This window comes from Primorskyibacter flagellatus (assembly GCF_900176485.1).
Taxonomy (GTDB): domain Bacteria; phylum Pseudomonadota; class Alphaproteobacteria; order Rhodobacterales; family Rhodobacteraceae; genus Primorskyibacter; species Primorskyibacter flagellatus.
This window is the reverse complement of sequence record NZ_FWYD01000014.1, coordinates 1-56,373: the sequence shown is the minus strand read 5'-3', so window position 1 is coordinate 56,373 and position 56,373 is coordinate 1. Positions and strand designations below refer to the sequence as shown.

General features: G+C 61.3%; 53 protein-coding genes, 3 tRNA genes, 1 other RNA gene and 1 pseudogene (1 of these 58 only partly in view). 32 read left to right on the top strand and 26 right to left on the bottom strand.

The genetic code is table 11. The features are described from left to right. The 7 genes from B8991_RS14920 to B8991_RS14890 all read left to right on the top strand — a co-directional run. Positions 1 to 613, top strand: partial view of an aminotransferase class IV gene (locus tag B8991_RS14920; RefSeq protein ID WP_084353797.1) — the 3' portion only. Its footprint begins 320 nt before the window's first position; the window shows 613 of its 933 coding nt (coding positions 321–933); its start codon lies off the left edge, out of view; the stop codon is at positions 611 to 613. Between the two features lie 388 nt (positions 614 to 1,001). Next, entirely contained in the window at positions 1,002 to 2,597 is a 1,596-nt protein-coding gene (locus B8991_RS14915; protein ID WP_084353796.1) for an ABC transporter substrate-binding protein, read from the top strand. 67 nt (positions 2,598 to 2,664) lie between these two features. Next, complete coding sequence (locus tag B8991_RS14910; RefSeq protein WP_084353795.1) at positions 2,665 to 3,756, top strand: M24 family metallopeptidase; 1,092 nt, start codon at positions 2,665 to 2,667, stop codon at positions 3,754 to 3,756. Beyond that, the gene (locus B8991_RS14905; RefSeq protein WP_084353794.1) at positions 3,756 to 4,766 is read left to right on the top strand and encodes an ABC transporter permease subunit; all 1,011 of its coding nucleotides are present in this window, start codon (positions 3,756 to 3,758) and stop codon (positions 4,764 to 4,766) included. Before B8991_RS14910 ends, B8991_RS14905 begins: the two co-directional genes overlap by 1 nt. Then, complete coding sequence (locus tag B8991_RS14900; RefSeq protein ID WP_084353793.1) at positions 4,763 to 5,665, top strand: ABC transporter permease subunit; 903 nt, start codon at positions 4,763 to 4,765, stop codon at positions 5,663 to 5,665. Before B8991_RS14905 ends, B8991_RS14900 begins: the two co-directional genes overlap by 4 nt. A gap of 4 nt (positions 5,666 to 5,669) precedes the next feature. Beyond that, the gene (locus tag B8991_RS14895) at positions 5,670 to 6,650 is read left to right on the top strand and encodes an ABC transporter ATP-binding protein (protein WP_084353792.1); all 981 of its coding nucleotides are present in this window, start codon (positions 5,670 to 5,672) and stop codon (positions 6,648 to 6,650) included. Further along, the gene (locus tag B8991_RS14890) at positions 6,647 to 7,618 is read left to right on the top strand and encodes an ABC transporter ATP-binding protein (RefSeq protein ID WP_084353791.1); all 972 of its coding nucleotides are present in this window, start codon (positions 6,647 to 6,649) and stop codon (positions 7,616 to 7,618) included. Before B8991_RS14895 ends, B8991_RS14890 begins: the two co-directional genes overlap by 4 nt. Before the next feature lie 17 nt (positions 7,619 to 7,635). Here B8991_RS14890 and B8991_RS14885 read toward each other — a convergent pair whose 3' ends face one another. After that, positions 7,636 to 8,814, bottom strand: a complete 1,179-nt coding sequence (locus tag B8991_RS14885; RefSeq protein WP_084353790.1) for a cytochrome P450 — start codon at positions 8,812 to 8,814, stop codon at positions 7,636 to 7,638. 126 nt (positions 8,815 to 8,940) lie between these two features. Between B8991_RS14885 and B8991_RS14880 the strand changes: the two genes are divergently transcribed. Next, positions 8,941 to 9,016: transfer RNA gene (locus B8991_RS14880), tRNA-Val, on the top strand. A 224-nt stretch (positions 9,017 to 9,240) separates the two neighbouring features. Here B8991_RS14880 and B8991_RS14875 read toward each other — a convergent pair. From B8991_RS14875 to B8991_RS14840, 8 genes are all read right to left on the bottom strand, one after another. Continuing rightward, positions 9,241 to 10,737 (bottom strand): replicative DNA helicase, encoded by a 1,497-nt coding sequence (locus B8991_RS14875; RefSeq protein ID WP_084353789.1) that lies wholly within the window; start codon positions 10,735 to 10,737, stop codon positions 9,241 to 9,243. A 205-nt stretch (positions 10,738 to 10,942) separates the two neighbouring features. Beyond that, positions 10,943 to 11,629 carry an orotate phosphoribosyltransferase gene (locus B8991_RS14870; RefSeq protein WP_084353788.1) on the bottom strand — a complete coding sequence of 229 codons (687 nt, stop codon included), beginning with the start codon at positions 11,627 to 11,629 and terminating at the stop codon, positions 10,943 to 10,945. A 26-nt stretch (positions 11,630 to 11,655) separates the two neighbouring features. Next, the gene (pyrC, locus tag B8991_RS14865; protein WP_084353787.1) at positions 11,656 to 12,696 is read right to left on the bottom strand and encodes a dihydroorotase; all 1,041 of its coding nucleotides are present in this window, start codon (positions 12,694 to 12,696) and stop codon (positions 11,656 to 11,658) included. A gap of 131 nt (positions 12,697 to 12,827) precedes the next feature. Then, positions 12,828 to 13,889, bottom strand: a complete 1,062-nt coding sequence (locus tag B8991_RS14860; protein WP_084353786.1) for a glycosyltransferase family 2 protein — start codon at positions 13,887 to 13,889, stop codon at positions 12,828 to 12,830. Between the two features lie 52 nt (positions 13,890 to 13,941). Continuing rightward, a complete protein-coding gene (locus B8991_RS14855) occupies positions 13,942 to 14,592 on the bottom strand; it encodes an FkbM family methyltransferase (protein ID WP_235866645.1) in 651 nt (216 codons plus the stop codon). 46 nt (positions 14,593 to 14,638) lie between these two features. Continuing rightward, on the bottom strand, positions 14,639 to 16,999 hold the full coding sequence (locus B8991_RS14850; protein WP_084353784.1) for a glycosyltransferase family 2 protein: 2,361 nt from the start codon (positions 16,997 to 16,999) through the stop codon (positions 14,639 to 14,641). Further along, positions 16,999 to 17,637: a sulfotransferase gene (locus tag B8991_RS14845; protein ID WP_084353783.1), complete on the bottom strand. Its 639-nt coding sequence runs from the start codon at positions 17,635 to 17,637 to the stop codon at positions 16,999 to 17,001. Before B8991_RS14845 ends, B8991_RS14850 begins: the two co-directional genes overlap by 1 nt. Continuing rightward, positions 17,634 to 18,665: a glycosyltransferase family 2 protein gene (locus B8991_RS14840; RefSeq protein WP_084353782.1), complete on the bottom strand. Its 1,032-nt coding sequence runs from the start codon at positions 18,663 to 18,665 to the stop codon at positions 17,634 to 17,636. The genes B8991_RS14845 and B8991_RS14840 overlap by 4 nt, the downstream gene beginning before the upstream one ends. 233 nt (positions 18,666 to 18,898) lie before the next feature. Here B8991_RS14840 and B8991_RS14835 point away from each other — a divergent pair, with 233 nt between their 5' ends. From B8991_RS14835 to B8991_RS14815, 5 genes are all read left to right on the top strand, one after another. Continuing rightward, positions 18,899 to 19,807, top strand: a complete 909-nt coding sequence (locus tag B8991_RS14835) for an AAA family ATPase (protein ID WP_084353781.1) — start codon at positions 18,899 to 18,901, stop codon at positions 19,805 to 19,807. A 105-nt stretch (positions 19,808 to 19,912) separates the two neighbouring features. After that, positions 19,913 to 21,172: a vWA domain-containing protein gene (locus B8991_RS14830; protein ID WP_084353780.1), complete on the top strand. Its 1,260-nt coding sequence runs from the start codon at positions 19,913 to 19,915 to the stop codon at positions 21,170 to 21,172. A gap of 106 nt (positions 21,173 to 21,278) precedes the next feature. Continuing rightward, positions 21,279 to 23,360, top strand: coding sequence for an OmpA family protein (locus B8991_RS14825; protein WP_084353779.1), 2,082 nt, complete (start codon positions 21,279 to 21,281; stop codon positions 23,358 to 23,360). A 148-nt stretch (positions 23,361 to 23,508) separates the two neighbouring features. Beyond that, complete coding sequence (locus tag B8991_RS14820) at positions 23,509 to 24,480, top strand: XdhC family protein (protein ID WP_084353778.1); 972 nt, start codon at positions 23,509 to 23,511, stop codon at positions 24,478 to 24,480. Then, positions 24,477 to 25,466 carry a molybdopterin-binding protein gene (locus B8991_RS14815; protein ID WP_084353777.1) on the top strand — a complete coding sequence of 330 codons (990 nt, stop codon included), beginning with the start codon at positions 24,477 to 24,479 and terminating at the stop codon, positions 25,464 to 25,466. Before B8991_RS14820 ends, B8991_RS14815 begins: the two co-directional genes overlap by 4 nt. A 106-nt stretch (positions 25,467 to 25,572) precedes the next feature. Here B8991_RS14815 and infC read toward each other — a convergent pair whose 3' ends face one another. Further along, the gene (gene infC / locus B8991_RS14810) at positions 25,573 to 26,067 is read right to left on the bottom strand and encodes a translation initiation factor IF-3 (protein WP_235866644.1); all 495 of its coding nucleotides are present in this window, start codon (positions 26,065 to 26,067) and stop codon (positions 25,573 to 25,575) included. Positions 26,068 to 26,317: 250 nt separating this feature from the next. Here infC and B8991_RS14805 point away from each other — a divergent pair, with 250 nt between their 5' ends. Next, positions 26,318 to 27,199, top strand: a complete 882-nt coding sequence (locus B8991_RS14805) for a hypothetical protein (RefSeq protein WP_084353775.1) — start codon at positions 26,318 to 26,320, stop codon at positions 27,197 to 27,199. A 221-nt stretch (positions 27,200 to 27,420) separates the two neighbouring features. On the opposite strand, the gene B8991_RS14800 is transcribed toward B8991_RS14805, so the two are convergent. The 6 genes and pseudogenes from B8991_RS14800 to cobA form a co-directional block, all read right to left on the bottom strand. Beyond that, the gene (locus B8991_RS14800; RefSeq protein ID WP_084353774.1) at positions 27,421 to 28,272 is read right to left on the bottom strand and encodes a ferredoxin--NADP reductase; all 852 of its coding nucleotides are present in this window, start codon (positions 28,270 to 28,272) and stop codon (positions 27,421 to 27,423) included. Positions 28,273 to 28,388: 116 nt separating this feature from the next. Continuing rightward, positions 28,389 to 28,796 (bottom strand): DUF934 domain-containing protein, encoded by a 408-nt coding sequence (locus B8991_RS14795; protein WP_084353773.1) that lies wholly within the window; start codon positions 28,794 to 28,796, stop codon positions 28,389 to 28,391. After that, positions 28,793 to 29,575: a phosphoadenylyl-sulfate reductase gene (locus B8991_RS14790; protein ID WP_084353772.1), complete on the bottom strand. Its 783-nt coding sequence runs from the start codon at positions 29,573 to 29,575 to the stop codon at positions 28,793 to 28,795. Before B8991_RS14790 ends, B8991_RS14795 begins: the two co-directional genes overlap by 4 nt. After that, positions 29,565 to 31,238 carry a nitrite/sulfite reductase gene (locus tag B8991_RS14785; protein ID WP_084353771.1) on the bottom strand — a complete coding sequence of 558 codons (1,674 nt, stop codon included), beginning with the start codon at positions 31,236 to 31,238 and terminating at the stop codon, positions 29,565 to 29,567. The genes B8991_RS14790 and B8991_RS14785 overlap by 11 nt, the downstream gene beginning before the upstream one ends. Before the next feature lie 79 nt (positions 31,239 to 31,317). Then, positions 31,318 to 31,617, bottom strand: coding sequence for a DUF2849 domain-containing protein (locus B8991_RS14780; protein ID WP_084353770.1), 300 nt, complete (start codon positions 31,615 to 31,617; stop codon positions 31,318 to 31,320). Position 31,618: 1 nt separating this feature from the next. Further along, positions 31,619 to 32,377: pseudogene (gene cobA / locus B8991_RS14775) on the bottom strand (uroporphyrinogen-III C-methyltransferase); the annotation flags it as partial. Between the two features lie 351 nt (positions 32,378 to 32,728). Here cobA and B8991_RS14770 point away from each other — a divergent pair. After that, the gene (locus B8991_RS14770) at positions 32,729 to 33,187 is read left to right on the top strand and encodes an Lrp/AsnC family transcriptional regulator (RefSeq protein ID WP_084353769.1); all 459 of its coding nucleotides are present in this window, start codon (positions 32,729 to 32,731) and stop codon (positions 33,185 to 33,187) included. 119 nt (positions 33,188 to 33,306) lie between these two features. Here the strand turns inward: B8991_RS14770 and B8991_RS14765 are convergent, their stop codons facing one another. The 3 genes from B8991_RS14765 to B8991_RS14755 form a co-directional block, all read right to left on the bottom strand. Continuing rightward, complete coding sequence (locus tag B8991_RS14765; RefSeq protein ID WP_084353768.1) at positions 33,307 to 34,206, bottom strand: formylglycine-generating enzyme family protein; 900 nt, start codon at positions 34,204 to 34,206, stop codon at positions 33,307 to 33,309. A 261-nt stretch (positions 34,207 to 34,467) separates the two neighbouring features. Then, positions 34,468 to 35,235, bottom strand: coding sequence for a COG3904 family protein (locus tag B8991_RS14760; RefSeq protein WP_084353767.1), 768 nt, complete (start codon positions 35,233 to 35,235; stop codon positions 34,468 to 34,470). Further along, positions 35,232 to 36,536, bottom strand: coding sequence for a hypothetical protein (locus B8991_RS14755; RefSeq protein WP_084353766.1), 1,305 nt, complete (start codon positions 36,534 to 36,536; stop codon positions 35,232 to 35,234). Before B8991_RS14755 ends, B8991_RS14760 begins: the two co-directional genes overlap by 4 nt. A 149-nt stretch (positions 36,537 to 36,685) precedes the next feature. On the opposite strand from B8991_RS14755, the gene B8991_RS14750 reads away from it, so the two are divergent. Beyond that, the gene (locus B8991_RS14750; RefSeq protein ID WP_084353765.1) at positions 36,686 to 36,991 is read left to right on the top strand and encodes a hypothetical protein; all 306 of its coding nucleotides are present in this window, start codon (positions 36,686 to 36,688) and stop codon (positions 36,989 to 36,991) included. A gap of 47 nt (positions 36,992 to 37,038) precedes the next feature. Here the strand turns inward: B8991_RS14750 and ssrS are convergent. Beyond that, a non-coding RNA gene (ssrS, locus tag B8991_RS22395) (6S RNA) lies at positions 37,039 to 37,195 on the bottom strand. 151 nt (positions 37,196 to 37,346) lie between these two features. Between ssrS and B8991_RS14745 the strand changes: the two genes are divergently transcribed. After that, on the top strand, positions 37,347 to 37,790 hold the full coding sequence (locus B8991_RS14745; RefSeq protein WP_084353764.1) for an MmcB family DNA repair protein: 444 nt from the start codon (positions 37,347 to 37,349) through the stop codon (positions 37,788 to 37,790). Positions 37,791 to 37,821: 31 nt separating this feature from the next. Here B8991_RS14745 and B8991_RS14740 read toward each other — a convergent pair whose 3' ends face one another. Continuing rightward, positions 37,822 to 38,013 carry a DUF6324 family protein gene (locus tag B8991_RS14740; protein ID WP_084353763.1) on the bottom strand — a complete coding sequence of 64 codons (192 nt, stop codon included), beginning with the start codon at positions 38,011 to 38,013 and terminating at the stop codon, positions 37,822 to 37,824. A gap of 325 nt (positions 38,014 to 38,338) precedes the next feature. Between B8991_RS14740 and B8991_RS14735 the strand changes: the two genes are divergently transcribed. Continuing rightward, positions 38,339 to 38,415, top strand: a tRNA-His gene (locus tag B8991_RS14735). A 215-nt stretch (positions 38,416 to 38,630) separates the two neighbouring features. On the opposite strand, the gene B8991_RS14730 is transcribed toward B8991_RS14735, so the two are convergent. The 5 genes from B8991_RS14730 to B8991_RS14710 all read right to left on the bottom strand — a co-directional run bounded on the left by B8991_RS14730 (position 38,631) and on the right by B8991_RS14710 (position 44,151). Beyond that, positions 38,631 to 38,819 (bottom strand): DUF2783 domain-containing protein, encoded by a 189-nt coding sequence (locus B8991_RS14730; protein WP_084353762.1) that lies wholly within the window; start codon positions 38,817 to 38,819, stop codon positions 38,631 to 38,633. Next, positions 38,816 to 40,435 (bottom strand): FAD-dependent oxidoreductase, encoded by a 1,620-nt coding sequence (locus B8991_RS14725; protein ID WP_084353761.1) that lies wholly within the window; start codon positions 40,433 to 40,435, stop codon positions 38,816 to 38,818. Before B8991_RS14725 ends, B8991_RS14730 begins: the two co-directional genes overlap by 4 nt. Positions 40,436 to 40,526: 91 nt before the next feature. Further along, positions 40,527 to 41,477: an MBL fold metallo-hydrolase gene (locus tag B8991_RS14720; protein WP_084353760.1), complete on the bottom strand. Its 951-nt coding sequence runs from the start codon at positions 41,475 to 41,477 to the stop codon at positions 40,527 to 40,529. Positions 41,478 to 42,013: 536 nt separating this feature from the next. Continuing rightward, positions 42,014 to 43,177, bottom strand: a complete 1,164-nt coding sequence (locus tag B8991_RS14715) for an N-acetylneuraminate epimerase (RefSeq protein ID WP_084353759.1) — start codon at positions 43,175 to 43,177, stop codon at positions 42,014 to 42,016. Positions 43,178 to 43,248: 71 nt separating this feature from the next. Continuing rightward, a complete protein-coding gene (locus B8991_RS14710; protein WP_084353758.1) occupies positions 43,249 to 44,151 on the bottom strand; it encodes a dihydrodipicolinate synthase family protein in 903 nt (300 codons plus the stop codon). A 162-nt stretch (positions 44,152 to 44,313) separates the two neighbouring features. Between B8991_RS14710 and B8991_RS14705 the strand changes: the two genes are divergently transcribed. From B8991_RS14705 to B8991_RS14635, 14 genes are all read left to right on the top strand, one after another. Further along, complete coding sequence (locus tag B8991_RS14705) at positions 44,314 to 45,057, top strand: FCD domain-containing protein (protein ID WP_235866643.1); 744 nt, start codon at positions 44,314 to 44,316, stop codon at positions 45,055 to 45,057. 47 nt (positions 45,058 to 45,104) lie between these two features. Beyond that, entirely contained in the window at positions 45,105 to 46,067 is a 963-nt protein-coding gene (locus tag B8991_RS14700) for a DctP family TRAP transporter solute-binding subunit (RefSeq protein ID WP_084353756.1), read from the top strand. 62 nt (positions 46,068 to 46,129) lie between these two features. Then, on the top strand, positions 46,130 to 46,609 hold the full coding sequence (locus tag B8991_RS14695; RefSeq protein WP_084353755.1) for a TRAP transporter small permease: 480 nt from the start codon (positions 46,130 to 46,132) through the stop codon (positions 46,607 to 46,609). Then, on the top strand, positions 46,606 to 47,880 hold the full coding sequence (locus tag B8991_RS14690) for a TRAP transporter large permease (protein WP_084353754.1): 1,275 nt from the start codon (positions 46,606 to 46,608) through the stop codon (positions 47,878 to 47,880). Before B8991_RS14695 ends, B8991_RS14690 begins: the two co-directional genes overlap by 4 nt. 5 nt (positions 47,881 to 47,885) lie before the next feature. After that, positions 47,886 to 48,581 carry an N-acetylmannosamine-6-phosphate 2-epimerase gene (locus B8991_RS14685; RefSeq protein ID WP_084353821.1) on the top strand — a complete coding sequence of 232 codons (696 nt, stop codon included), beginning with the start codon at positions 47,886 to 47,888 and terminating at the stop codon, positions 48,579 to 48,581. Positions 48,582 to 48,589: 8 nt separating this feature from the next. Next, on the top strand, positions 48,590 to 49,489 hold the full coding sequence (locus tag B8991_RS14680) for an ROK family protein (protein ID WP_084353820.1): 900 nt from the start codon (positions 48,590 to 48,592) through the stop codon (positions 49,487 to 49,489). Beyond that, a complete protein-coding gene (nagB, locus tag B8991_RS14675) occupies positions 49,486 to 50,268 on the top strand; it encodes a glucosamine-6-phosphate deaminase (protein ID WP_084353753.1) in 783 nt (260 codons plus the stop codon). Before B8991_RS14680 ends, nagB begins: the two co-directional genes overlap by 4 nt. After that, on the top strand, positions 50,255 to 51,427 hold the full coding sequence (gene nagA / locus B8991_RS14670; protein WP_179141508.1) for an N-acetylglucosamine-6-phosphate deacetylase: 1,173 nt from the start codon (positions 50,255 to 50,257) through the stop codon (positions 51,425 to 51,427). Before nagB ends, nagA begins: the two co-directional genes overlap by 14 nt. A gap of 693 nt (positions 51,428 to 52,120) precedes the next feature. After that, positions 52,121 to 52,210, top strand: a tRNA-Ser gene (locus tag B8991_RS14660). A gap of 149 nt (positions 52,211 to 52,359) precedes the next feature. Continuing rightward, positions 52,360 to 53,568 (top strand): tyrosine-type recombinase/integrase, encoded by a 1,209-nt coding sequence (locus B8991_RS14655; RefSeq protein ID WP_084353750.1) that lies wholly within the window; start codon positions 52,360 to 52,362, stop codon positions 53,566 to 53,568. Positions 53,569 to 53,671: 103 nt separating this feature from the next. Then, the gene (locus tag B8991_RS14650) at positions 53,672 to 54,469 is read left to right on the top strand and encodes a hypothetical protein (protein ID WP_084353749.1); all 798 of its coding nucleotides are present in this window, start codon (positions 53,672 to 53,674) and stop codon (positions 54,467 to 54,469) included. A 96-nt stretch (positions 54,470 to 54,565) separates the two neighbouring features. Continuing rightward, entirely contained in the window at positions 54,566 to 54,778 is a 213-nt protein-coding gene (locus tag B8991_RS14645) for a MerR family transcriptional regulator (protein ID WP_084353748.1), read from the top strand. Continuing rightward, positions 54,778 to 55,197, top strand: a complete 420-nt coding sequence (locus B8991_RS14640; RefSeq protein ID WP_084353747.1) for a hypothetical protein — start codon at positions 54,778 to 54,780, stop codon at positions 55,195 to 55,197. The genes B8991_RS14645 and B8991_RS14640 overlap by 1 nt, the downstream gene beginning before the upstream one ends. Positions 55,198 to 55,301: 104 nt before the next feature. Then, positions 55,302 to 56,285: a tyrosine-type recombinase/integrase gene (locus B8991_RS14635; RefSeq protein ID WP_084353746.1), complete on the top strand. Its 984-nt coding sequence runs from the start codon at positions 55,302 to 55,304 to the stop codon at positions 56,283 to 56,285. Positions 56,286 to 56,373 lie beyond the last annotated feature (88 nt).

Sequence of the window (56,373 nt, the reverse complement as noted above, 5' to 3'; positions counted from 1 at the left end):
TGTGCATTGCCGTCTGATGGTGACGCGCGGCGTCAAGGTGCGCCCTTTCCAGCATCCGTCGCTGTCGCGCAGCGGGCCAACGATTGTCATCATCATGGAGCATTCCAAACCGGTCGATACACTGCAGTCCAAAGGTATCCGGCTGGCCACGGTCCCGCAGGTGCGCGGATTGCCGATGAGCCAGGACGCGAAGTACAATTCCCATTCAAAGCTGAACTGCGTGATTGCTTGCCTTCAGGCTGAACAGGCGGGCGCGGATGAAGGGTTGATGCTGGACCCGCATGGGTTTGTGAACACCACCAATGCCTGCAACTTCTTCATCGTCCGCAAGGGCGAGGTTTGGACCTCGACCGGCGACTATTGCATGAACGGGGTGACGCGCCGCAAGGTCATAGAACTGTGTCGCCAGGACGGCATTCCGGTGTTCGAGCGGAATTACTCGCTGGTCGATGCCTATGGTGCGGACGAGGCGTTTCTGACCGGCACATTCGGCGCGCAGACGCCTGTGGCGGAAATTGACGGGCGCAGCATCGGAACAGATGGCGGGCGCGGACCGGTCTTTGCCCGTATTCGCACGTTATACAAGGCGTTGGTCGCGGAGACGACGCAGTAGGGCCTGCGCCTTGTCAATTTTGCGCCTTGAGCGTCGGATCACCGACCTGCCCGATTTTCCGGATACCGGGCGCTGAAACGATGGCAAATTTGAATGCAAGGCTGATGCTGACGGGATTCTTTGCAGATTGACGCGCCGCAAAGCTTGCGGCGCCAAAGACAAATGTATTTCATGTTGCATCAGAGGGCGTTCGATCCACCCGGTCGCATCTGCGAAAAGGGGATCGGCGATCTGCTGATATGGTGAAAGGGACGTGACTACGGGCGCGTTCGCGCAAATCACTGGCGGTGGGTTGTATGTCTGACAAAACTTGCCGCCGGGGAGGGCGGATTGAAAATTCCACCCCTTCGTGCGGAGAGACCAAGAGACTAAAACTGGGAGACTGAAAATGACACTCAAACGACTTATGGTTTCGGCAGGGATTGCGGCCATGCTGGCCGGGTCCGCCGCGGCTCAGCAGACGCTGGTCTATTGCTCCGAAGGTTCGCCCGAGGGTTTTGACCCGGCGCTCTTCACTTCGGGCACGACATTCGATGCCTCGTCACATCCGGTCTATAACCGCCTGGCAGAGTTCAAGACCGGCACGACCGAAGTTGTACCGGGCCTTGCCGAAAGCTGGGAAGCGTCCGAGGACGGGCTGGAATACACGTTCCACCTGCGGTCGGGCGTCAAGTTCCATTCCAATGACAACTTCACGCCGTCGCGCGATTTCAACGCGGATGACGTGATCTTTTCGTTCGAGCGTCAGCGTCTGGAAGATCATCCGTTTCACAGCGCCTCGGGCGGGTCCTGGGAATATTTCCAATCCATGTCCATGCCTGACCTGATCACCTCGGTCGAAAAAGTCGATGACATGACGGTCAAGTTCGTGCTGTCGCGCCCCGAAGCGCCGTTCATCGCGAATCTGGCAATGGATTTCGCCTCGATCCTGTCGGCGGAATATGCCGATGCGATGATGGAGGCGGGCACGCCCGAAATGCTGAACCAAGCACCTGTCGGCACCGGCCCGTTCAGCTTTGTCGCCTATCAGAAAGATGCGGTGATCCGCTACGCCAAGAACCCCGACTACTGGGCCGACGGTCTGCCCAAGGTCGACAATCTGGTCTTCGCCATCACCCCCGATGCTTCGGTTCGCTACCAGAAGCTTCAGGCCGGCGAGTGCCACATCATGCCCTATCCGAACCCGGCTGACATTCAGGCGATGCAGGATGACGAAGCCGTCACCGTCGCACAGCAGGAAGGCCTGAACGTTGGCTATCTGGCCTATAACACCACCGTTGCGCCTTTTGACAATCCGAAGGTCCGCAAGGCGCTGAACATGGCGATCGACAAGCAGGCGATCATCGACGTGGTGTTCCAGGGGTCCGGCCAGATCGCCAAGAACCCGATCCCGCCGACCATGTGGTCCTATAATGACGCGGTCGAGGATGACGCCTTCGATCCCGAGGCCGCCAAGGAGATGCTGGAAGCCGAAGGCGTGTCCGATCTGTCGATGAAGATCTGGGCGATGCCGGTGCAGCGCCCCTACAACCCGAACGCCCGCCGCATGGCCGAACTGATGCAGGCCGATTTTGGCAAGATCGGTGTGGATGTGGAAATCGTGTCTTATGAATGGGGCGAATATCTTGAGCGTTCGCGCGCCAAGGATCGCGACGGCGCGGTTTTGCTGGGCTGGACCGGCGACAATGGCGACCCCGACAACTTCCTTGCGGTCCTTCTGGGCTGCGACGCGGTTGAAGCGTCCAACCGGGCGCAATGGTGCCATCAGCCCTTCGAGGATCTGATTCAGGAAGCCAAAACCGTGACCGACCCGGCAGAGCGTACGCGCCTGTATGAAGAGGCGCAGGTTGTCTTCAAGGAACAGGCCCCATGGGCCACGATCGCGCATTCGGTCGTCTTCATGCCGATGCGTCCCGAAGTCGAAGGCTACAAGGTTCATCCTCTGGGCGGCCACATCTTCACCGATGTGAGCCTCGCCGAGTAAGGCCCTGTTTCCAATGAAAGGGAAGGGGCCGTGCGCGGCCCTTTCCGCCACCTGAAAAGGCAGCTTTATGGATCGTTTCGCAGAGTATCGCGGTGTCGCGCGCCAGTTGGGCGTCGATGCGGTGGGTCTTGTTCCCGGCCCGAATTTCACCCGCGCATTAGGGCAGGCTTTCGGAACCAACGAGCGTCCCAAACTGGTGATTGTACCCGCCGAGGGTGATCCGGCGGCAGTGATGCCCAACCTTGAACTTGGCTCGTGGGAGCAGGTCAATTTTCCGGGCGAAACCTTCGACTGGATGGACCAGACCGGCTATGATGATGCCTTCGTCGCCCTCGCCCGACATTTGCCGCTGACCAGCCTTGCCGTGGAAGGGCAGGTGATGCGCGTCTTTGTTCACCACGCGCTGGCCGCTGCCTATCCCGGCCTGCGCATCATGGATGCAGAGCGCGAAATTTCTGGCCTTCGGACCGTCAAGACGGATGCCGATATTGCCGCGCTTGAAAAGGCGATCCGGATTTCCGAGGCCGCCCTTGCCGACACGGTTGCACAGGTCCGCGAAGGCATGACCGAAAAGCAGGTCGAGAGCCTTCTTGTCCGCGCGCTGTTTACCCACGGCGCCGACGGCTTGGCTTTCCCGCCGATCGTTGCGGCGGCGGACAATTCCGCCCGCCCGCATGCCCATGCACGCAGCGACTACCAGATCCAGTCCGGCGACGCGCTGTTGATCGACTTCGGCGGCACCGCCGACGGGTTTTGCGCCGACATCACCCGCACCTTCTTTGTCGGACACGCGACGGACGAGGCGCAGGACGTCTATGCCACCGTCCTTGCCGCCAATGAAAAGGGACATGCCGTCACCAAGGCGGGTGTCACCGCTCATCAGATAGATGACGCCGTGACGGGTGTGCTCGAAGCGTCCTCCTACGCGGACCGCATTCGCACCAAGACAGGTCACGGGCTGGGCAGGGAGGTGCATGAAGCGCCCTATATCATGCGCGGCAACTCCGAGGTTCTGGAGGCGGGCACCGTCTTTACCAACGAGCCGGGGCTTTACCGGTTGGGCGGTTTTGGCGTCCGGATCGAGGATGACATTCTGGTCATGGCAACCGGTTGCCGGTCGCTGACAACTTTCCCCAAAGACCTGACGGTGATTGGCTGATGTTACGCTTCTTCATATCCCGGCTCTCGACGTTCTTCGTAACTTTCGTCGGCGTCACGCTGATTTCCTTCGCCTTCATCCGCGTCATTCCGGGCGATCCGATCATCGTCATGGCGGGCGAACGCGGCATGTCACAGGAACGCTATGAAGAGCTGAGCCGCCAATACGGGTTCGATCAACCGGTGCTGACGCAATTCTGGGACTATCTGACCGGCGTGCTGCAAGGCGATCTGGGTCAAAGCTTTGTGACCAAGAAACCGGTCTGGGACGAGTTTTTCGCGCTCTTTCCCGCCACTTTGGAATTGTCGCTCTGCGCCATCATCCTGGCCATCGCGCTTGGCATTCCGGCGGGTGTGATCGCGGCGGTGAACCGGGGCAAGTTCTTTGACCGGGCGCTGATGTCCTCGGCGCTGGTGGGCTATTCGATGCCGATTTTCTGGTGGGCGCTGCTGCTGATCATCGTGTTTTCGGGCAATCTGGGCTGGACGCCGGTCTCGGGCCGGATGGGCCTGTTATATTACTTCCCGACGCCCACCGGTTTCATGCTGATCGACAGCCTGCTGTCGGGGCAAAGCGGCGCGTTTGTCTCGGCGGTGCAACATCTGATCCTGCCCACGATTGTGCTGGCGACCATTCCGCTGGCGGTGATCGCGCGGCAGACCCGATCCGCCATGCTGGAGGTTCTGTCCGAAGATTACATCCGCACCGCCCGCGCCAAGGGGCTGAAGCCTTGGCGCATCAACGGTCTGCACGCGCTGCGCAATGCGATGATCCCGGTCATCACGGTGATCGGCCTGTCGGTCGGCACGCTTCTGGCCGGCGCCATCCTGACCGAGACGATCTTTTCCTGGCCCGGCATCGGCAAATGGATGGTCGACAGCATTTTCCGCCGTGACTACCCGGTGGTGCAGGGCGGGCTGCTGCTTGTCGCCGTGGTGGTGATGATCGTGAACCTGATCGTGGACATGCTCTACGGGCTTATCAACCCAAGGATACGGACGCGCAAATGACCGATATGACCGAAGTCGCGATAACCGCCCCGAAACGCCCCGGCCGCCTGGCCGAGTTCTGGCAGTATTTCAGCGAAAACCGCGGCGCGGTGATCGGGATGTGGACCTTTGCCATTCTGGTGCTGCTCGCGCTGCTGGCCGATTTCATCGCCCCTCACAGTGCGACCGAACAGTTCCGCGAAGCGACGTTGCAACCGCCCGTCTGGCAAGAGGGCGGAAGCTGGACCTTCCCGCTGGGCACCGATCCGCTGGGTCGGGACATGCTGTCGCGGCTGCTGTACGGCGCGCGGTTCTCGTTCTTCGTCGGCATGGTCGTGGTGGTGATTGCGGCCACGGGCGGCATCCTGCTGGGGCTTGTCGCGGGCTTTGCGCCGAAATGGCTGGACACGGTCATCATGCGGCTGATGGACATCATCCTGTCCTTTCCGTCGCTGCTGCTGGCGCTGGTGCTGGTGGCGATCCTCGGGCCGTCCCTGTTGAACGCGATGATCGCCATCTCAATCGTGTTGCAGCCGCATTACGTCCGTCTGACCCGTGCTGCCGTGATCAACGAACGGACGCGCGACTATGTCGTTTCGGCCCGTGTGGCGGGGGCGAAACTGCCGCGTCTGATGTTCGTCACCGTGCTGCCCAACTGCCTTGCGCCGATCATCGTGCAGGCGGCCTTGTCCTTCTCCAACGCGATCCTCGATGTGGCCGCGTTGGGCTTTCTCGGCATGGGCGCGCAACCGCCGACGCCGGAATGGGGCACGATGCTGGCCGAGGCACGAGAGTTCATTCTGCGCGCGTGGTGGGTCGTGACCCTGCCGGGTCTGGCGATCCTGATCACCGTGCTGTCGATCAACCTGATGGGCGACGGGCTGCGTGACGCGCTCGACCCGAAACTGAAGCGGAGCTGAGATCATGGCACTGCTGAACATTCGCAATCTGTCCGTCGAATTCGCCACTGGCGGCGGGTCATTCCGCGCCGTGGACGGGGTCGATGTCACTGTCGAGGGCGGCGAGGTGCTGGCCATCGTCGGCGAATCCGGATCGGGCAAATCCGTCTCGATGCTGGCGGCCATGGGCCTTCTGCCATGGACGGCGACCGTGACCGCGGACGAGCTGAGCTTTGACGGCAGGGACCTGCGCGACCTGTCGGCCTCGGCGCGCCGCAAGGTGATCGGGCGCGAAATCTCGATGATCTTTCAGGAACCGATGTCGTCGTTGAATCCGTGCTTTACTGTTGGTTTCCAGATTCGCGAGGCGTTGAAACAACACCTGAAGCTGGACAGTTCGGCCCGCAAGAAACGCGCTCTGGAACTGATGGAGATGGTGGGCATTCCGGCACCGGAAAAACGCCTGACTGCCTTTCCGCACCAGTTGTCGGGCGGGATGAACCAGCGGGTGATGATCGCCATGGCCATCGCCTGTGGACCCAAGCTGCTGATCGCGGACGAACCGACGACGGCGCTGGACGTCACCATCCAGGCGCAAATCCTGGATCTGCTGACCGGGTTGCAACGCGATACCGGCATGGGGCTGATCCTGATCACGCATGACATGGGGGTGGTGGCCGAGACCGCGCACCGGGTCGCCGTGCAATATGCCGGCTGGAAGGTCGAGGATCAGCCGGTTGAGACCCTGTTCGACACCCCGCATCACCCCTATACCGCCGCGCTTCTGGCAGCCCTGCCGGAACGGGCCACCGAACGCCGTCTGCCGACCATTCCCGGCGTCGTGCCTGGCCAGTTCGACCGGCCCCGAGGCTGCCTGTTCTCGCCGCGTTGCGCCTATGCCGACGATCTTTGCCGCTCGACCGTACCGCCTTTGCAATCGCCGGAACTGGGCCGCGCGAAGTGCCACTACCCCCTGTCGGTCCCAGCCAAGGAGGAGGTGCAATGAGCGGCCCCGTCGTCACCGCCCGCAACCTGTCGCGTCATTACGAAAGCGGCGGTGGCATGTTCAAGGAGCGGCAGGTCGTGCGCGCCCTGTCAGAGGCCAGTTTTTCGATCCAGCCCGGCAAGACGCTTGCGGTTGTGGGCGAAAGCGGCTGCGGCAAGTCCACGCTCGCGCGGCTGATCACCCTGATCGAGGAGCCGACCGCGGGCGACTTCACCATCAACGGGGTCGAGGCCGTGCCCGAGAACTGGGACAGCCTGCGGTCCCAGGTGCAGATCGTGTTTCAGGATCCTTATGGCTCGCTCAACCTGCGCCACCGCGTCGGCGCGATCATCGAAGAACCGCTGAAGATCAAGCGTCCGGACATTTCTGCCGCCGACCGTGCCGACAAGGCGCGCGAGATGATGGCGATGGTGGGCCTTCGGCCCGAACATTACGACCGCTTTCCGCATATGTTCTCCGGCGGGCAGCGCCAGCGTATCGCCATTGCGCGCGCCCTGATACTGGAGCCGAAACTGCTGGTGCTGGACGAGCCTGTCTCGGCGCTTGATCTGTCGATCCAAAGCCAGGTGCTCAACCTGCTTCTTGACCTGCAAGAGCGGATGGACCTCGCCTATCTGTTCATCTCGCATGACCTGTCGGTGGTGCGTCATGTTGCCGATGATGTGGTGGTGATGTATCTGGGCCGTCCGGTTGAACGCGGGTCGAAAGAGGCGGTCTTTTCGGCACCGCGCCATCCCTACACCGTGGCGTTGCTGTCAGCGACACCCTCGGCTGATCCGGCCCGCGTGCGCAAGCGGATCAAGCTGGAAGGAGAGTTGCCCTCACCGCTGGCAATCCCGGATGGCTGCCCGTTCGCGCCCCGCTGCTGGAAGGCGCAGGATCGGTGTCGCAAGGAACGCCCGTTGCTGGACGATGCCGATCACGCCGCAGCCTGTTTTTACCCTGAAAGCCCGGAGGACAACGGTTAAAACGTCCGCCGACGGGGTCAGCTTGTGCGGACCATCAGGCGCGTCAGCCCGTGAAAATGATACAGGTTGGCATATTCCGGCGCGTCCGTCAGCCTCAAATGCGGGTGTTGTTTCAGCAGAGTTGCCAGGCCGATCCGCAGTTCCAACCGGGCCAGCGGCGCACCGACGCAGAAATGCAGACCGGCACCAAAGCTGGCATTGGGCTTGGGTGCGCGCGTCGGATCAAACTTGTCTGGATCTGTCCAATTCGCCGGGTCGCGATTGGCGGCACCCAACATCAGGGCAACCTGATCGCCGCGTTGGAACATGTGATCGTGTATTGTGACAGGCTCTTTCGCGTAGCGGGTAAACATATGCAGCGGAGGATCGTAGCGTAGGATTTCTTCGACAGTGCGTTCCATGTCGGCCTGGGCTTCGGACAGCATTCCGGTTTCCAACAGCGTTTTCACCCCGTTGCCCAGCGTGTGCACCGTAGCCTCGTGTCCGGCGTTAAGCAGCAGGATACAGGTGGTGATCAGCTCGTCTGTTGACAGCTTTTCGCCTTCTTCTTCTGCTGCGATCAGATGGGTGATAAGGTCGTCGGCAGGTTTCGCCCGACGCTCCTCGACATAGCCACGCAGAAAGTCCGAAAATTCCTGTGCGGCGCTGGCGGCGGCGTCCTCGATGGCCCGGTTCCGGCGGGCTTGGTACATCGCGACCATGGCGTTGGACCAGTTCAGCAGTTGTGGTGCCATACTGTCCGGCACCCCCAGAAGCCGGGCAATGACGATCACCGGCAGCGGTGTGGCATAGGCCGTGATCAGATCGAACGGATCGTCCGGCAGGGCCTGTGCAAGCTCCAGCGCCAGTGCCTCGATCTCCGGTGCAAGTTCCTTGATCCGCCTTGACGTAAAGCCACGCAGAACCAACCCCCGCAACCGGGTGTGACGGGGCGGGTCAAGCTCCAGCATGGAATGCGCTTCGACCGCGTAGAAGGCCCGCAAGTGTTCGGGGATCTCGCCTGAGAGTTCCGCCGGGCATTCGCGGCCAAAGCGGCGATCACGCAGGATAGCGTGAACCGTCGCGTGGTCCATCGCGGCGGGCATGCCGTAGGCGTCCCACCAAACCAGCGGCCCGTTTTCGCGGGCGCGGTCATAAGCGGGGTAGGGATCTTGCACAAAGGCGGCGTCGGTCGGGGATTGATCAAAGCTGTACATGGCGGCACTTCATGCCCTATCGCGCCCCGGTTGCAAGCGGGATATGCGGGTTGCCGCCGGATCATGCGGATTTCTGTAGAAAAGTTGCTTGCCACCGGTGATCTGCTTGGCTAAACCCCGCTGCACGGGTGATTAGCTCAGTTGGTAGAGCGCTTCGTTTACACCGAAGATGTCGGGAGTTCGAGCCTCTCATCACCCACCATATTTTTCACAGAGACTCAGAAAATGGCGCGGCGGGAAACGCGGCGATCAGATTATGTGTTTGAGCGGTGATTTGAAAAATCCTGCCCGCGCCTGCCCGAAACCGTTCTTCGTTGAAACTGGTCCAAGCGTAACCAATGGCCAAGCAGTTCGCTCGGCTCTGGGCTCATGCAATGAAGGGTGGCGGGGCGATAAAGGGTGCGGCCGGACGAGGACCGCATCCAGTCAGTATTCTTCGCTGCTGTTATTGCTTTGCCAGGGTTTCACAAGGTTGCCGAAGCGGGTGAACTGGGCCTCAAAGCTAAGTGCGACCGTGCCGATCGGACCGTGGCGCTGCTTGCCGATAACGACCTCTGCCTTGCCATGCAGATGGGACATCTCATCCTGCCAGCGCGCCATCGCGTCCAGATCGTGATCGCCGGGCTTCTCGCGTTCCTTGTAGTATTCCTCGCGGAACACGAACATCACCGCGTCGGCATCCTGTTCGATAGAGCCTGATTCCCGCAGGTCCGACAGTTGCGGACGCTTGTCCTCGCGGTTTTCGACCTGACGCGACAGCTGTGACAGGGCGATGACCGGGATGTTGAGTTCCTTGGCGATGGCCTTCATGCCCATGGTGATTTCCGAGATTTCGTTGACCCGGTTTTCCGACCGGCCGGTGCCGCGCACCAGCTGCAAGTAGTCGATGATCAACACGTCCAGCCCATGCGTCCGCTTCAGCCGTCGGGCGCGCGCCGCAAGCTGCGAGATCGGCAGGGCTGGCGTGTCGTCGATGAACAGCGGACAGGCTTCCAGAGCTTTCGCTGCCTCGACAAAACGGCGGAATTCGACCTCGTCCATGTCACCCTGACGGATCTTGTGAGAGCTGATTTCAGAGGCTTCGGCAAGGATACGACCGGCAAGCTGTTCGGCGCTCATCTCAAGGCTGTAAAACCCCACGACGCCACCTTCGACCGCTCCTTCGGTGCCGTCGGGCAGGATGCCGCGCTTATAGGCCTTTGCGACGTTGAAGGCGATGTTGGTGGCCAGCGAGGTTTTCCCCATCGACGGACGACCCGCAAGGATCAGAAGGTCGGATTTGTGCAGGCCGCCCAGTTTGCTGTCCAGATCGGTCAGGCCCGTAGAGATCCCCGCCAGCCCGCCGTCGCGCTGATAGGCGGCGTTGGCGACGTTCACCGCCTCTGTCACGGCTTTCAGGAAAGACTGGAAGCCGCTTTCGCTCTGGCCCTGTTCGGCCAGCTTGTACAGCGCCTGTTCGGCCTCGACGATCTGTTCCTTGGGTTCTGATCCGATTTCGACCTTCGTGGCCTTGGCGCTGATGTCGCGGCCCAGCAGGATCAGATCGCGACGCACCGCCAGATCATAGATCATCTGCGCGTAATCACGGATCGCGAACGAGGCCACGGCAGAGCCGGCCAGCGTCGCAAGATAGCGTGGCCCGCCCAGTTCCTTCAGTCCTTCGTCATCTTCCAGAAACGCCTTGAGCGTCACCGGAGAGGCAAGATTGTTCTTGGCGATTCGCGCCGCTGCGACTTCGAAAATGCGGGCATGGACGGGTTCGTAGAAATGTTGGGGCCCGATGATGCTGGCGACGCGGTCATAGACGTCATTATTGGTCAGGATTGCGCCCAAAAGCTGCTGTTCTGCCTCGATGGAATGGGGCATCGTTTCGGGCTGCTGGATCTCTGCGCCTGTTGGATTGAATGCGGTGATCTCGTTCATCTTGCGCCCCTCTGCCCGTCAGACCGCCCACATAAACCATCGCCTGCGGCGGAGGCAAATTGTATAACCTGTGGACAGTCTGTGGGTAATTTTTATTACACTATCTTGACAGATATGCGGCCTGCACGTCAACATATTGTGGCAAAATCCTGCCACTTCGACCGAGTTGCAATGTTGGCGATTGTTGAACCAAGCGGACGTTGCGTCAGCTCTTGGCAGCCATCCGGGCCTCTTGCCAGTCGCGGGGCGCTTTCAGAAACGCCTCAACTTCCGTCAGGGTCGCCTCGTCAAAAGCCTGTTGCGCGCGAGCCTCTGCCAGGACGTCCCACCAAGTGCACAGGTGATGCAGCGCAACCCCGTGGTCGCCAAGGGTTTTGACTGTTTCGGGGAAGATGTCGTAGTAGAAAATCACCGCCGTATGGCCGCAGGACGCCCCGGTTTCGCGAATCGCATCGACGAAAGACAGCTTCGATCCGCCATCGGTGGTCAGATCCTCGACCAGCAGGACGCGCTGGCCTTCGGTCATCGTGCCTTCGATCCGCGCATTGCGGCCGTAGCCCTTGGGTTTCTTGCGCACATAGGTCATCGGCAGGGCCATGCGCTCTGCCACCAGTGCTGCGAATGGAATGCCCGCGGTTTCACCGCCGGCGATATTGTCGAACGCCTCAAACCCGGCGTTGCGCATGATGGTCACAGTCAGGAAATCCATCAGCGTGGCACGGATGCGGGGGTAGGAGATCAGCTTGCGGCAGTCGACATAGCTGGGTGAGGGCAATCCCGAGGACAGCGTATAGGGCGTTTCGGCATTGAAGTTCACAGCGCCGATCTCCAGCAGCATCCGGGCGGTCAGCCGGGCGATTTCCTGGTGGTCAGGGTAGGCAGAAGGGATCATGGCGATGTCCTTTGGCTAAGGCGGGATCAGGTGACGGCCCAATGGACCGGAAAGCCGGGGTCAAAGACGGTGACGGGGCCATCGGCAGTGTCGATCTTTGACGGATAGGTGACGGGGTTTGCCTCACGGGTCAGGGTCAACGTGGCCTTGTTGGCGGGCAACCCGTAGAAGGCTGGGCCGTTCAATGAGGCGAAACCTTCCAACCGGTCCAGCGCGCCATCCTCGTCAAACACATGCGCCAAAAGCGACATCGTGTTCGTGGCGGTGAAACACCCGGCGCAGCCGCAGGCCTGTTCCTTCAGCGCATCGGTATGGGGCGCACTGTCTGTGCCCAAAAAGAACGAGTCCTCGCCGCTGGTGGCCGCTTCGCGCAGGGCCAGCCGATGCTCTTCGCGCTTGGCGACGGGCAGGCAGTAGTAATGCGGTTTGATTCCGCCCACGAGGATATGGTTGCGGTTGATGATCAGGTGATGCGTGGTGATCGTGGCACCCAGATCGGCACCGCCGGCACGGGCATAGTCCACGCCCTGTTTCGTGGTGATATGTTCCATCACCACGCGCAGGCCGGGGGTGGCGCGGCGGATCGGGTCCAGCACGGTGTCGATGAACACGGCCTCGCGATCGAAAATGTCGATCTCGGCTGCTGTCACCTCTCCGTGGACACAAAGCGGACAGCCGACCTCGGCCATACGTTCCAGCACCGGACGCACCTTGTCGAAATCGCGCACGCCGGAATTGGAATTGGTTGTGGCACCCGCCGGGTATAGTTTGACGGCGGTGATCAGGCCTGATGCATGGGCCGCAGCCAGATCGTCCGGGTCCGTGTCTTCGGTCAGGTAGAGCGTCATCAGCGGTTTGAAATCCGCGCCCTCGGGCAGGGCGGCCATGATGCGGTCGCGATAGGCGGCGGCCTGTGCGCCGGTGACGACCGGTGGCACAAGATTCGGCATGATGATCGCACGGCCAAAATGACGCGCGGTTTCAGGGGCGACGGCGGTCAACATGGCACCGTCGCGCAGATGCAGATGCCAATCGTCGGGACGGCGTATGGTCAGTGTCTGGGTCATGCGGCGTCCGATAGCACGGGCGGACAGATGCGCACCAGAGGGTGGGGACGCAAATCAAAGCCTCCGGGACCGATTTTCGGAAGTTTCACGCGCGCTATCTGATGCATCGGCGTTGACGACGCGGGCAATGGTCAAGTGCGGGCCTTCAGCGCGGCGGCCTGCCGCGCAAGCGTGCCGTGATGGGCAAGGAAACGCGCCTTGTCGAACGGCACCGGCTGCGAGGGCGGCGTCATCAGCAACCGACCGAACAAGGCGCGGTAGGGTTCTTCCGCCAGTAGCGCGTCGAACTGCGCGACGCGCCACTGCACGGCCTTGTCGTGCAGCGTGGCAAGCTGAGGGTCGGCAGCCAGTTCGGCCCGGATCTCAGCGGTCTGCGCGGCCAGTGCCTGGATCGAGAGATCCTCATCGGTGTTGAAATTCCGCTCCACCCAGTAGTCAAGCCCCAGCATGTGATCGGAATGCACGGCCCTGCCGCGCGCCGCCTTCAGCACATAGCTTTCCATCGCGCCGAGCGCATAGTGATTAAGCTGCGCCAAGCCGTAATTGGGCCGCCCGTAATTGCTGAAAATACGCTTTGTGGTGAAGCCTTCATCAAGAAGACGTCCGTGGCCGTCAAACCACCGCGCGTGGGTCAAGCGGCTGTCGCGGGGATTGCGGGGTCGGTGAATTCCTAGGTTCCGGTAGGTGCGATCATTGCGGTAAAGCGTCTTGAACATCGCCGCGCGCCACGGCCAATACATGATCTCGGGCGCGGCGCGGGTGAATTGCTGCGGCACAGGCCGATCATGGTATCGCTCAATCCCCGCATTGCCGAACAGACGCCATGTCAGCGTGATCGCGGTCGCTTCGGGCAGCGCTTCGATCAACGCAGACAGGGTGCGGTTGCCGATATGGACGTTCACGAACTCGTCGATATCCAGCGCCAGCAGCCAATCGGCGGCTTTCACAGGTTCGGACTTGTCGGCCAACTTGAGGCCCGCGAACTGGATGCCACCCCGCCCGTGCGGGCCATCGTTGCGGATATGCGTCAGGCCGCCCATGTCCTGCAAGCGGTCCAGCATCGCATCGGTGCCGTCCTGACAATCATTTGAGAGCACGACAAAATCCGTGACCCCGCAGGCGCGGTGATGGGCCAGCCAATCAAGCAGAAAGGCGGCCTCGTTGCGCACCGTCAGAACAGCGCAGATCCTCATGCGGCCGCCCGCAAGTCTTGCAGCCATGAGCCGATTGAAGGCCCGCCCACCATCACCAGCCCTTGCGGAACGTGACGACCTTGGCCTCGGACGCCTTGGGGAAATAGGTCAAGCCAGCCTTGTGCATGGTGTCGAACACCGATTGCACGCCCGCCTGTCCAATCCATTGCGGGTGCAACTCAATCACGGCAGCGCGAAGCCCGGACCAATCGGCGCATGCCAGCAGGTCGGCCTCTGCTCCCTCGATGTCGCAGACAAGAACGGTGGGCCGAAGCTCTGCCAAGGTTTTGGGCAGGCTGCGCATCTCGACCTTTTCGACAGAGACAATACTGTCCGGCCCGCTTTCGCGATTCAGCGAGGAGGCGAGGAAGTTCTTGCGGACGAAAAAATCCGCGGGCGCGCCGTCTTCGGGTGCCAGCAGGGCATTGTGTACCGTGACGTTGGTGACGTCGTTGGCTTCGTGGACCGAGCGGATATAGGGGATGAGGCCGGGATTTGCCTCGAACGCATGGATGTGCTCAACCGGATTCTTCGTGGCAATCAGCGTTGACATATACCCGATGCCGGCACCCAGTTCCAACACCACGTCGCCTTGCTGGACGACCTTCATCACCGCGTCGCATTCCTTGCGCTCATACAGACCTTCGCGCAATGCGCCGCGTACCCGACCGGTCGTGATGTCGGGATGTTTGGGGATTTTCATGCCGCGCGATCTTAGAAATTGCCGCGGCTGCGTCGGGGCGTCCATGTCAGCTCTCCATATCGAGTGCCAGCGCATAGGCGACACGTTCCGTTTCTGTCAATCGCATGGCCAGCGCCTTGCGGTAAAGCTCTGCAAATTCGGGGTTCGCGTGCAACTCGTCGGCCTTGGCACGGTGCCAGCCCAGCCCGTTTTTGTGCAAGGCGCGCAATCTGTCATCCTCCATCAGCCGGTCATATTCCAGTTGCATACGGGGTATGTTGCGCTTGATGGTGATGTCTGTGAAGTCTGACCAATCCATCCGGATCCAGTAATTCAATCCGATTGACCGGTTGACATGCAGGGCGCGGCCGCGTTGCCGCTTGATCAGGAAACTCTCTGCCGACCGCAGCGCGTAATGGTTCAGTTGCAGCAGATCGTAGCCGATGGATTTGCGCGAGTTGCGCCAGCCGTTCTGGACAACTTCGTCCGTCATGTCCGCACCCGACCCGTTGACCCATCGGACCTGTTCACGAAATGCCTCGTCCAGCTTGTTCGGTCTGTGACAAGAGATTTTGCCATAGGCCCCGATATTGCGGAACATTGTCTTGAAGCCCCATACGGTGTGCGGTTTGGGGCAATATTTCGGCGCGCATCCGTCAAACTGGTCGATCACAAACCGATCTTCCAGCCGGTGAATGCCGTTGTGACCGAACAGCCGCCACGTCATGGCCACATTGGTGGCATCCGGAACGCGCGCCAGAAAGTCCTGCAAGGTGCCATTGTCGCAGCGCACGTTCATAAACTCGTCGACGTCGATATGGATGATCCAGTCGGCCTTGCGGATCAGTGGTTCCTTCAGCGCCTGATTGAGCGCGTATTGCTGCGGGGACTTGCCCCTCCAGCCATCGTTGTTGCGGTGCTGGACCACGCCCATGTCTTGCAGACGGTCTAGAATTTCCGCCGTCCCGTCCTCGCACCCATTGGTATAGATCAGGAAATTGTCGACACCGATGGCGCGGTGATAGGCGATCCATTCGACGATATAGGGTGCCTCGTTCTTCATGCACCCGACGATGACATTGCCGCTTGTTCCTTGGGGCAGGTCGCGCGGGGGCGCTGGCGTATAAGCGGCGGCCAGATCTTCCTCGTTCACAAGACCCAGACGGTTATGCGGCGCGAGGTACGACCCTTGCAGCTTGGCAAAGTTCTGACGGGCGAGCGGCGGCATGATGGCCTGGGCGACGTCAGTCAGCCCATCAAGCGATTCATCCTGGGCAGGCGCCTCGCCGTTCAGCGCGGCCAGATCGGCGGCGCGGTCCTGCATTTCCTGCTTCGCGGCCTGACGAATCCGGGGACGGAAGGCCAGAAGATATTGCGTCGCACGAAAGCCGAACTGTGGATCGGCTTCTCGCCAGGCTGGTGCAGCGGCGTCAGGCGTCATCGACTGTGGGGTCAAGGCTGGGTGGCGCTTCAGAAGCTCAGCATTGGCAGCGGCGAACCGGTTGGACACGATTGCCAGACTGCCCGGCGCAATGGGCGAGCCTTCGACCTTTATCTCTCCCAACAGGCGTCGCCAGGTCTGGCGCGGAAGAATCGCATTTTCGTGGTCAAGATACCTCAGCAAGACGTCGTTGAACTGGCGGCCGCGTGTCAGCCATGCCGCAGCGGGTTCTGCTGGCAGGGGGTGCGCCTCATATTTGCCAAAGGCCTTCCTGATGGCAAACGTCTGCGCGACCTCGTCCAGCAACTTGTCAGACCCGATCACAGCGGCATCCAGCGCACGCAAAGATGTCGCGCCCTTGCCGAACACCGCATCCCATTCCTGCACCAACCGGGCATAGTCCAACCAGAACGGCGCAGCCTGCGCGTCCGCGAACACGCTTTCCTGCGGGTTTGACGCGGGGGCGTCGTCCAAGGCTGCCTGCCACCAATCGCTGGCGTCCGTCAGGCCGATTTCAAGGTCGAGCGGCCTTCTGCGACCGTCCCAGATTTGCTGAGCGTACCATCGTGCCAGCATGCGGGCCTGCTCTTCGACATGGGCGACAATGCGGATGTCATCAGACAGCGGCGACAGCATCGCGCGCAGGCGTTCCAGTTCCGAGCGTGACACCAAGGCGGTCCCGAGTTGATGCGACGACAGAATCAACACCTCCGGGGTGTGTTGATCCACCTCGCGGCGCAGCCCTTCGGCCACCTGTTCGCGCAATTGCGCCTGTTTCTCGGCGGTCCCATAGCCGCGGTTGAACCGAAGACTGTCGATATTTTCAGGATCGGTCACTGCCATGAACAATCGCGTATGGTTGTGCGCACCGGGGGTTCGGGCGTAGCGAATGCCTTTTTCGGTCAGTTGGTTGCGCTTTGCATCGAGAATCTTTTGCAGACGCCCAGTCGCTGCCGCATCCAGCCCGATATGCAGGTGAATGCGCATTATACTGCGCCCGGTGACGGCAGTGATGCGTTGACATTGGCCTTGCCCCACCATGGCAGATCCACGCCCAGAAACGCCCCGATTTGCGCGGGCGCGTCAGTATCCTCGACATGATATTCCAGAAAATCGCGCGCGCCCCGGAAAAGCTGTCGCATATGCGCGTAATGCCCCTCGATCCAGGTGACACGTTGCAACGTGGTTTCCCCGAAGCCCGACGGCAGGCCGGGGATGGCGCCACCCGGCAAGCGAGACATGCCCAGATCGGCCCATCGCAGCATCGAGCCGGACAAGGTGCGCGCGTCGCGTCGCGAACACACGAAGCGCACATCGGGATGACGCTGGCGGATCGCGTCGATGACGCCCCAATCGGTCTGCGGCCACAGAGACAATGTCGGGGTGATGACACTGATCTCTGTCAGCGCGTCGAAATCACCAAGAAATTCCAACGGATCGCCGGACCTGAACAGCCCTTCGTAAAGCTGGCGCGCAACAAATGTCCCTGCCAGATGAGGATCGTCTGTCTGGCTGCGGCGGATGCGATGGTCGGCGACGATTAGGCCGGCGGCGCGCAATGCGGTGGCCAGCGTCGTCGTGCCGGATTTCGGCAGACCAAGGTTGATGACGCGCAAACGACTCATGCCGTAATCCCCAACGCGCGCATCAAGGCCAGTTCCTCGGGCGGAATCGTCGGGGCCAGCCGCAACTGCTCATGCATTTTCCGATAGGCCTCTTGTTCCATCAGGGCATCGCGTTTCTCGATATGCAGGCGCACCGCCGCGTCATGCAACGCGCCGATTTCCGGGTCGGCTTTCATCTCGGCCAAAGCCGCGTCCAGATCCGGCAGATAGCGCAGGATCGAGCGGTCCTCCCATGCGCTGTCATTGCGCTCTCGCCAATAGGTGTCGTCGAAATTGCGGTTGTCGCGGTTCACATCGCCCCGGTCATTCTTAACCAGATAGCTGTCCAGCGAACGCAAGGCATAGTGGTTGAGCGCTGCGTGCACCCGCGCGCCCGCCGCCGGGAATTTGCGAATGCGGCGCGGATTGGCCGCGACAAGAAACTTGTGCGGCACGGCACGTCCCGAGCCATCCGTCCAATGCGGCCGCTTTTCCTCGGTCAGATCGTTGCGAAAGAACGGCCGATGCGCGCCGTAATATTGCAGCGGAAAATCCCTCCGCACCAACGTCTTGACCTCGATGGCAGAGTCCCCGCACCAAATGTCCGGATTGTGGCAGCGGGTGAACTGCGCGATCACCGGGCGGTCATCATAGCGATCGACCCCGCCATTGGCGAAAAACTGAAAGGTCGCGGAAATCGCCTGCGGATCGCCGCAGGCCTCGATCAGCGCGGGGATCGTATGGTCGCCCGCGTGGATGTTCAAGAACTCATCCACATCCGCGATCCAGATCCAATCCGCGTCGGACGCCACATCCTGCCGCGTGGCGTCTTTCAGCGCCTCCATCTGATAGTTACGCCCCTTGGCCGGATTGGGCAGGTGCCGCACGATGCCGCGCGCCGCCAAAGCGTCCAGCAGCGCATCGGTCCCGTCGCTGCAATCATTCGAATAAAACAGGAAATCCGTTACGCCCAGCAGACGGTTGAAGACGATCCATTCCAGCAGGAACGGACCCTCATTCTTGACACATGTCACGGCAGTTATGCGCATATCCGCATTCCCGCCCTTGTGCTGTTCATTGCCCGCTGCCCGCCGTCCTGCTCGAAAGTTCCACCTTCCGTAACATGAATTGATTTAGCGAAACATTGCAGCTTGAAGGAAAACGGTCAAGAAACGCACCAGTCCGGACAACGGCGCAGATCCAACAGGTCCGCCCGTCTGCGACCTTGGCGCTATTGACCCCGGCGGCGCGCCATTGCACCCAAGGGGCAGGAGGACCGTGAATGTCTCAGCCAGATACAATCGATGCCGTGCAGGACATGCTGGCGCAGCAGGGTTACATTTGCGGACGCGCGCTCGCAACGGTGGTGTTCCTGTCGCTGCGTCTGGGAAGACCATTGTTTCTGGAAGGCGAGGCCGGGGTCGGAAAGACAGAGATCGCAAAGGCGATTGCCGCCTCGCTTGGTCGACGCCTGATCCGGCTGCAATGCTACGAAGGGCTGGATGCGTCCTCTGCCGTCTACGAATGGAACTTTCCCGCGCAGATGATCGCCATCCGCAGCGCCGAGGCGCAAGGCAACGCCGACAGGGATGTGCTGACCCGTGAACTCTTCGGGCCGGATTTCCTGATCGAGCGTCCATTGTTGCAAGCCATGCGCCCCGATGAAAACGGTGCCCCGGTGCTGCTGATCGACGAACTGGACCGCACCGATGAACCGTTCGAGGCTTTTCTGCTGGAAGCCCTGTCCGACTTTCAGGTGACCATCCCCGAGATCGGCACCATCAAGGCACCCGAACCGCCCATCGTCATCCTGACCTCCAACCGCACGCGCGAGGTGCATGACGCGCTCAAACGCCGCTGTCTCTACCACTGGGTCGACTACCCGACTTTCGACCGCGAGATCGAGATTCTGCATGCCCGCGCCCCCGAAGCTGCCGAATCCCTCAGCAGCGAGATCGTGGCCTTCGTCCAGCGCCTGCGCACCGAGGATCTGTTCAAGAAACCCGGCGTGGCCGAAACCATTGACTGGGCAAAATGCCTGTTGGCGCTGGATGTGATCGACCTGTCGCCAGAGGTCATCAGCGACACGCTGGGTGCCATCCTGAAATATCAGGACGACATCCAGAAACTGCAAGGCTCGGAAGCCAAGCGTCTTCTGGACGAGGCCAAAGCCACGCTGGATCCTGCATGACCCGCCACTGTCTTCTTCTTGGCGGAAATACTCTCGGGGGGTGCGGGGGGCAGACAGCCCCCCGCTGCACAACGTCACCGCAGGCGGATCGCAGGTTCCGGGCAGATGCCTGAATATCTTCCGCTGGACATTCCCGACAACCCGCGGCTTGGCAATAACATCACCCATTTTGCCCGCGCATTGCGCCGTGCCGGGCTGCCGGTCGGACCCGGCCGGGTGATTGATGCTGTTCGCGCGGTAGAGGCTGCGGGCTTTACCAACAAACGCGACTTTTACTGGACGCTGCATGCCTGTTTCGTGAACCGGCCCGAACATCGCATCGTCTTTGCCCAGATCTTCCGGCTGTATTGGCGCGATCCGCGTTACCTCGAACACATGATGTCGATGATGCTGCCTGCCGTGCGCGGCGTGCAGGAGGAAAAGCTTGCCCAATCTGCCGAGAAACGCGCGGCAGAGGCGCTGCTGGACGGCAAGCAACCCGATGCGCCCGAAAAGCCAGATTCCGAGAAAGAGGAAACGCAGATCGAGATCGACGCCTCGCAGACCATGTCCGCCGAGGAAAAGCTGCGCACGCTCGATTTCGAACAGATGTCCACCGCCGAAGTCGCAGAGGCCAAGCGCATGCTGGCGCGGCTGAAACTGCCCGTGAAACCGATCCCGTCGCGCCGGGGGATGGCATCACTGCATGGCAAGCATACCGACTGGCGGCGCACCATTCGCGCGGCAATGCGCAACGGTGGCGAGATCCGCAGCCTGGCGCACACGAAACCTCGTCCGCGCTGGCCCAACCTTGTGGTGCTGTGCGATATTTCCGGTTCGATGTCGCAATATTCCCGCATGGTTCTGCATTTTCTGCATGCAGTGGCGAATGAGAAAGGCGCGGGCTGGGCAAAGGTCCACGCCTTCACTTTTGGCACGCGGCTGACCAACATCACACGCCATCTGGCCACCCGCGATGTGGATCAGGCGCTGAAAGCCGCAGGAGCCGAGGCGCAGGACTGGGAAGGTGGGACACGGATCGGTGCCAGCCTGCACGCTTTCAACCGCGACTGGTCGCGCCGGGTGATGGGGCAGGGCGCAGTTGTCCTGCTGATCACTGACGGTCTGGACCGTGACGATGCCGGCGCGCTGGAACGCGAGATGGAGCGGCTGCACCTGTCATCCCGCCGTCTGATCTGGCTCAACCCCTTGTTGCGTTGGGATGGCTTCGCGCCCAAGGCAACCGGCATTCGGGCCATGTTGCCGCATGTCGACAGCTTCCGCGCGGGCCATTCCATTCAGTCGCTGGAAGACTTGGCCAACGCGATTTCGCGCACCGATGATGTTGGCGAGAAAGCCCGCCTGATGGCGCTTCTCGAAGGCTGACCCGGCGGATTTCTGCTGGTGCGGTCGGACCTTCATGCAACCCTATCGCCTGTTTCTGCATTGTCCCATGACGCCTTCACCGGGCAACAGTTGAAAGGACACGCATATGAGACATGGGATTTTCAGATCGACGACGGCGCTGGCAGTCGTGGCCAGCCTTGCAACACCCGCTCCGATTCTCGCGCAAACGCCAGATCTTGCGTCGATGTCTTCCTCTGACATCACGCAAGAAATTATTCGTTGCCGACTAGAGGAAGCGGCGCGGGCCGGACAGGGCGCGACTGAAGATCCGTTTTGTGTGGCCTACGAAGACGGCTCTGTTGCGCAACAGATCGGCGAACAGTTTGCCGAGTTTGACGCCGCTGCGCGCAAAGTGACCGCGCAGCAACTGGGCGCTGACGTGGATGCGCAGCTGTTTGCAGACGGCGACGCGGCTTCGGCATCAGCCGAAGACGGTGCCGCAGCCGATCAGGCGCAGGCCGAGGCACCCGACGAGGCAGAGGCGCAAGCGGAGGTCGAGACCGACGCAGAACCGCAAGCCGACGCCGAGGCAGTCCCGTCTCCCGAGGCAGAAGAAACGGCAGATGCCGAGCCGACAGCAGAGGCTGTGACGCCGGTGGAGGACGAGGGTGAGACATCCGCCGAGGGTGCCGAGCCAACTCCAGATGCACCAGCGCAAGACGTGCCGTCAGACGCCGAAAATGCCGCGCAGGATCCGACTTCAGACGCGGCGACTGCCGAAGCAGAGGCCGCAGGTCAGGCGCAGGCGGCCGAGACGCAGCCTGCCGGAGACGAGGCAAGTCAGGCGGACGATCTGGCGAAGGCTCTGGCTGATCAGGAAGCTGCCGGTCAGGCGGCGACCAATGAACAGACAGAAGCCCCGGCCGACGAGGATGGCGGCACCGACGGTAACTCGGATGAACAACCCGCCGGTGATGCGGCAGCTGTGACGGATGATGCCGCGACGGATGCAGACACCTCCGATGCAGCATCTGCCGATCAGACGGCCACTGAAGAGCAGCCGGCGGAAGACCAGGCCACGGAAGAACAGGCGGCTGAAGAGCAGGCCCCGCAAGCCGAAGATCCTGAACCGATGGACAGCCAGCAGCAGGCCGACGCCTTGGCCGAAGATCTGGCGCAGGGAACCGAGTCGATGGCCGCCGCTGCCGGACAGGATGATGGCGAAGCCGAAGTCACCGAAGAGACCGTGACCGAGGAAACTGCGCGCAGTTCCTCCGAGGAATTCGACACCAATGTTACGGGCGAGCAAGAGAAGCGCGAGAAGGATGACGACGACAAATCCGGCCTGAGCAACTTTGAACGCGCAGCGCTTCTTGGACTGGGTGCCGTGGCGATCGGCAGTCTGCTGGGCGAGGGTGAAAAGGTCGTCAGCAACTCTGGCGACCGGTTGGTCGTCGAGGATCAAGGCCAGTATCGGATTATCAAGAATGACGATGCGCTGCTGCGCCGTCCGGGGTCGGATGTGAAGACCTATCGCTATTCCGATGGCTCAACCCGCAACGTCGTCACGCGCGAAAATGGCGCGACAGTCGAAACCGTCCGTGCTGCCGATGGCCGTGTGCTGCGCCGCACACGAACGCTTCAGGACGGAACCGAAGTGGTGTTGTTCGATGATACGCAACAAAGCGAGCAGGTCCAAATCAGTGAGTTGCCGCAAGCCACGGAACGTCGCTCGTTCAATGCCGGAGAGGTGCAGGCCGATGATCTGGCCCGCGCGCTTGCCCAGGCCCAGAACGAGGGCGTGAACCGGACATTTTCGCTGGCGCAGATCCGCAATATCGACGCGGTGCGCGACCTGGTGCCCGAGATCACGGTGAACACCATCAACTTTGAGACCAATTCGGCGGTGATCCGCCCCGATGAGGCCGAGGAGTTGGCAGCACTTGGCAACGCCATGCGCGACATGATCGAGAAGAACCCGCGTGAGGTGTTTCTGATCGAAGGGCATACGGATGCGACCGGTGCGGCGAATTACAACCTCGCCCTGTCAGACAGGCGCGCGGAAACCGTGGCGCTGGCGCTGACAGAATATTTCGACGTGCCGCCCGAGAATATGGTGGTGCAGGGTTACGGCGAATCCGACCTGGTAATCCGCACGGCCGCTGCCGAACGGGCCAACAGGCGTGCCGCCGTCCGCCGGATCACGCCACTTCTGGCCAGCAACTAAGGCGCTTCGCCCCGACGGCACAGCCTTGACAATGCCGCCCCGTGCCACACGCATGGGGCGGCATTTACGTTTTGTCTCCGCGACCAAGGAAGGGGAGGCGACACCCCGCTTGAGCGTGTTAGAACGGGGCAAATATGGAGGGCGGATCATGGACCGTTTCGACAACATTCCCGAACAGGCACTGGCCTGGCACCGCGCGGGCGACCGGGCGGCGCTGGCCACGGTGATCGAGACGTGGGGCAGCGCGCCCCGCCGCACCGGCGCGCAACTGGCGATCAGCGGCAAGGGAGAGATCGCAGGGTCCGTCTCGGGCGGTTGCGTGGAGGGTGCCGTTGTTGTCGAGGCGCTGGAGGCGCTGGAGGACGGCACCCCGCGGGAACTGGAATTCGGCGTCAGCGATGATGATGCCTTTGCAGTGGGTCTCGCCTGTGGTGGCACCATCCGCGTGCTGGTGGAACCGGTCGGCGGTGCGCTGAGCGAGGCCTTGCTGGCAGAACTCGCGCAAGCCCGTGCCGACCGACGCGCGATCTGCTATGTGGCCGATCTTGAAACCGGCAGCCGGTCGTTGATGGCAACCGGCCATGACGAGCGTCTGCGGATGGATCGCTCTGGCTTTGACGACACTGCACCGCGCGTTTTCATTGGCGTTCACAACCCACCTCTGCGGCTGATCGTCGTGGGGGCGGTGCATATTGCGCAAGCCTTGGTGCCGATGGCGCGTCTGGCGGGTTATGATCCGGTGGTGATCGACCCAAGAGAAACGTTTGCCTCACAGTCCCGCTTTCCCGAGACCACGCTGATGCATGACTGGCCTGACGAGGCGGTGCAGGCATTGGGTCTGGACGCCCGCACGGCGCTGGTGCTGTTGACGCATGATCCAAAGCTGGACGACCCAGCGATCGAGCAGGGTCTGCACGGGAATTGCTTCTATATCGGCGCGCTGGGTTCGACCCGGACCCATGCCAAGCGCGTGGCGCGGCTGGAGGCGGCCGGGTTCAGCGCAGAAAAAATCGCGCGCATCCACGGACCGATAGGCCTGGATATCGGCGCGGCAGGGCCGGCCGAGATTGCTGTGGCGACGCTTGCGCAGATGACCCGCGTGTTGAGGAGAGGCGCATGAAATTCGGTCCCGTTTCTCTGGATCAGGCGGCGAGCACGGTGCTGGCGCACTCGATCGCCTTGCCTGACGGTCGGCTGCGCAAGGGAAAGCTGCTGGATGCCGACGACCTTGCCGCGCTGAAGGACGCCGGGCTGCAAGAGGTCACGGTGGCGCGATTGGAACCCGGCGATCTGCCCGAAGACGAGGCCGCCGCGCAGATTGCCGCCGCCCTTGCACCGGACCCGGCAGGGGCCGGACTGCGCTTGGGACCGGCGGCCACGGGGCGTGTCAATCTGCACGCGCTTGGCGCGGGCGTGCTGGAGGTGGACGCCGCGCGTATCAACGCTGCGAACGCGATCCATCCGATGATAACGGTTGCCACCCTTCCCGAATGGAAACGGGTCGTGGACGGAACAATGATCGCAACGGTCAAGATCATCTCCTATGCGGTGCCGCAATCGGCAGTGGACGAGGCCTGTGCCGTCGGGCGCGATGCGCTGCGCGTGCACGTCCCTGTCGAAAAGACGGCGGCGCTGATTCAAACCGGTCTGGGAAAACTCAGCGGCGCGAAGGGCGAAAAGGCGCTGCGCACCCGGCTTGACCGGCTTGGTGTCGAGCTTGCCGACAGTCGTGACTGTGCGCATGACATTGACGCATTGACGGCGCAACTGGACGCGACCGATGCTGAGGTTATCTTCATTCTGACCGGCTCTGCGACCTCGGACATGTATGACATCGCACCCGAAGCCGTGCGGCGGGCAGGCGGCACGGTCAGCCATTTCGGAATGCCCGTTGATCCGGGGAATCTGTTGTTTTACGGCTCGCTTGATCAGCGCCCTGTCATCGGGTTGCCCGGCTGCGCCCGTTCGCCCGCATTGAACGGCGCGGATTGGGTGATGGAACGTATCCTCTGTGGCATCCCTGTCACCCCCGCCGATATCGCGGGCATGGGCGTTGGCGGCTTGCTGATGGAAATTCCCACACGCCCACGCCCGCGCGAGGGCTGAGCCGAACGCCGATCCTGCGACAGGTTCCTCGTGCGGAGAAACAATCCGTAAAACGAAAAAGCGGCCCCGAAGGGCCGCCTGTCGGAAAATCAGGGAAAACCCGGATTTATTTGGTAAGCGGGCCGATCATCATGATCATCTGACGACCTTCCATCTTGGGCATGTTTTCGACCTTGCCGACTTCCTTGGCGTCCTCGGCAATCCGCTCCAGCAGTCCGCGACCAAGATTCTGGTGCGCCATTTCACGGCCCCGGAAACGCAGAGTCACCTTCACCTTGTCGCCACCTTCCAGAAACCGGAACACGTTGCGCATCTTGACGTCATAGTCATGCGTATCGGTGTTGGGGCGGAATTTCACCTCCTTCACATCGATCGTCTTCTGTTTCTTGCGTGCCTCGGATTCGCGTTTCTGCTGTTCATATTTGAACTTGCCGAAATCCATGATCTTGCATACGGGCGGATTGGCATTCGGCGAAATCTCGACAAGATCAAGACCGACATCGGCTGCCATTTCCATTGCGCGGGCGGGGGTTACCACGCCGACATTTTCGCCTTCGGCACCGATCAGGCGGATTTCAGGGGCGCGAATTCGTTCGTTCACCTTGGGTCCGGTTTCGCGTGTCGGTGGCGCATTATGAGGTCTGCGGGCTATGGTCGTTGTCCTTTCGGTAGGTTGCGTGCTCGAATGCGCAAGGTAAACTTGGCGTCTTGCGTATTCAAGCGGCAAATCAGGGGTTTTAGGGTTAAAGTTGGGGATTTACCCCTTGCGAACTACATGGCTGTGGGGGACACCTGCACGAGAAATCGGACCCCGGCAAGCAGGGGTCAGAGGAACCAGGAGAGATTTTGCCATGAGAAACTTGATTTGGGTCGTGGTGGCCGCTGTCGTTGTCGTCGCCGGATACCTTTGGTTCAACGGCACACAGCAGCCGGAGCAGGCCGAGATTGCCGAGCAGACAGAAACCGTCGCGGCATCCGAACCGCTGGATGAAGAAGTTGGCGAAGCGGCCGAAGAAACCGGCGACGCGATTGAAGCAGCCGTTGACGAGGGCGCTGATGCGATCACCGAAGGCGCAGAAACCGCCGCTGAAGAAGTGGCCGGTGCTGTTGACGGGGCCGCTGCCGCAGTAGGCAGCGCCGTCGAGAATGCGGGCGAACTGGCAAGTGACGCCGTCGAAGCCGCTGGCGGAACCGCAGAAGAGGCCGCCGAGGCTGCCGAAAATGTTGCCGCTGCTGCCGGAGAAGCCGCTTCAGGTGCCGCCGATGCTGTTGGGGAGGCCGTGAATGATGCCGCAGCCATGGCTGAGGGCGCGGGCGAAGCTGCCGCCGGTGTCGCTGAGGACGCAGCAGACGTTGTCGAGTCTGCCGTTGGCGAAGCGATGGACGCGGCCAGCGATGCGACCACAGCTGCCAGAGAGGCCGCTGACAATGCTGCGGCGTCAGTCGCCGACACGGCAACCGCTGCGGCGGACAATGTTGGCGAAGCAGTTGAAGAAACCACGCAAGGCGCGTCCGATGCGACATCCTCTGCCGAGGTCGCCGACCCCGAGGCAGCCGAAGAGCTGTTGACCGTGGATGGCTTCGACTACGACAAAGTGCTCCAGATGCTCGACGACTCTGACCTGGGGGCGCTTGAGAAAGGTGCGCTGAAAACTGGCCTGGGGCAGGTGAAGGACGATCCTGCCATGCTCAAGGATATGTTGGCAAAGCTGCGTGAAGCGTTGAACCTCTAAGTCAATCTGAACAGATCCCATGACGGGCCGTGCGAATGGAAACGCGCGGCCCGTTTGCTTGCAGGGCTGTCTGGCACCGCTCACCGCTGCGAAAAACATGAAAACACCCGCAAGACGGGCTGTCCTGCGGGCGTTGCTTGGATTCGATGTCCTTGGCCTGACGCCTGTGGCTGAAAAAGCGCGCTATTCACGCGTCACGCTACACAAAAGAGCTTGCCGTTCTAGCCGACAAACGCCTTTTCAACCACATACTCGGCAGGATCGGAATTGGCACCTTCGCGCAGGCCGAAGCTTTCAAGGATGTCTTTGAGATCCTTGTTCAACCCGATTGACCCGCAGACCATCGCGCGGTCATCCTTGGCCGACATGCCCTCGATCCCGAGATCGCGGAACAGCGTGCCATCCTTCAGCAGGTCGGTCACGCGGCCCATTCTGGGGCTTTGTTCGCGGGTGGTGGTCGGATAGTAGACCAGCTTGTCGGCAAAGCCTTCGCCCATCAGTTCAGCCAGCAATGCGTCGTTGCGCACGTCTTCAACCAGTTTGCGGCCGTATTCCAGCTCTGCCACGTCGCGGCAGGTGTGGGTCAGGATGATCTGGTCGTAATCCTCATAGGTCTGCGGTTCGCGGATAAGGGACGCGAAAGGGGCAAGGCCGGTACCGGTGGCAAAGAACCAAAGGCGTTTGCCGGGCAGCAGCGCATCATGCACCAGCGTGCCGACGGGCTTGGGCCGCAGGATGATCTGGTCGCCGGGCTTGATATGCTGAAGGCGCGAGGTCAGCGGGCCGTCCTGCACCTTGATCGAGTAGAACTCCAGCTCTTCATCCCATGCGGGCGAGGCGATGGAATAGGCGCGCAGCAGCGGTTTCTGTTTGCCGGTCTTGGGGTCCGGGTCGCCCATCAGGCCGATCATCACGAACTCGCCCGAACGGAACCGCAGCGATGCAGGGCGCGATACCCGGAACGAGAACAGACGGTCCGTCCAGTGTTTCACGTCTGTGACGATCTGGGCATCGGGAAGGGTCGGGGTGGCCTTGACGGCACTGGTTTGGTTCACGGGCTTCAACTCGGTCATGTTTTTCCTGTCCGGTCGATCAACCGGTACCTCCTATTAAGCGTTGATGCATGTCAGAGCAACGGCGGCGAATGGTCTCAAACGTCCGTGTTGCCGAAACGCGGTGCGACGGGCTGCTATCCACGCAGCCGCGACTGATAATCGTTCTGCGTCCAGCCGGCCCGGAACTGCCATTGGCTGGCGGGTTGGCGGGTGGCCAGATCATCGCTAATCTCGATCTCGTCAAAACCCGAGCGGCGGGCCATCGTATACTGATCGGCGATCACATGACCACGGGCGCGCAGACGGCCCTTGTAGCCGCGAAGCCGCAACAGACGCGCCAATGTAAAGCCGCGCCCGTCGGCAAAGCTGGGAAAGTCGATGCGTATCATGCGCAGCGTTGCCAGCTTGTCCACCGCGCTGTCGATGTCGGCATCGCTGGGCAGGTCCAGCGCCACCACGTCATTGGCGGCATCGGCCATCTCTGTATAGCCGCAGGTCCAGTCGTCTTTGGCAAAACCTGTATCAGTGACGATCACGCTCATGCTGTCTCTCCTTTTTGCACCATCCGGCCATCGACCAGGTGGATGCCACATTCTGTCTTGTCCTGTCCGCGCCACCGTCCGGCGCGCGGATCTTCGCCCGGTGCCACCTTGCTGGTGCAGGGGGCGCAGCCGATAGACGGGTAGCCCTGCGCCACCAGCGGGTGCCGGGGCAGGCGGTTTTCTTCCATATAGGCGCGCACGTCGTCAGGTGCCCAATGCGCCAGCGGATTGACCTTGACCCGGCCCGTGTCTTCCTCGGCCTCGAAGAAATCCATCGCCGCGCGGGTGCCGGACTGGAACCGCTTGCGTCCGGTGATCCAACCGTCAAATCCGGACAGCGCGCGGTTCAGTGGTACTGTCTTGCGCAGATCGCAGCAGGCATCCGTATCGCTGAAGCGCAATGCGCCGTAGGGGTCGCGCTGCGCCAGATCTTCGTCGCTGGCGCGAATGATGCGCACATCGGTCAGACCCAACCGCTCGCTCAGCTCTTGCTGATAGACCAGCGTCTCAGCAAACAGCAACTGCGTGTCAATGAACAGCACCGGGGTGCTGCGGTCGGTCACCGCAAGCAAATGCAGCAGCACCACCGATTCCGCACCAAAGCTGGACACCAGCGCAAGGTCGCCCGCCAACGGGTCATCCAGCGCCGCGCGCAGAACAGTTGTCGCCCCGTGATGCCGGTAGCGCGTGTTCAGTTCAGCGACGCGGGCGCGCAGATCCGTCAGCGATTCCCGCTCGGGGGCGTGCGCGCCCGCGTGAACGGGTGTATCACGCGGCATTTGCCCGGCTTTCCTGTTTCTCGGGGTAAAGCGCGGCCTTGAACGGATCAGCACCAAGGCGGCGATAGGCGTCAAGGAAGGTCTCTGCCCGGTCGTCGCGCAGGTCGAGATAGGCATGGATCAGACGTTCGATGGCCGGAATAACCTCGTCGGCGGCAAAGCCACGGCCCGTGCGGTCGCCCAAGGCCGCGGTTTCCGTGTGGTCTCCGCCCAGCGTGATCTGGTAGTTTTCTACGCCTGCACGGTCGAGACCCAGAATGCCGATATGGCCGACATGATGATGCCCGCAGGCGTTGATGCAGCCCGAGATCTTGATCTTGAGCGCGCCGATGTCATGCTCCAGCTTCAACTCGTCAAAGCGTGTCGCGATCTCTTGCGCGATCGGGATGGAACGCGCCGTGGCCAGCGTGCAGTAATCCATGCCGGGGCAGGCGATGATGTCCGAGATCAACCCGATATTGGCTGTCGCCAGCCGCTGCGCTTTCAATTCGGCATGGATCGCGGGCAGGTCGGATTTGTGGACATGCGGCAGGATCACGTTCTGCTCATGGCTGATACGCAATTCGTCATGGCCGTAGCGCTCTGCCAGATCAGCCAGAAGCCGCATCTGTTCGGTGCTGGCATCGCCCGGTGTTTCGCCCTGCTTTTTCAGGCTGACCTGCACGATGGCGTAGCCTTCGGCCCTGTGCGCGGCGAGGTTCGTGTCGGCCCAGCTACGGAACACCGGGTCATTCGCATAGGCGGCGTCATAGAGATCGGTTGGGCCCACACGAAATTCGGGCGGCGCGAATTGTGCCTCGATACCGGCGAGGATGTCCTGATCAACGCCGTTGAAAGCGGGTTTCAGCGTCTCGAAACGTTCTTCGACCCGGGCGCGAATGTCATCGATGCCATGCTCGTGCACGGTGATCTTGATGCGCGACTTGAACTTGTTGTCACGGCGGCCCAGCAGGTTCCAGACGCTGACGATCGCCTCCAGATAGGGCAGCAGATCGGCGCGGGGCAGAAAATCACGCACCACCTTGCCGATCATCGGCGTGCGGCCGAGACCACCACCCACGATCACCTCAAAGCCCGGCTCGCCGTTCTGCTCGACCATGCGAAGACCGATGTCATGCGCCTTGGTCACGGCGCGGTCATTTGGGGATCCGGTGATGGCGATCTTGAACTTGCGGGGCAGGAACTGGAATTCCGGATGGTCGGTGGACCATTGCCGGATCAGCTCTGCCACGGGTCGGGGGTCGGCGATCTCGTCGGCCGCGGCACCTGCAAAATGGTCCGCAGTCACGTTGCGGATAGTGTTGCCGGAGGTCTGGATCGCATGCAACTGCACCTTGGCCAGCGCGTCCAGAATATCGGGCACGTCCGACAGCTTTGGCCAGTTGAACTGCATGTTCTGGCGCGTGGTGAAGTGGCCGTAGCCACGATCCCATTTCTGCGCCACATATGCCAACTGTCGCAGCTGTGTGCTGCTGAGCGTGCCATAGGGGATCGCCACGCGCAGCATGTAGGCGTGCAATTGCAGATACAGCCCGTTCATCAGGCGCAGCGGGCGGAATTCATCCTCGGTCAGGCTGCCATCAATGCGGCGCTCGACCTGCTGACGGAACTGGCTGTTGCGGGACGCCACAAAGGCGGCGTCGAAATCGGAATATTGATACATGGTGTCATCCTTTCGGGTGAGCGCCGTCAAACCTTCGTTCAGAAGATCCGGAAAAGCCTGTTCTCAGGCCTGTTCTCGTTCAGCGCTGTGCCTGCTTGCCGTGGAAATAGTTGGAGGGGCCGGTGCGCCTGAAATCTTCACGGAAATGGGTGGGCTCCGGTCCGGTCTTGCCGGGTTTGACATCCGCAAGATACGCGCCCACCGCCTCGTCCTGGCGGCTGTCGGCCTCCAGCAGGCGCAACTGCGCATGTGCTTCGTCGGTCAGGATCTCGGCTGACGAAAGATCGCGGGTCCAGCTGTCATTGGCGGTCAGGTAAATGACGTCGCCCTCGATCAATGCGTTGGCTGTGACGACCTTTGGGGTGTAGATGCGGGGCATGTCAGGCAAGCTCCTGTTGGGGAATGTCGTTTTGCGCTTCGGCTGCGGCACGAGGTGCCAAGCCGTAGAATGTGAGGGCCGGACCGGTCATGCCGCCACCTGCAAGATCGGCGGGCAGGGTGGCGAGGGTCGAGGACAGAACGCGCTGATCGTGGCGGCTGGCGTTTTCGACCACGGTCACGGGCGTTGCCGGATCCGCGCCGTGCATGATCAGACGGCCTTGAATGAAACGGGCCGATTTCTTGCCCATATAGATGGCGGCAACCTCGCCCGGCTGTGCCAGTGCCCGCCAGTCGTGATCGGCAAAGCCCTTTGTGTCATGGCCGGTCAGAAAACGGACGGAGCTGTTGCGGCCGCGCTTTGTCAGACTTTGCCCGATAGAGGCCACAGCAGCAGACGCCGCAGTGATACCGGGCACGATGTGCCAGCTGACATCTGCGGCATCGCAAGCGTCGATCTCTTCGTCAAGGCGCCCGAACACCGTGGCATCGCCGGATTTCAGGCGCACGACGCGCGCACCCGTCCGGCTATGCGCAACGATCAGCGCATTGATGTCTTCCTGTGTCATCGACGGGCCAAAGCCTTCCTTGCCCGCATCGACCAGCCGCGCGGAGGGATTCACAAGCGCAAGGATCGCCGGGCTGATCAGGCGGTCGTGGATCACGACCTCTGCCTCATCCAGCGCGCGGCGGGCCTTGAGCGTCAGCAGGTCGGGATCGCCGGGGCCGGCCCCCACAAAGGCCACATGACCGAGGCGCGTATCGAGGATGGCTGTCAGGTCAGTTACAGAGCCTTCAGCTTGCGAGGTCCCAAGGCGGTCTTTAGATTCAATGCGCGCCGACTGAGCACTTTCTGCCGCGAGCGTGTCCGCCACCTTTCGCAGGGCAGTGGCGAGGCGCGACAAGGCGCGCTGCATCAGCGGAAGGCTTGCGCGGTTTGGAATAGTCGAAAGATGCATCATGGCGCAGTCCTCGTTCGGGTATGTTTCTTGCCCCCTATATAGGAAAATTTTCCCGATTTTGCCTAGACACCTGGCCCAATAAGGACGAGATGTTCTAACTTGAGGGGCGGGGAGAGAATTTTTCCCGATTTATAGCCGAAAGGTGAAATCATGGCGCGCATGGACGAAACAGACCGGAACATCCTCAGGGCATTGCAGAAGGATGCCAGCCAGTCGCTGGACGATATCGCGAAGGAAGTGGGGTCTTCCAAGACGCCGGTATGGAACCGAATCCGCAAAATGCGCGAAGCTGGCGTGATCGGCAAACAGACCGTCGTGCTGGATGCCGAAGCATTGGGATTCGAAGCGTGTTTCTTTGTCCTGATCCGCACCAGCGAACACGAGGCGGCCTGGCAGCAAGCCTTCCTCAAGGCATTGAAAGAACGTCCGGAAGTGCAGGAGGCGCATCGTCTGGCGGGGGATATCGACTATATCCTGAAAGTCCGGGTCAAGAACGCCCGCGCCTATGACAGCTTTTATCAGGCGCTGATCTCGGAAGTGCGCGTGCATAACGTCACGGCCTTGCTGTCGATGGAGGAAATCAAATCCACCACCGCGTTGCCACTGTGACGGCTTGACCGAATTGGGCGCTTCCGCGCGCTCTTTTTCAGATTGTGGCAGCGTGACGGGCCATTTCAAACGCATCGATCGATGCGGGGCAGGGGATCAAGTGCCGCGGTCCGACAGTCTTACCGATGCGACGCGGCAACGCGGAATCCGCAATTGCCGGTCGAACTGTCCGGGTCGTTTCGGGTGCGCGAATGGACATGGTAACGATCGCAATAGCTGTCGTGGCAGAGGTAAGAGCCGCCGCGCTGCACCCGACCGGTGCCTGAGCCGGGGCCGCGCGGGTCACGGGCGGGGCCAATAGGACGGGTGTCGCCGAACCAGTCCTGCACCCATTCCCAGACATTCCCTGAACAATTATAAAGCCCGTAACCATTTGGCGCGAAAGCATCGACGGGGGCGGTGCCCAGATAACCGTCTTCGGCGATGTTTGTGTGTGGAAACACGCCCTGCCAGATATTCATGGCATGCTGACCTTCGGGCATCATCGCATTGCCCCAGGGAAATTTCATCCGCTCCAGTCCGCCGCGTGCGGCACGTTCCCATTCCGCCTCTTGTGGCAGGCGCAGCCCGGCCCACTTGCAATAGGCGGCGGCGTCGTACCATGCGATGTGGATAGCGGGATGCTTTGGCCGGTCCTCCCAGGACGATCCCGGGCCTGTCGGTGCCGCCCAGGAAGCCCCTTCCACTTGCCGCCACCACGGCAGGCCGGGCGGCGCGTTGGGCCAGCGCGCCGGGTCGTCCAGCAACAAATGAAACACAAAACTCCAGCCCCAGATCTCGGCGACGGTGTGATAGCCCGTCGCTTCGACAAAGCGCGCATAGTCGGCATTCGTCACGGTGGTGGCCGAGATCCGGAAAGGCGAGACACGGACCTTGCGGCGCGGCGCGTCAAGATCGGCCGGATATGTGCTTTTGCGGGCGCCCATTTCGAAGAAGCCGCCGGGGATCTCAATCAGGCGCGCCCGCAATTCGTCCTGCACGGCGGCCGGCGCGACAGGAACCGCGTTCGCATGGGTCATCCAGTCGCGTTGCGCGAGGTTTGCGGCGCTTGGGGTGCAACAGGTGTCGCCTTGCTCGGCTTGGCAAGCGTTCTTGGTTGGTGCGTTGACGCGATTTTCAGTCAAGTAGGCCTCTTGGGGTTCGGAAAGTCGTCGTCGGTGAAACGGCCTGTAACGCTTTGCAAAAGCCCTGTCAGATTTGTCCGTATCGGGGATAAATCTGACCGAAGGATGAATCGCGATGCGTGGAGCGTTTTCGGGCCGAGGGAATGGAAATCCCCGTCAGTCGGCTTGCGTCACAATACGATAGTCTTGCAGTTCATCAGGCACGAAAACGTAAATCTCGTCCGGGGGGGTCAACAAGGCAGGCTGCATGACGCTGAGTTCGATGTTCATTTCTTGCAGAAAGGCCATGACTTCGCCCTGACCGCGCTGGATCGATTCGACAGCGAGAAAGGCTGGCAGAATGGTGTTCTCGCCGAAATAGTGTTGATGCACGCCGACTGAGGCCTCTGGTGCCACGGTTCGGGTGACACCGCCCATCAGGATATAGGGGCAGGCGGACAGGCAGACGGTGCGCCCTGCCATGGTGGTGTCCAGACCGGCCTCGCGGATCGCTCTGCCGATCTGGAGCGCGTCGTCCACGGAGCCGCCCGGTGAATGCAGCGCGATACGCTCTATGTCGGGGTTTGCCTTGAGTGCGTCGGAAAATCGCGCGGCATCGCCTGCAAGGACCGTGCCGGTCACAACAAGGCCGGGCGTGCCGTCTATATCCGTCGGTTCGAACAGCAGGCGCGAGGGCATGTCGGACGGAATGCCGTAAGGCAGCGTTCCCGGCTGGGTCAGGCGCGGTGACGGGTTGAATTTGCGGGTCTGGTCGCCGGGGGCCACGGGCGTGTCAAATTCCGGCTGCTGCGACGGGTTGAACAGGTTTGGTAGGGCCGCGCCCATATCGCCTGCGATCAACAGCACCGCGATGCCGACCTGAAGCGCCAGAATAAGCTGCAATGCGCCTTTCGCGGAGGGGGCAGAAAAACGGGCCGCCGTCACGACCGCGACCTTTCGGGGTCAAGGGGCACGGCATGGGGGCCTTTGCGGTCTTCATCGGTGGGTGTCGGCGTGGCAGAGGGGGGCGGGCCTGCGACGGTTTCGACATCGCGCAAGGCGATGACGGCGGCCCGCAGTTCCGACAGGGTCATGCGGTCCTCGACGGGCACGTTCCTGCGCCCTGTCCGGATGGCACCCTGTGCCACGGCGATGATCAGGACCAGCACGGCCGGCAGCAGATCAATCGCGATGGCACCCGCCCATGAGGGGACAAAATCGCCAGCATATCGGATCACCGCGTCGGCGGCGGAGATCGGCGTATAGGCGGTTTCCTCGGGCGCGGGCAGATGCATGACCTCGCGCGCCGCCTGTTGCAGTGTCTGGGCGCGCTGGCCCAGCACATCCATGACAGAGGTTATGGTGGCCTGCTGGTTGTTGCGTGCATCGGCGCTGCGCCCGTCGAGTTCCGGCAAGACGACGGCCGCGGCCAGATCCGCGGCGGCGCGCTCCACCAAGGGGGCCACCGAGAGCTGCCGCAGAGTGGTGATGATACCCGCCAGCCGCACCGCCTCTTCCGAGAAGATGACCGAGCGCGCCTCGACCGGGCCGGTCTCTACCGTCAACTCGCGCATCCGTTTCAGAATGGCGTTGCCCTCGGAAAAGGCAGAGTCGACAAGACCGGACTGGCTGGCGATCTGGGTCTCCAACCCGGCCAGTTCCGCCGATTTCTGGCGCAGGATGCGAAACACCGCACCGCGCCCGGCAAGCCCCGAAAGGTTGCCCTCTGCCTCTTGCTGGGACAGGTCATCCAGCGTGGTGCGCACCCGGGCCACGTCACGTTCCAGCCCCTGCGCGGCCACGGCCACGGAATGGGATTGCTCCAGAGCGCCCTGATAATCCTGAACAGTGCGCGCCAGATGCTGTTCCACGGCGGCGGACCCGGCCAGGGCGGCGGCGTTCAGCCAGCTGGACATCGCCACGATCGCGCCCGAGCCCAGCAACATGCACAGTACCAGCCCGATCCGGCTGGCGGCCGTCTGCATCGCGGGCAAAAGCCGCATCAGGTAGGACCAGAAGACGAAAATTCCGACAGACACGGCAATCGAATAGGCCGCCGCGGCAAAGAAGCTGAGCGCGCCGGTATTGTCCAGCAGCGAGGAAACCCCGAGATAGGTGTAGATGCCCGACGCTGTCGCCAGCACCCCCAGCGACGTGCCGGTGATCGTGTCGAGCCAGCTCAGATGGCCCTCGATCTCGCGGGCGTCCCGCATTCGCTGGGTCTGTGCCGTCGTGTCGTCTGTCATGTCTCGCGGTTCCTTTGATCGTGGCGCAACCGGCACCGGCCCGTGCATTGATGCAATATGGGCCAAGTTTCGCACAGTACCATAGGCGGCACCTTGCTTGTGCGCCACAGAAGCCTATCTTAAAGATATGTGAACAGGAGTTTCAGATCATGCCAGCGCTCATCCGACTGTATATCACCCAGGTCGCCATCGGTTTCGGTATTTCCGCAGCGTTCGTGGCCGGGCTGTTGTGGTTTGATGTGGCGAATCTGGGCTATCTGGTGGCGCATAGCGATATGGGTCTGCTTGCGGTCGTGATGCTGTGGGTGTTCAACGGCATCGTTTTTGCGGGCGTCCAGTTCGGCATCGCGATCATGCGGATGCAAGAAGACGACGAAGGCCCCAACGGTGGTCGCGGCATGCGGGAATACGCAACGGTGCCTGTCCGGGTGGAACCCCGCAAGCGTCTGCTTTAACAGCCTTTTTCAGGAGATTGCGCCCCGACGTATCGAGGGCGCGAAGTGGCGGGACCGCACCTTCCGTATGGTTATCTCATTCCGGAGGACCTGTTTATACAGGTGGGCGCCAGGTAACCGAACCAGGGTCCGGACAGAGCCAGCTCCCTCGGAATTGCTTAAGGCCACTGGAATGCAACCGTATTACGAGAAGGGCAGTACCCGCCAATCGCAGAGGTAATACGCCCGCACTGTTCCGACAAGGGGTGTCACGAAATATCGTGCCGCTGTCGCGTTCTGTCGGCGCGAGGGCTGTCGTCAGTGAAAATTGCTCAAAAGGCTTGAATTTCGTTCATCTTTTGTTCACAGTTTGGCGATGAAAGATGATCTGCAACCCGGACAGCTTTTGGCGCGTGGCGTGGCGCGGCATCTTCTTGCGCTTGGATTTGTCTCGGTCGAAGAATTCGTGCCCGATCGCGGCTTGCGCGTCGATGTTGCCGCATTGGGACCCAAAGGCGAGCTTTGGGTGATCGAGTGCAAATCCAGCCGGGCGGATTTCATGTGCGATGCCAAGTGGCAGGGCTATCTGCAATGGTGCGACAGGTTCTTCTGGGCGGTCGATCAGGATTTTCCGACAGACCTGCTGCCTGAGGAAACCGGACTGATCATTGCCGATGCCTATGATGCAGAGATTCTGCGTATGGCCCCGGAAGACAGGCTGGCAGGTGCGCGCCGAACGGTGCTGACCCGCAAGATCGCACAACATGCGGCAAGGCGTCTGCAAGGGCTTCGCGATCCGGATGCCGCGATCTGGGGATAGGGGGGCCGGTCAGGCCGTCCGCGTCTGACGCTCAGCGCTTGCCGATGCGCTTGGCGGCTTGTGCAGCGGCGCGGATTTCCTCGGCGATTTCTTCGGCTTCTTCGGGGTCGAAATCCATCGGGATTTCCTTGTCGCCCGCGTAGATGAACAGACGCACCATGCCCTGATCCGTCGGACCGATCTGAAGGTTCGCCTCGATGTCTTTTTCGGTGTTGATGCCCATCGGTTTTCTCCCAGTGATGGCGCGGAGCTAGCGCTTTGCCCGTTGATTTGCAAGCCGGACTCGTTGCGCATCGTGGATCTGTGAGAAGCACAATATCGCAATCTGCCCCAGCGCCATATCGGATGGCGCGTTGAACGCAAGGCAACCGCCGCATGGTCTGCATATTTTGCGGTGCCAGCGGGCGGCACAAGGCGCGGTCGCAAGCCCGGCATACCTTTGATGCCGGCGTTGTCGTATCGTGGGTCTGGATTGATCTGCGAGCGTACGAATTCCTGACCTAAGGGGCTTGCAATCACATCCGCTTGGCGCTATTCCGCCCGCCAGTGCCGCCTTAGCTCAGTTGGTTAGAGCGCTGGATTGTGGATCCAGAGGTCCCCCGTTCAAGCCGGGGAGGCGGTACCATCAACCTTCGCTACGATACTACGATTTGTACGCTTGGGCCACGGCGAGGGGCCGTCGACTGTTGATTGCCAGATCCTTTGCCCGCGCCAGCCCACTTGAAGACTCCTGTTCCGCGCGAGGCACAAAAACGAACATGTGCAGACGGTCCGTTCGCGTCTCCGCTGTTCAAATGGCCAAGCGCCAAAACGCGGGCTGCGCCTGGCAATCGCAATCAGCTATTTTACGGCGGCGGCAAGCGCCTGTCGCAGCACGTCGCGGTCCCCGATGTGGTTTGCAAGGATCAGGATCAGACGCGCGTTGAGCGCATCGCTCTGGGCCTTGGTCAATCCCTCATGCGCGGCCAGAAGGTCGGCATAGACATCATCCGGGCTGTCGATATTCGGTTTCAGGATCAAGGCGCTCATATCTGGCCCTCCATTCCGGTGGCGCGGCGCATGGCTGCGGTGATCTGCTCCGCATCATAGCCGGGGTAGCGCGCCGCGACATGCTGATCCGGTCGGATCAGGTAGACCGCAGTTTCGCTTTCACCCAGATAGCGGGTTTTGATGTGTTCCGTTGGGTCGTCCCCGGTTGAGATTGCGACGCGCGTGAGGGGCAAACCGTCAATATCCAAAACTTCGGGGGCGTCTGTATTTATCGTCAACAGGACAAACGCGCCGCCCAGCCGGGACAAAAGAAACCCATCGCCGAGCGGCGCATCGGGGCAGGGCGATCCGGGGCGGGTACGCTCTGGCCCGTTCAATGCGTCGGGCGAATTCAACGGAGAGTCATCATAGGTGCAAGGCACGGACAGGCGGCCGGAATTCACCATGGGGCGGGCAAATGCGTAATTCTCGCTAAGATCCAGCACGGCGTCGCGGAAAATACGGCTGATCTCCGATTTGGGCGTGATGAAATCGGTCGAACGGGTCGAGTTCAGGATGTTCTCGTCCGCGCCATGCAAGCGTTCCATGTCATAGCTGTCCATCAGGCTTTCGGGTGCTTTGCCGTCAATCACCAGTGCCAGTTTCCACGCGAGGTTGTCGGCGTCCTGCACGCCTGAATTCGCGCCGCGCGCGCCGAACGGGCTGACCTGATGGGCGGAATCTCCGGCAAACAGCACGCGGCCATGCCGGAACCGTTCCATCCTGCGGCATTGGAAGGTGTAGATGCTGACCCATTCCAGTTCGAACTGCGTGTCCTCGCCCAGCATCGCTTTCAGTCGGGGGATGACGTTCTTGGGCTTCTTTTCCTCGGCCTTGTCGATACCCCAGCCCAATTGCAGGTCAATTCGCCAGACACCATCGGGTTGTTTGTGCAGCAGCGCCGACTGCCCCTTGTTGAAATGGGGGTCAAACCAGAACCAACGCTCGGTCGGGAAATCCGCCTGCATGACCACGTCGGCAATCAGGAAATTATCCTCGAACACGCGGCCGACGAAATCCAGCCCCAGCATTGTCCGGCTGGGCGAGCCTGCGCCATCGCAGGCGATCAGCCAATCGGCCTCGACATTGTAGGGGCCTTCGGGGGTGTCCACCTCAAGAGTGACATGGTCGGGCTGGGGGTCGATGGCGGTGACGCGGTTCTTGCCGCGCAGCTCGATCTGCTTGCCTTCGGCCTGAAGCGCACGGACGCGTTCCAGCAGGTGAAGCTCGAAATAGTATTGTTGAAGGTTGATGAATGCCGGGCGCTTGTGACCATCCTCGGGCAGCAGGTTGAAGTCATAGATGCGCCGATCGCCGAAAAACACCTTGCCCTTGCTCCAGATCACACCCTTGTCGACCATGGGCTGGCCGCAGCCCAACCGATCAAGGATTTCCAAGGGGCGTTTGGCAAAGCATATGGCGCGCGAGCCGGAACTGACCCGGTCATTGTCGTCCAGCACCACAACCGGCACGCCCTGTTGCGCGAGATCAATCGCGGTGGCAAGCCCGACCGGCCCCGCACCGATGATGATGACCGAATGACGCAAAGGCGTTGCCGCGTTCTGGTCGGCGCTACGCGCGTAAGGGTAAAGCGCCGTATCGCAGATCTTGGTCATCGCGGTGCTCCCGTTTCTTCGGAAGGTGGGAGGCCCAAGAATGAAGTCTCCCGTGCTTTGGGCCGGCCCAAATCGGGCCGTGCCGACAAGGTCAGCCTTGCAAAGCCTCCCACATCTCGATGTCTCGCTGCGCCGTCCAGATGCGGGGGGTGTCGATGCCGCGTGCCTCGTCATAGGCGCGGGCGACGTTGAAGGGCAGACAATGTTCATAGATCGCGTAATCGGCGAATTTCGGGTCGCATTCGGCGCGCACGGCGTTCCATGCCTCTTTCAGGCTGCCACCCCGCGCGGCGACGCGGGCGGCAGGGATATAGGTGCTTTCGACAAAATCACGGGTGTTTTCCAACGCGGCATTGACCATGTCGCGGCCCAGCAGGGCATCACCGCGCCCCGGCGCAATGGCGTCCAGATCGAAGGACGCGATATTGTCCAGCGTATCGCCCCAGTCGCTGAAATGCCCGTCGCCGCAATAGCAGGCGCTGTGATATTCCACGATGTCGCCGGTGAACATGACGTTCTGATCCGGCACATGCACAACGATGTCCCCCGCCGTATGCGCGCGGCCCAGATGCATCAGATCAACCCGGCGGTTGCCAAGGTAGACGGTCATGGCATCGTTGAAGGTGGTGGTGGGCCAGGTCAGGCCGGGAATGCTCTCATGTCCTTCGAAAAGGCGCGGGAAACGCTGGAATTCACTGTCCCAGTCTTCCTGTCCGCGTTCGACGACCATGGCGCGGGCCTGCTCGCCCATGATGACCTGATCGGCACCATAAGCTGACGCGCCCAGTACGCGCACCGCGTGATAATGGGTCATCACGACATGGCTGATCGGCTTGTCGGTGACCTCGCGCACCTTTTCAATCACCATGTTTGCCAGGCGCGGCGTTGCCTGGGCCTCGACGATCATCACGCTGTCATCGCCGATGATGACGCCGCTATTGGGATCGCCCTCTGCGGTGAAGGCCCACAACCCGTCGCCTACCTCGGTGAAGCTGATCTTCTTTTCGCCCATGTCGCCCTGGGACGCGAATGCCTTGGCCATCAGTGATCCTCTCTTGCACGTCGGAACGCAGGAATTCGTCGGACATGCCAAATGTTATAGTCCCGCCCGAAGCGTCAGGCGGATCAGGTGCTTAGCAAACGGTTCGTGTTGCATTGGTCGCTGCGGCATTGCGCGCCGACCCCGGCAGTGCCATGCTATTGGCGAGGATCGGCCAGCGCAAGGCAGTCGGGATCACGCGCCAGCGGTCTGCCTGCGCGGCATGAGCTTGGTGAGTGACTAAAGCTCAGTCGATATTGTGAATTTAGTCACGCGATCTCTGCTCTGACCGTTTGAACCTTGGGCGAAGGCGCTCTTGACGTGCAGTCGCCGGAATAATGCAACCGTCCCCGCCTTTGTCACGCCAAGGCCCGACAGGCGAGACGGTGCGGACCAGATGTCATGTCCAACGACCATCCTGAAACGCGACTTCTGACTTTGGCAAAGCGTTCCTTCGCGCAAAGATCCGCTGAGCATCATCATTTTGATGCGAAGATTTGGCAGTCGGCGCGGGTGGCTGCGCCGACTGCCGCTTGGTGTCAGTCTACAATCGCAAGCTCTTCGCCATCCCACTGAACCAGGAAGACGTCGGTGCGTGCCGCTCTTTCACTGTCTTCGCCGCCAACAACAAGAAGCCCGCCATCGACCGGGAAAGACCCGCCATAGGCCAGCCCTTCAGGCAATTCACCGACCTGAGTCCACGCGTCGTCTTGCAGCGCGAAAACCTCGGCGGCCCAGTGTTTATCAAGCCCATTGTGGGCATACCAGTTACCGGCTTCGGCTGCGGCCTGCGCGCCAAGGAAGTTGGCACCGCCGGCAACCAGAACGCCCTTGTCGGTCAGAGCGCTGTAGGCTCCGGCAAGGCCTTCCTGCACATCGCTGCCTTCGGGTGCCGGAACCGGGGCCACTTCCGACCATTCTGCCGCATCCGCACCAAAGGTGACGGATTTGACCGCATCAGTGCGCAGCCCCGGCTTGATCTCGCCGTTGACGATCAGGAAGGTTCCGGGCGCGGTTCCAACCACGGCAGAGCCGGTATTCGGCAGTTCGGGATTGGCACCAAGATCGCCCCACGCGTTTGCGGCGGTGTCATAAGTCAAGACCATGTCGTTCCAGCGGTAGTCCTTCGGCTCCATCCCCATGTAGGAATCGACCACCTCATTCCAGGCGTCGGGGTCGGTTTCCTTGTCGATGGCCAGAACCTCGGAAAGATACTTGTCGAAAAGCTCTTTGTTGTAACCGCCGAGAATGGCGATGCGACCACCGGAGAGCGTTACCGCACTGGCACCCAGCAGGCCGACCGGCGTGGTGGTGTCGAGCGTTTCCCAGCTGTCGGCTTCGGGATCATAACGGGTGACCGTTTCGAAGATGATCGGGGATGCCGCATCGGCCGTTGCGTTGCCGGATCCGCTGAAGACATAAAGCGCACCGTTCGATACCGCTGTCGCGGGTTGCGACGGGGCAGGGCCGTCGAATTCGGCAAGTGCTTGCCAGCCGGCGGCGGCGTCATTCAGGTCCAGCGCAAAAACCTGCGTGCCGGCACTGCCCAGACCGACGATCAGTTGGTCGCCAATGCGTTCAGCGATGCCGTTCTTCACGCCGACGGGCAGATCAGGCCAATCCTCGGCCAGTGCAGTTCCGGCCGTCGCGGCGAGAAGGGCAAGCGCGCCTGCTCCACCAAGAATTTGGGTACGTAGTGTCATTGTATAGTTTCCTCCTGTTGTGATGTTCCCGGTGCCCGCGGGCGGTTTTTTTGTTCGGGCAAGAGACGCCTTCAAACCAGCCAGGGCTTGATTTCGGGACGCTCAAGAACAGCGCGCATATGCGCTTCGGCCTTGTCTTCGGACATGCGCAGGGACATGGGCGCGCGCGTCTTGCCACAATCAATGCCAAGGACGCGGAAGGCGGCCTTCATGCCCGGCAGAACGCCAGTATCCAGAAGCGCCTCGACAAAGATCTGAGACGCGTCCTGCAATTGCTGTGCGCGGGGCAGGTCGCCATCGCGCAGCGCTGCATCCAGCGCGACATAAAGCTTGCCGAGGATGTTGTAGGTCGTACCGATGCCGCCATCCGCGCCCAGCACGCCGCCGGTCATGTAAATCTCGTCGAAGCCGAAGAAATAGCTGCTGTCGGGGCGACGGCGGCGCAGCATCGAGAACTTGAACAGATCGGTGGAGGTGAACTTGATCCCGGCGACGTTGGGCAGGTCGAGGATACGCTCCAGCGAGTCCAGCGCGATCGGGCGGCCGGTGCGCACCGGCACCTCGTAGACAATCAGCGGCAGGTCGGTGGCGGCGGCCAGATCCGTGTAATAACCTTCGATCTCGGCATCGCTGAACGGGTAGGAATGCGGCGGCAGGGCCGACAGTGCATGATACCCCAGATCCGAGGCGCGCTTTGCCAGACGGACAGAATCGCGCAGGTTGGGCATGCCGACATGGGCGATCAGTTTTGCGCCGCTCTCCTTGGCGCAATCGGCGACGACCCCCTGCTGTTCGGCCAGTTCATCAACCCCCAGAAGGCCCGATTCGCCGCTGCTGCCACCAACATATAGTCCGGCCAGCCCCTGCCTGAGGACATAGTCGGTCAGGCCGCGCTGGCGCGTCTCGTCGAAGGCCCCGTCATCGGCAAGGCCAGTCATCAGCGCGGCATACATGCCAGTCAGTCGTTCGGTCATCGTTGGGGTCTACCTTTTGCCATGCCGCGCCATTGTGACAAGCCGGGACCCGGCTGGACTGACAAAATCACGGCGTTAATTCATTTCTGGCAATATACGACTGAATTTTAGTTTGACAAGATAATATTCTGGTAATACCAGATGAAGCAAGAGGAGAGACCAGTGGACACTGATGCTGATGATATCCATGCGCCCCGACGCACGCCGGACCTGATCGCCGACACGCTGATCGGCGAGATCCGGGGCGGGGTGTTCGCGCCCGAGGCACCTCTGCCGACAGAGCGCGACCTGTGCGAGCGGTTCTCTGCCTCGCGGCCCACGGTACGCGAGGCGCTGGCCCAGATGCAGATGCGCGGCTATCTCACCGCCGGGGCGGGCAAGCGGCCCCGCGCGACACTTCCGTCCATCGCGACAGTGCTGCGGGGAACCGGCGATCTGATCCGCGAGGTTCTTGGCGATGCCGAAAGCGGCGCGCATCTTGAGCAGATGCGCCAGTTCATCGAAACCGGCGCGGCACGCGAGGCTGCAAAGCGCGCCGATAATATCCAGCTGGCCAAGTTGCAGGCCGCGCTTGAGAAGAACTTCGACGCTGTCGGTACGGCCGATTTTGCGCCGACCGACATCGCGTTCCATCGTGCCCTTGTTTCGGTTGTCGGCAACCCGGTGATCCTGACGCTGCACGACATGTTCGTCAGCACGATGATCGCGCATCGCCCGCCGACGCCTAATCCATTGCGCTATGATCGGATTGCCTATGACGAACATCGCGAGATCTATCAGGCGGTTCTGGATGGCGATGTCGTCACCGCGACCGATGTGATGGATCGACATCTGACCCGGTCCTATCGGGCGCGCCTCAAGGCACCGCAGCTGTCGCCGGAAGCCGGCGGACGCACCACACACTGACAACCGGCGGACCTGTTCGCCATTCATCGAACATCAAGGAGGATATGATGAAACTCAAGACCACTCTTCTCGCCTGTGCGGCGACCCTGGCGCTGGCCGCTCCGGCCATGGCGGAACGTGAGCTGACCTTTGGTCTGCAAGACAACGAAGCCTCGAACGTCTACAAGGGGGCGCAGGAATTCGCGTCCAATCTGGAGGAAATCTCGGGCGGTGAGCTGACCGTGAACCTGTTCCCGTCCTCGACGCTTGGCGACTTCAAGGCGATGGTCGCGCAGCTTCAGGCGGGCGAGCTGGATATGGTCATCACCGGCTATCCCGACATGAGCTATATCATCCCCGAGCTGAACCTGATCGGCGCGCCTTATGTTGCCGACGATTTTGCCCATCTCAAAGACATCATCGCCGGTGACTGGGGTCAGGAAATGTCGGCGAAGTTCGAGGAAAAGGGCGTCCATCTTCTGGATGTCTGGTATTACGGCACCCGTCAGACCACATCGAACCGCGCCATCGAATCCATCGACGATATGGCGGGCCTGCGTCTGCGCACGCCCAACGTGCCCTTCCTGATCGCCTATGCGGAAAACGTCGGCGCGACGCCTGCTCCGGTCGCGTTCGCCGAGGTTTACCTGGCGCTTCAGACCAATCAGGTCGATGCCGAAGAGAACCCGCTGCCCACAATCGAGGCGATGAAGTTCTACGAAGTTCAAAGCCATGTCGCGATGACCAACCATTTCGTCGCCTCGGCGGCGGTGCAGATCTCCGATGATCTGTGGGACAGTCTGAGCGATGACGAAAAGGGCTGGATCACCGAAGCCGTTGCGGCCGGTGGCGAGTTGAACAACAGCCTGACACAGCAGGCCGAGGAAGACTTGATCGCCACCTTTGAAGAGCGCGGCTTGACCATCACCCGCCCCGATCTGGCGCCCTTCCGCGATGCGATGCAGCCCTACTACGACACGCTCGAAGAGCAGTTCGGTGAAGGTGCCATCGCCCGCGTACGCGGCGAATAAGCAATCTTTCTGCGGGCGTTGCGGCGCCCGCAGAAATCATCTGTCCGGAGGGGGCTAGGCCGTTGAAATATCCGCGCAAATACAGCATCGAGGGCATCGTCGCATCGGTGATCTTCATCGTTCTGATCGGTGTCGTGCTGATTCAGGTCTTTGGCCGCACGCCGCTGTTTCGCGGCCCGGTCTGGACGGAAGAAGCCGCGCGCTGGCTTTGGGTCTGGATGGCCTTCATCGGCATCGCCGAGGTCGAGCGTCAGGACGGTCAGCTTAAAATGGCCTTTCTGGCAGAGATGCTGCCCGCTGGCGCCCGCCGCATCCTCTATACCGTGATCGACCTCGTCTATCTGGGCATCGTCGGTCATCTGATCTGGATCGGCTACAAGACCGTCCTGCGGACCTGGGACAATGTCACTGTCACCCTGCCGACAACCGATGCGGTGCTTTACGCTTCCGGCCTTGTCGCCGCCATCCTGATATTCCACCGGATCGTGCGCCGCTTGCTGGGCCGCCGCGATGTCTCTGTCACGCGGGAGCCCACGCTATGATCCTTGCCACCGTCGGTATTCTTTGGCTGATCTTCGTGCTGATCGGTGTGCCCATCGGGATCGCCATGATCTTCGTGTCGATGGGATATTTCTATTACACCGGCATGGGCATCAGCTTTGCCATGCAGCGGATGACGGATGGGCTCAACAGCTTTCCGCTGCTTGCCGTGCCGCTGTTCATTCTGGCGGCGGGTGTGCTGAACTCGGCGGGCATCACCAATCACCTGTTCGGTTTTGCGCGCAGTCTGGTTGGCCATGTCACCGGCGGGCTGGGGCATGTCAACGTGCTGGCGTCGCTGTTCTTTTCCGGCATGTCTGGCTCGGCCTTGGCTGACGCCGGCGGTCTGGGCAAGATGGAGATCGAGGCGATGCGCGACGCGGGCTATGACGACGATTTCGCCGGCGCCGTGACCGCCGCCTCGTCAATGATCGGCCCGCTGGTGCCGCCGTCTATCACCATGGTTTTGTACGGCGTGATCGCCAACGTCTCTATCGGCAAGCTGTTTCTGGGCGGCATCGTTCCGGGGGTCATGTGCGCCGTGGCGCTGATGGTCATGGTCTGGTTCATCGCCCGCAAGCGCGACTACCCGCGCGATCCGCGCAGCTCTGCGGGGGACATCGGCACGCTGTTCGTGAAATCCCTGCCTGCGCTGATGACACCCGTGGTCATTGTCGGCGGCATCTTCTCGGGCCTGTTCTCGCCGACCGAAGCGGCGGCGATCACCGTGCTTTACGCGGTCATGATCGACCTGATTTTTTACCGCGAACTGACCTTCCGCAAGCTGTGGGACTCGATCTACGACACCACGGTCACGTCGGCCTCGATTGCGACGATCGTGGCGGGTGTCGGATTGCTCAGCTTCATCATGGCCCGCGAGCAGGCACCGCAGCAGATCGCGACCTTCTTTCTGTCCATCGCCGACAGCCCGGTCACCTTCCTGATCGCAGTCAATCTGATGATCTTCTTTCTGGGCTGTTTCATCGAGGCGCTGGTGATCCTGCTGGTGGTCGTGCCCATTCTGGTGCCGGTTGCCATGGGCTTTGGCATCGATCCTGTGCATTTCGGCATCATCACCGTGCTGAACCTGATGATCTCGATCCTGACGCCGCCGATGGGCATGGCCCTGTTCGTGGTGGCCCAGGTCGGCGGCATTCCCTATCAGCGTCTGGCAAAGGCGATCCTGCCTTGGCTGATCCCGCCCTTCGTGGTGCTGATCCTGGTCTGCGCCTTCCCGATCCTGTCAACCGGCCTGCCGAGCCTGATGGACTGATGAGCATGACTGTACTTGAAACCTTGCGCGGCGGTCTTGTCGTGTCCTGTCAGCCGGTCGATGACGGACCGATGGATCACCCCGAGATTGTCGCCGCGATGGCCGCCGCGGCCGTGGCGGGGGGCGCGGCCGGTCTGCGGATCGAGGGCGCGGAAAACCTTGCTGCGGTGCGCCCGCGCGTGTCGGTGCCGGTCATCGGGATCCTCAAGCGCGACCTTGACGACAGCCCGGTGCGGATCACGCCCTTTCTTGCGGATGTGCAGGCGTTGGCTGATGCTGGGGCCGACATCATCGCCTATGATGCCACCGACCGGCCCCGCCCGGAATCGACGGCTGCGATCCTTGCCGCGATCCATGCGGCGGGAAAGCTGGCGATGGCCGATTGCTCCAACCTTGAAGATGGCAAGCGGGCGCTGAAGGAAGGGGCCGCGATCCTCGGCACCACACTGTCGGGCTACACCGAGCAGACCGCTGGCCGAAGCGAGGGCGTGGACTATGACCTGATCCGCGCCTTTCACGATCTGGGCGCTTTCGTCATGGCCGAGGGCCGGGTCAACACGCCCGAGCTTGCGGGCAGCGCGATGGCTGCGGGGGCGGATGCGGTCACGGTCGGCACGGCCCTGACGCGGCTGGAACATGTCACCGGCTGGTTCCATGATGCGGTTGCACAGGCTGTCGCACGGACTGTCGAGACGCAGTAATGCAGAACATGCCGCGCAACACCCTGACAGGATTTGCCGCCGATCTGGGCGGCACAAAGATCGCCGCCGCGCGGATTGAGCAAGGCGTCGTGGCCGAACGCCTGATCACGCCGACCGATGCCGCCGCCGATCCCGATGCGCAGATCGCGGCGATCCGGACCCTGCTGGACAGGCTTGGCCACGCAAGCGGCGCGCCTCTGGGCGTCGCCGTTGCCGGGCGGGTCGACAGCGCGGGGTCGTGGCACGCCGTCAATCGCGGCACGCTGCCTGCCATCCTTGGCTTTGCGCTGGAACAGGCTTTGGTGCGCGATCTGGGGGCTGCGACATGTCTGAACGATGCCGCTGCCGCCGCCTTGGCCGAAGGCCTGTTCGGCGCGGGAAGCCGCAGTAACAGCTTTGCGTATCTTACCGTGTCCACCGGTGTCGGCGGCGGGCTGGTCATCGCGAACCGTCTGATTGCCAGTGAGAACGGGTTGGCCGGGCATGTCGGCTTTGTCTCCAGCCGTCACGCCAGCGGGCCCTGCGGCAGTGGTCGCATGGCAACTGTCGAAAGCATTGCGGGCGGGCGCGGTATCGCCGCTGCCGCTGCGGCTGCCGGTCACGCCGATACGGACGCGCGCGCGGTGTTTGCGGCAGCGGCCAAGGGGCAAGACTGGGCCGACCGGATCATCGCAACCTCGGCCAGCGCCGTGGCGACCCTGATCGGCGATCTTACAGCCATTCTGGGACTCGACACCGTGGCGATGGGCGGCAGCATCGGGCTGGCGCCGGGATATATCGACCGCGCCCGTGCCGCGCTGGCCGAAGAGCCTGCGCTGTTCCGCCCGCGCCTTGTGCCCGCAACGCTTGGCCATGACGCGCCGCTGATCGGCGCGCTGGCGGCACATCTGAGAAAGGAAAGCCCATGAAGGTCCTGATCCTTCCCGACGAACAGGCGGCCATGCAGCGTGCCGCCGATATTGTGGCACGCACCGTGACTGCGACACCCGACGCCGTTCTGGGGCTGGCAACCGGCGGCACCATGCTGCCGCTCTACGAGGCGCTTGCGCAGCGCCACCGCGAGGACGGGCTTTCGTTTGCAAAAACGACCAGCTTCAACCTCGACGAATATATCGGCCTGGCGCCGGATCATCCCTGCTCTTATCACAGCTATATGCAGGAGGCGTTCTTCCGCCATGTCGATATCGACCCGGCGCGCGCGCATCTGCCGAAAGGCGATGCCCCCGATCCGCAGGCGGCCTCGCTTGAATACGAGGCGTTGATCGCGGCCGCGGGCGGCATTGATCTGCAACTTCTGGGGATCGGGCAAAACGGACATATCGGCTTTAACGAGCCGACCGCCAGCCTTGGATCGCGCACGCGGGTTAAGACGCTGACGACAAGCACCCGTCGCGCCAACCAGCGCTACTTTGCATCCTTCGAAGACACGCCGCGCTACGCCATAACCATGGGCGTCGCCACCATCCTCGCCTCCAGGGCCTGTGTGCTGCTCGCCACCGGAGAGGCCAAGGCCGACGCCGTCCTGCGCATGGTCGAGGGGCCGCTAAGCGCCGCCTGTCCGGCCTCGGCGTTGCAGCTTCATGCCTCCGCGACGGTGATACTCGACGAAGCGGCGGCGGGTGCGCTGACCTTCACGGATTATTATGAAAACGTGCATCCGGGAGGACGCGACAGTGCCTTCGACTGAGCCCGCACATCCGCAACGCGTCTTCGCTCATCAGCTTTACGACGGGATCTGCGCCGATCTGCGCCCCGACCGGATCATCGAGATGGCCGACGGGCAGATCACGGCTGTCCGGGCCGCGACCGCGCGCGATGCGCAGGACCGCTCTGTCGTCGAGTTCGATCTGGTAGCGCCCGGCTTCATCGACCTTCAGATCAACGGGGCAGGGGACACGCAGTTCAACTTCGAGCCGAATCCCGCGGCGCTCCGCCGGATCGCGGCGGGCGCGCGGCAGGGCGGCACCGCCTATATCCTGCCCACGTTCATAACCGCAGCGGGGCGCGATTACGGTCGCGCGATCAGCGCCGTGCAGGAGGCCATCGCCCAAGGCGTGCCGGGTATAATCGGGCTGCATCTTGAAGGCCCGTTCCTTTCACATGCGCGCCCCGGCATCCACGACCCGAGCGCCATCCGCGCCATGGATGCCGAGGATCTGGACCGGCTGACCGCCGCGCGGACCGGCGCGCTGCTGCTGACTGTCGCGCCCGAAAGCCTGCCCGCGGGAGCCTTGCCGCGCTTAACCGCGGCCGGCATCCGCGTCTTTGCCGGGCATAGCGAGGCCAGTGCCGACCAGATCGCGCAGGCCGAGGCCGAGGGCTTGGTCGGCGTCACGCATCTGTTCAACGCAATGTCCCAGATGACCGGGCGCGAACCGGGGGTGGTGGGGGCCACGCTCGCCTCGCGCAGCCTGTTTGCCGGAATCATCGCGGACGGGCATCACGTCGATTGGCGCAACGTCGCGACCGCAGCCCGGCTGATGCCGGACCGGCTGTGCCTGGTGACCGACGCAATGCTGACCCTCGCGGGCCAACTGACCGGGTTCGAACTGCACGGCGAGACGATCGAGCTGCGCGGCAGCCGGCTGACAAACAAGACCGGCCGTCTGGCCGGCGCGCATATCAGCATGATCGACAGCATCCGCAACATCATGCAACATGCGGGTCTGGGTTTGACCGACGCCCTGAGAATGGCGACGGCAAACCCAGCTCGCGCACTGGGCAAGGCCGGAGAGATCGGAACGGTGCAACCGGGCGCGCGTGCGACACTCACCTGCCTGACACAAAGCTTGGACGTGGCCGCGGGTATGACCGATGGTCTGTTGCTGGATTTCGACAACGGCTGATCCCGAGGTTGACACCGAATGTCTATGGGCGCGGATTGACAAACCGGTGCCGGAACGCGATCTTTTGGGCGGCGCGCCCGGCAAAACAGGTTTGTTTCCGGAGGCGCGTCAATGGCATGGTGCAATCATCGGCAGAGCGTCCCCGGGGCAAGCTGATCTGCTCGGTATTGACCGCGATAATCTGTCTTGCAGACCGTGCCCGCTCCGTGGACATGACTTGACGCTGATGCGGTGGATTGACCAACCGCACATAGAAGCTCCGTCAGCGCACCGCGGAATGATGAACCGTCTGCTTTCAGCAAAAAGCTTCACAGCCGGACGTCTGCGTGTCGCGACCTGCATGGAAATGCATCGGTGTCGGTGCGCTCTATCGCTAGCCGGAATTAAGCGCATGATACAGGCTACATGAACCGGTGCCCTCTGGTGTCGAACCTCGGATCAAACGGGACGGCGGTTGGGGGTCGTGGCCTGAAGCAGGCACGATCAATCACTCTTTAGGCACATCACAGCAGGGGGCGCAGGCTTGCTCAAGATGCGCGGTGACCTCACCCCCTACAAATGTATATCTGGACCTTGGACGTCATAGTCAGGTCGCTTCATCCTCAATCAGGTCCATCAGAGGCCGGGACTGCACAACCGGCAAGAATTTAGAGGGTTGCGAGCCGTGAGTAAGCCGTGCTAAGCGCCCGTCACGGAGCGGTGGCCGAGTGGTCGAAGGCGCACGCCTGGAAAGTGTGTAGGCGGGAGACCGTCTCCAGGGTTCGAATCCCTGTCGCTCCGCCACTACCACATTTTTCGAGATTTGAATGGGTCGCCTTGGGCGACCTTTTCTCTTTGTATCGTTGGGCTTGTCCGCGTTTGCCGCTTTCCTTGAGTTTCTTTCGATGATGCCTATACTCATTCCTTGAGTGGTAGATAATGTGGTATTTTTAATGGCGTTGACTGGCAAGCTGACTAAGAAGCTGGTGGAGAACCTCGGGCCGGGGCGGCATGGCGATGGCGGCGGGCTTTATCTGGTGGTGGACCCTTCGGGGGCGCGGCGCTGGATCGTTCGCGTTGTGGTCAGAGGCCAGAAGAACAAGAAGGGCGCACCGTTGCGCACTGACTTTGGTTTGGGCGGCGCTGACATTGTTACGCTCAATCAAGCACGCGACCGGGCGCTGGAATATCGGCGCATGGCAAAGCAGGGGTTGAACCCGCGTTTTAACGCCAAACGTGAAGTGCCGACCTTTGAGGAGTTCGCCAAACAGGTTCACATCGACCGGATGCCGACCTGGAAGAACGTCAAGCATGGCCAGCAATGGATCAACACTCTGCGCGACTATGCCTTCCCCAAGATCGGGCGGATGCCGATTGATAGCGTGGATCAGCCCGAGGTGATGATGTGCCTTGCGCCGATCTGGACCGAAAAACACGAAACGGTGAAGCGTCTAGCGCAACGGATCAAGACGGTGCTGGACGTGGCGCGTTCCAAGGGCTTCCGATCTGGTGAGAACCCCGTGACCGCGATCAAGGACGCCCAAGCTCTGCCCAAAGTAAAAGCCAAGGTGAAACACCATAATGCAATGCGTTGGCAGGACGTGCCTGCTTTCTACGCTGACCTGAAAACCCGCGACGCGATGGCGGCGAGGGCGTTGATGTTCACCTGCCTGACCGGATCAAGGACAGGCGAGGCGCTGGGCCTGCGGTGGGAAGAAATCGACTTTGACGCGCGGCTTTGGACCTGTCCCGCGATCCGCATGAAGACGGGCGAGGATCACCGGGTGCCACTGACCGATGAAATGCTAGCAATCATCGAGCCGTTGAAGGCGATGCAATCTGAATATGTGTTTGAAGGTCAGAAGCGGCACAAACCGTTGTCGAATATGTCGATGCTGATGCTGTTGCGACGGATGCAGGTCGAAGGCGTCACGGTACATGGTTTTAGGTCAACATTCCGGGATTGGGCGTCCGAAGTGGCCAATGTGCCTCGTGAGGTTGCTGAAATGAGCCTTGCGCATACGGTCGGATCTAATGTCGAGCGAGCATATGCGCGGTCTGATCTCTTGGAAAAGCGACGTGCGCTTATGGATCGCTGGTCTGAATATGTGTCGGCAAGCCATGGGAATATTGTTGACCTGGTCGCGGGTGCTGGCAAATGAAGTGCCGAAAGGCTGTGATTGTTACGCCTTCTGTGAAGTTCCCAATTGAAAGCAATGGAGCAAAACCTGTTGAACGTTCAAAAGGTCTAAGTAGAGTAACCTTATGAAACAAGACCCCACCCTGAATGAACAGCTGAACAAGGTCGTCGAGCCCTTTCGAACGGGTGGCGGGTGGGGCCTTGGCTCTGATTATTTTACGGCTTTCGACACGACGAAACCTAACTTTCACGATAGTAAGGCCGAGTTTCTGGAGGAAAAACAGCTTGTTCAAGACGGATTGAATAACGCCGATCAACTGATCCGCTTTTTGCTGTCTGCGGTAGGACGCGAGGATGAGCGTAACGATACTGCCGAACGGATTTGTAATATAGCGGCGCGTCAAAGCCGGTTGCGACTAAAGGATCTTCCCATCAGTGGCGTTAGCGACTTAGTGAGAAAAAATGCGTCCGAGGTTGGCCTTCCAATCACCTCCGCGTTTGTTCTCTTGGATCTGCGCACTGAGTTCCATAAAAGATTACAAGAGCTTGAAGATCAGGAGCGGGAATATTGGAGCGGAAGCTCACGCCCTCCTAATCACTATGCACGAACCATCGCACTGCGGTTTGCGCGATTTATTGCGGGCGAAAGTGGGCAGAAGCCAACCATTGGAACGTCACGTGACGGGGATCACCCGTCAACTGATTACGGGCGCGCGCTTGAGGAAGTATTTCGGATTCTAGGCATCCGTGCCAACTTCAAGCGGGCTGGCATGTGGGCAATCGACCAGTTGACCGGTGAAGACCTACAGCCCAGAAAAAACATGCTTGGTGGATTATTTGGACTGTCATCCGATGACGACGGTGGTTGGCGAAGTCATGACGATAGTGCGTCCAATAAACACCCAAAAGGTGTGAAACGATAGATCTTTCGTCACCTTGAATGCGGCACTTCTTCCCTTGTTTTCAATAGCATCAAACCTGCTTCAGAATCCTCGGTAGCAATTGAAGAGGGCTGAACAATGGCAAGCTTATTTGAAAACAACCGCAACTACGTGCTTGGCGACAACGAACTGAACCTGATCGGCGACCGGGACAAGCTGGCTCAGTGGCGTCACAAGGGCATGGGCCCGGCGTTCTACCGCTTGGGTCGCAAGATCATCTATCGCGGCGCTGATCTGAACGCATGGGCTGAGGCAAACCGGGTCGATCCAGCGAAGGCGGGGCGAGACTGATGGCCAAGCGTGTTTCGGCGCGCGGGGTCAAGATACATCGCCAGTACACCTATGACAGCGCCGCCGATGCGGTGGGCGTCACGCCCCACACGGTCCGGGCATGGCGACCGGCGGGGCTTGCGGTGCTGGACAGCCAAAAGCCGCACCTGATCCTTGGCCGTGAACTCAAGCGTTTCCTCGAAAGTCGGCTGCCAAAGACGTCCCGCAAGCTAGCACCGGATGAGTTCTATTGCATGTCGTGCCGCGCCCCGCGTGCACCCTATGGAGCCATGGCGGACTATGAGCCTTTCAACCCCGCGCGGGGCAGGCTGATGGCGTTGTGCGGGGTCTGTGAGACACCTTGCAACAAGTTCGTCTCGCTCAAGATGCGCGATGAACTGGCGCAGTTCCTGGCCATCGCCACACGCCATAGCTGCTGACCCTAAGAGAACCCCACAACCCTAGCGTAAAACACCACTTCCGGCGGGCCGCTGAATCCGGCGGAAATGACAGGAAAAACAAGGGTCAAAGAAAGGATCGGACCATGGCGAACTATATCGAGGAAAACGAGCGTATCAAACACGACTACGCCACCTATCTGCGCCACGCCAAAGGTCAGGACGAGAAGTCTATCGATAAGGTGATGGCCGCAATCCGGCAGTTCGAGGACAGCACGAAAACCAAGGCGTTCAAGAAATTCCATCGTCAGCAGGCAGCGGATTTCAAGGCCTACCTGGCCAGGCAAAAGAACGCAAAGACCGGCAAGCCGCTGGCCTTTTCGACGGTCGATGCCACCTTGCGGCTGGTCAAAGGGTTCTTTCACTGGTTGGTCAGCCGTCCAGGGTTCAAGCGGGTGCTGACCTATCCGGACGTCGAGTATTTCAACAACACGCTCAAGGCGGGCAGGGTGGCACATACCCAACGTGAAATCCCCTATCCGTCCATGCAGCAGGCCGCCCATGCGTTTCAGGCGATGCCGTTCGAGACGGAGTTCGACAAACGCGACAAGGCGCTGTTCGCGTTTTTCATGCTGACCGGCGCGCGCGATGGCGCGGTGGCGTCGCTGAAGCTGAAACACGTCAACGTTGATCTGGGCCATGTGTTTCAGGATGCGCGCGAGGTGAATACCAAGGGCGCGAAAACCATCATGTGCCAGTTCTTCCCGGTCGATCCCGTATATCGCGCGTGCTTCACAGAATGGGTGAGGTTTCTGCGGGATGACAAACTGTTCGGGCCAGACGACGCGCTGTTTCCCAAGGCCAAGACGGGCTATGTGCCGGGACAAGGGCTTTGCAATTTGGGACTGGCGCGCGAAGGCTATGCCAATGCGTCGCCGCTCAATGCGATCATTCGGGGCGCTTTTGCCAATGTCCAACTCCCTCAGTTCACGCCGCACGCCTTCCGCAAGACACTGACCAAATACGGCGATGAAATCAGCAAGACGATGGAGCAACGCAAGGCATGGTCGATGAACCTCGGCCACGAGAGCCTTGCTGTTACGGTCAATTCCTATCTGCCTGTTGTCTGACGTCAGCACCTATGGGACAGATATGGCGATTTGAACAACGGAGGGTTTCTGGTTCATCGTAGCCTTTAAGGAGCGAAGATGAACAAGA

Bases quoted from the DNA above. Each gene is read 5' to 3' on its own strand.
- B8991_RS14655 (WP_084353750.1), top strand. From the start codon at position 52,360: ATGGCGTTGACTGGCAAGCTGACTAAGAAGCTGGTGGAGAACCTCGGG.
- B8991_RS14725 (WP_084353761.1), bottom strand. From the start codon at position 40,435: ATGACCAAGATCTGCGATACGGCGCTTTACCCTTACGCGCGTAGCGCC.
- B8991_RS14830 (WP_084353780.1), top strand. From the start codon at position 19,913: ATGCCTGAATATCTTCCGCTGGACATTCCCGACAACCCGCGGCTTGGC.
- B8991_RS14910 (WP_084353795.1), top strand. From the start codon at position 2,665: ATGGATCGTTTCGCAGAGTATCGCGGTGTCGCGCGCCAGTTGGGCGTC.
- B8991_RS14855 (WP_235866645.1), bottom strand. From the start codon at position 14,592: ATGAAAATCCCCAAACATCCCGACATCACGACCGGTCGGGTACGCGGC.
- B8991_RS14640 (WP_084353747.1), top strand. From the start codon at position 54,778: ATGGCCAAGCGTGTTTCGGCGCGCGGGGTCAAGATACATCGCCAGTAC.
- B8991_RS14720 (WP_084353760.1), bottom strand. From the start codon at position 41,477: ATGGCCAAGGCATTCGCGTCCCAGGGCGACATGGGCGAAAAGAAGATC.
- B8991_RS14770 (WP_084353769.1), top strand. From the start codon at position 32,729: ATGGCGCGCATGGACGAAACAGACCGGAACATCCTCAGGGCATTGCAG.
- B8991_RS14730 (WP_084353762.1), bottom strand. From the start codon at position 38,819: ATGAGCGCCTTGATCCTGAAACCGAATATCGACAGCCCGGATGATGTC.
- B8991_RS14700 (WP_084353756.1), top strand. From the start codon at position 45,105: ATGAAACTCAAGACCACTCTTCTCGCCTGTGCGGCGACCCTGGCGCTG.
- B8991_RS14870 (WP_084353788.1), bottom strand. From the start codon at position 11,629: ATGATCCCTTCTGCCTACCCTGACCACCAGGAAATCGCCCGGCTGACC.
- B8991_RS14875 (WP_084353789.1), bottom strand. From the start codon at position 10,737: ATGAACGAGATCACCGCATTCAATCCAACAGGCGCAGAGATCCAGCAG.
- B8991_RS14645 (WP_084353748.1), top strand. From the start codon at position 54,566: ATGGCAAGCTTATTTGAAAACAACCGCAACTACGTGCTTGGCGACAAC.
- B8991_RS14915 (WP_084353796.1), top strand. From the start codon at position 1,002: ATGACACTCAAACGACTTATGGTTTCGGCAGGGATTGCGGCCATGCTG.
- pyrC (WP_084353787.1), bottom strand. From the start codon at position 12,696: ATGACCCAGACACTGACCATACGCCGTCCCGACGATTGGCATCTGCAT.
- B8991_RS14885 (WP_084353790.1), bottom strand. From the start codon at position 8,814: ATGTACAGCTTTGATCAATCCCCGACCGACGCCGCCTTTGTGCAAGAT.
- B8991_RS14815 (WP_084353777.1), top strand. From the start codon at position 24,477: ATGAAATTCGGTCCCGTTTCTCTGGATCAGGCGGCGAGCACGGTGCTG.
- B8991_RS14800 (WP_084353774.1), bottom strand. From the start codon at position 28,272: ATGACCGAGTTGAAGCCCGTGAACCAAACCAGTGCCGTCAAGGCCACC.
- B8991_RS14890 (WP_084353791.1), top strand. From the start codon at position 6,647: ATGAGCGGCCCCGTCGTCACCGCCCGCAACCTGTCGCGTCATTACGAA.
- B8991_RS14845 (WP_084353783.1), bottom strand. From the start codon at position 17,637: ATGAGTCGTTTGCGCGTCATCAACCTTGGTCTGCCGAAATCCGGCACG.
- B8991_RS14905 (WP_084353794.1), top strand. From the start codon at position 3,756: ATGTTACGCTTCTTCATATCCCGGCTCTCGACGTTCTTCGTAACTTTC.
- B8991_RS14680 (WP_084353820.1), top strand. From the start codon at position 48,590: ATGCCGCGCAACACCCTGACAGGATTTGCCGCCGATCTGGGCGGCACA.
- B8991_RS14820 (WP_084353778.1), top strand. From the start codon at position 23,509: ATGGACCGTTTCGACAACATTCCCGAACAGGCACTGGCCTGGCACCGC.
- B8991_RS14795 (WP_084353773.1), bottom strand. From the start codon at position 28,796: ATGAGCGTGATCGTCACTGATACAGGTTTTGCCAAAGACGACTGGACC.
- B8991_RS14850 (WP_084353784.1), bottom strand. From the start codon at position 16,999: ATGCGCATTCACCTGCATATCGGGCTGGATGCGGCAGCGACTGGGCGT.
- B8991_RS14740 (WP_084353763.1), bottom strand. From the start codon at position 38,013: ATGGGCATCAACACCGAAAAAGACATCGAGGCGAACCTTCAGATCGGT.
- B8991_RS14765 (WP_084353768.1), bottom strand. From the start codon at position 34,206: ATGACCCATGCGAACGCGGTTCCTGTCGCGCCGGCCGCCGTGCAGGAC.
- B8991_RS14690 (WP_084353754.1), top strand. From the start codon at position 46,606: ATGATCCTTGCCACCGTCGGTATTCTTTGGCTGATCTTCGTGCTGATC.
- nagB (WP_084353753.1), top strand. From the start codon at position 49,486: ATGAAGGTCCTGATCCTTCCCGACGAACAGGCGGCCATGCAGCGTGCC.
- B8991_RS14745 (WP_084353764.1), top strand. From the start codon at position 37,347: ATGAAAGATGATCTGCAACCCGGACAGCTTTTGGCGCGTGGCGTGGCG.
- B8991_RS14805 (WP_084353775.1), top strand. From the start codon at position 26,318: ATGAGAAACTTGATTTGGGTCGTGGTGGCCGCTGTCGTTGTCGTCGCC.
- B8991_RS14825 (WP_084353779.1), top strand. From the start codon at position 21,279: ATGAGACATGGGATTTTCAGATCGACGACGGCGCTGGCAGTCGTGGCC.
- B8991_RS14785 (WP_084353771.1), bottom strand. From the start codon at position 31,238: ATGTATCAATATTCCGATTTCGACGCCGCCTTTGTGGCGTCCCGCAAC.
- B8991_RS14635 (WP_084353746.1), top strand. From the start codon at position 55,302: ATGGCGAACTATATCGAGGAAAACGAGCGTATCAAACACGACTACGCC.
- B8991_RS14715 (WP_084353759.1), bottom strand. From the start codon at position 43,177: ATGACACTACGTACCCAAATTCTTGGTGGAGCAGGCGCGCTTGCCCTT.
- B8991_RS14780 (WP_084353770.1), bottom strand. From the start codon at position 31,617: ATGCCCCGCATCTACACCCCAAAGGTCGTCACAGCCAACGCATTGATC.
- B8991_RS14650 (WP_084353749.1), top strand. From the start codon at position 53,672: ATGAAACAAGACCCCACCCTGAATGAACAGCTGAACAAGGTCGTCGAG.
- B8991_RS14835 (WP_084353781.1), top strand. From the start codon at position 18,899: ATGTCTCAGCCAGATACAATCGATGCCGTGCAGGACATGCTGGCGCAG.
- B8991_RS14710 (WP_084353758.1), bottom strand. From the start codon at position 44,151: ATGACCGAACGACTGACTGGCATGTATGCCGCGCTGATGACTGGCCTT.
- B8991_RS14750 (WP_084353765.1), top strand. From the start codon at position 36,686: ATGCCAGCGCTCATCCGACTGTATATCACCCAGGTCGCCATCGGTTTC.
- B8991_RS14755 (WP_084353766.1), bottom strand. From the start codon at position 36,536: ATGACAGACGACACGACGGCACAGACCCAGCGAATGCGGGACGCCCGC.
- B8991_RS14685 (WP_084353821.1), top strand. From the start codon at position 47,886: ATGACTGTACTTGAAACCTTGCGCGGCGGTCTTGTCGTGTCCTGTCAG.
- B8991_RS14895 (WP_084353792.1), top strand. From the start codon at position 5,670: ATGGCACTGCTGAACATTCGCAATCTGTCCGTCGAATTCGCCACTGGC.
- B8991_RS14840 (WP_084353782.1), bottom strand. From the start codon at position 18,665: ATGCGCATAACTGCCGTGACATGTGTCAAGAATGAGGGTCCGTTCCTG.
- B8991_RS14860 (WP_084353786.1), bottom strand. From the start codon at position 13,889: ATGAGGATCTGCGCTGTTCTGACGGTGCGCAACGAGGCCGCCTTTCTG.
- B8991_RS14900 (WP_084353793.1), top strand. From the start codon at position 4,763: ATGACCGATATGACCGAAGTCGCGATAACCGCCCCGAAACGCCCCGGC.
- B8991_RS14790 (WP_084353772.1), bottom strand. From the start codon at position 29,575: ATGCCGCGTGATACACCCGTTCACGCGGGCGCGCACGCCCCCGAGCGG.